Origin of the sequence: Oceanibaculum sp. (genome assembly GCF_022449305.1) — a bacterium.
Lineage (GTDB): Bacteria > Pseudomonadota > Alphaproteobacteria > Oceanibaculales > Oceanibaculaceae > Oceanibaculum > Oceanibaculum indicum.
In genome coordinates this window covers 1-43755 of record NZ_JAKUSO010000026.1, presented here as the reverse complement: position 1 = coordinate 43755, position 43755 = coordinate 1, and the positions used below count along the sequence as shown (strand labels likewise).

General features: G+C 66.4%; 39 protein-coding genes. 24 read left to right on the top strand and 15 right to left on the bottom strand.

The window, feature by feature from the left end; genetic code table 11:
* Positions 1-110: 110 nt before the first annotated feature.
* The 8 genes from MK313_RS09895 to MK313_RS09860 all read left to right on the top strand — a co-directional run bounded on the left by MK313_RS09895 (position 111) and on the right by MK313_RS09860 (position 9587).
* Complete coding sequence (locus MK313_RS09895; RefSeq protein WP_008943849.1) at positions 111-389, top strand: YggT family protein; 279 nt, start codon at positions 111-113, stop codon at positions 387-389.
* Positions 390-412: 23 nt separating this feature from the next.
* A complete protein-coding gene (locus tag MK313_RS09890) occupies positions 413-712 on the top strand; it encodes a DUF167 domain-containing protein (protein WP_287781244.1) in 300 nt (99 codons plus the stop codon).
* Positions 709-1596 carry a bifunctional methylenetetrahydrofolate dehydrogenase/methenyltetrahydrofolate cyclohydrolase FolD gene (gene folD, locus MK313_RS09885; protein WP_287781242.1) on the top strand — a complete coding sequence of 296 codons (888 nt, stop codon included), beginning with the start codon at positions 709-711 and terminating at the stop codon, positions 1594-1596. The genes MK313_RS09890 and folD overlap by 4 nt, the downstream gene beginning before the upstream one ends.
* Positions 1597-1602: 6 nt before the next feature.
* Complete coding sequence (locus MK313_RS09880; RefSeq protein ID WP_287781241.1) at positions 1603-1866, top strand: DUF1289 domain-containing protein; 264 nt, start codon at positions 1603-1605, stop codon at positions 1864-1866.
* 82 nt (positions 1867-1948) lie between these two features.
* Entirely contained in the window at positions 1949-2995 is a 1047-nt protein-coding gene (locus MK313_RS09875; protein WP_287781237.1) for a dienelactone hydrolase family protein, read from the top strand.
* Complete coding sequence (gene mtgA, locus MK313_RS09870) at positions 2996-3664, top strand: monofunctional biosynthetic peptidoglycan transglycosylase (RefSeq protein WP_287781235.1); 669 nt, start codon at positions 2996-2998, stop codon at positions 3662-3664.
* 83 nt (positions 3665-3747) lie between these two features.
* Positions 3748-5535: an autotransporter assembly complex protein TamA gene (locus tag MK313_RS09865; RefSeq protein WP_287781232.1), complete on the top strand. Its 1788-nt coding sequence runs from the start codon at positions 3748-3750 to the stop codon at positions 5533-5535.
* Positions 5535-9587 (top strand): translocation/assembly module TamB domain-containing protein, encoded by a 4053-nt coding sequence (locus tag MK313_RS09860; RefSeq protein WP_287781230.1) that lies wholly within the window; start codon positions 5535-5537, stop codon positions 9585-9587. Before MK313_RS09865 ends, MK313_RS09860 begins: the two co-directional genes overlap by 1 nt.
* A 2-nt stretch (positions 9588-9589) precedes the next feature.
* Here the strand turns inward: MK313_RS09860 and MK313_RS09855 are convergent, their stop codons facing one another.
* Positions 9590-9778, bottom strand: a complete 189-nt coding sequence (locus MK313_RS09855) for a PLD nuclease N-terminal domain-containing protein (RefSeq protein ID WP_008943841.1) — start codon at positions 9776-9778, stop codon at positions 9590-9592.
* Between the two features lie 148 nt (positions 9779-9926).
* Positions 9927-10484 (bottom strand): sigma factor-like helix-turn-helix DNA-binding protein, encoded by a 558-nt coding sequence (locus MK313_RS09850; protein ID WP_008943840.1) that lies wholly within the window; start codon positions 10482-10484, stop codon positions 9927-9929.
* 199 nt (positions 10485-10683) lie between these two features.
* Here MK313_RS09850 and MK313_RS09845 point away from each other — a divergent pair, with 199 nt between their 5' ends.
* Complete coding sequence (locus tag MK313_RS09845) at positions 10684-11100, top strand: hypothetical protein (protein WP_156816197.1); 417 nt, start codon at positions 10684-10686, stop codon at positions 11098-11100.
* Positions 11101-11251: 151 nt separating this feature from the next.
* Positions 11252-11761 (top strand): sigma-70 family RNA polymerase sigma factor, encoded by a 510-nt coding sequence (locus tag MK313_RS09840; protein WP_121221883.1) that lies wholly within the window; start codon positions 11252-11254, stop codon positions 11759-11761.
* Positions 11762-11863: 102 nt separating this feature from the next.
* Here MK313_RS09840 and ettA read toward each other — a convergent pair whose 3' ends face one another.
* The 8 genes from ettA to MK313_RS09800 all read right to left on the bottom strand — a co-directional run bounded on the left by ettA (position 11864) and on the right by MK313_RS09800 (position 22564).
* Positions 11864-13546, bottom strand: coding sequence for an energy-dependent translational throttle protein EttA (gene ettA, locus MK313_RS09835; protein ID WP_287781224.1), 1683 nt, complete (start codon positions 13544-13546; stop codon positions 11864-11866).
* Between the two features lie 120 nt (positions 13547-13666).
* Positions 13667-15013, bottom strand: coding sequence for an O-antigen ligase family protein (locus tag MK313_RS09830; protein ID WP_287781221.1), 1347 nt, complete (start codon positions 15011-15013; stop codon positions 13667-13669).
* Positions 15014-15019: 6 nt separating this feature from the next.
* Positions 15020-15805 carry a WecB/TagA/CpsF family glycosyltransferase gene (locus MK313_RS09825; RefSeq protein WP_287781219.1) on the bottom strand — a complete coding sequence of 262 codons (786 nt, stop codon included), beginning with the start codon at positions 15803-15805 and terminating at the stop codon, positions 15020-15022.
* Complete coding sequence (locus MK313_RS09820; protein WP_287781217.1) at positions 15802-16569, bottom strand: polysaccharide biosynthesis/export family protein; 768 nt, start codon at positions 16567-16569, stop codon at positions 15802-15804. The genes MK313_RS09825 and MK313_RS09820 overlap by 4 nt, the downstream gene beginning before the upstream one ends.
* A gap of 8 nt (positions 16570-16577) precedes the next feature.
* Entirely contained in the window at positions 16578-18728 is a 2151-nt protein-coding gene (locus tag MK313_RS09815; RefSeq protein WP_287781214.1) for a GumC family protein, read from the bottom strand.
* A complete protein-coding gene (locus MK313_RS09810) occupies positions 18725-19534 on the bottom strand; it encodes an FkbM family methyltransferase (protein ID WP_287781246.1) in 810 nt (269 codons plus the stop codon). The genes MK313_RS09815 and MK313_RS09810 overlap by 4 nt, the downstream gene beginning before the upstream one ends.
* Positions 19535-19713: 179 nt before the next feature.
* Entirely contained in the window at positions 19714-21132 is a 1419-nt protein-coding gene (locus MK313_RS09805) for an exopolysaccharide biosynthesis polyprenyl glycosylphosphotransferase (protein WP_287781212.1), read from the bottom strand.
* A gap of 127 nt (positions 21133-21259) precedes the next feature.
* Complete coding sequence (locus MK313_RS09800) at positions 21260-22564, bottom strand: MATE family efflux transporter (protein WP_287781209.1); 1305 nt, start codon at positions 22562-22564, stop codon at positions 21260-21262.
* A 79-nt stretch (positions 22565-22643) separates the two neighbouring features.
* Between MK313_RS09800 and MK313_RS09795 the strand changes: the two genes are divergently transcribed.
* Both MK313_RS09795 and MK313_RS09790 read left to right on the top strand, forming a co-directional pair.
* Positions 22644-23027, top strand: a complete 384-nt coding sequence (locus tag MK313_RS09795; protein ID WP_287781207.1) for a hypothetical protein — start codon at positions 22644-22646, stop codon at positions 23025-23027.
* 81 nt (positions 23028-23108) lie between these two features.
* Positions 23109-23891 (top strand): FkbM family methyltransferase, encoded by a 783-nt coding sequence (locus MK313_RS09790; RefSeq protein WP_287781205.1) that lies wholly within the window; start codon positions 23109-23111, stop codon positions 23889-23891.
* Between the two features lie 6 nt (positions 23892-23897).
* Here MK313_RS09790 and MK313_RS09785 read toward each other — a convergent pair whose 3' ends face one another.
* From MK313_RS09785 to MK313_RS09765, 5 genes are read right to left on the bottom strand one after another with little or no spacing between them, the layout of a single operon-like run.
* Positions 23898-24098 carry a hypothetical protein gene (locus MK313_RS09785; RefSeq protein ID WP_287781202.1) on the bottom strand — a complete coding sequence of 67 codons (201 nt, stop codon included), beginning with the start codon at positions 24096-24098 and terminating at the stop codon, positions 23898-23900.
* A gap of 10 nt (positions 24099-24108) precedes the next feature.
* A complete protein-coding gene (locus tag MK313_RS09780; protein WP_287781200.1) occupies positions 24109-24939 on the bottom strand; it encodes a GNAT family N-acetyltransferase in 831 nt (276 codons plus the stop codon).
* A 35-nt stretch (positions 24940-24974) separates the two neighbouring features.
* Entirely contained in the window at positions 24975-26423 is a 1449-nt protein-coding gene (locus MK313_RS09775) for a putative nucleotidyltransferase substrate binding domain-containing protein (RefSeq protein WP_287781197.1), read from the bottom strand.
* Positions 26420-27814 (bottom strand): exonuclease domain-containing protein, encoded by a 1395-nt coding sequence (locus tag MK313_RS09770; protein ID WP_287781196.1) that lies wholly within the window; start codon positions 27812-27814, stop codon positions 26420-26422. Before MK313_RS09770 ends, MK313_RS09775 begins: the two co-directional genes overlap by 4 nt.
* 11 nt (positions 27815-27825) lie before the next feature.
* Positions 27826-28404 (bottom strand): hypothetical protein, encoded by a 579-nt coding sequence (locus MK313_RS09765; RefSeq protein WP_287781195.1) that lies wholly within the window; start codon positions 28402-28404, stop codon positions 27826-27828.
* A 285-nt stretch (positions 28405-28689) separates the two neighbouring features.
* On the opposite strand from MK313_RS09765, the gene MK313_RS09760 reads away from it, so the two are divergent.
* The 12 genes from MK313_RS09760 to atzF all read left to right on the top strand — a co-directional run.
* Positions 28690-28962 (top strand): DUF4212 domain-containing protein, encoded by a 273-nt coding sequence (locus MK313_RS09760; protein ID WP_051013087.1) that lies wholly within the window; start codon positions 28690-28692, stop codon positions 28960-28962.
* A gap of 14 nt (positions 28963-28976) precedes the next feature.
* The gene (locus MK313_RS09755; protein WP_287781192.1) at positions 28977-30731 is read left to right on the top strand and encodes a sodium:solute symporter family protein; all 1755 of its coding nucleotides are present in this window, start codon (positions 28977-28979) and stop codon (positions 30729-30731) included.
* Between the two features lie 112 nt (positions 30732-30843).
* Positions 30844-31167 carry a YggT family protein gene (locus tag MK313_RS09750; RefSeq protein ID WP_287781190.1) on the top strand — a complete coding sequence of 108 codons (324 nt, stop codon included), beginning with the start codon at positions 30844-30846 and terminating at the stop codon, positions 31165-31167.
* 82 nt (positions 31168-31249) lie between these two features.
* On the top strand, positions 31250-31615 hold the full coding sequence (locus tag MK313_RS09745; RefSeq protein ID WP_287781187.1) for a hypothetical protein: 366 nt from the start codon (positions 31250-31252) through the stop codon (positions 31613-31615).
* A gap of 125 nt (positions 31616-31740) precedes the next feature.
* Positions 31741-35346 carry a thiol reductant ABC exporter subunit CydC gene (gene cydC, locus MK313_RS09740; RefSeq protein WP_287781185.1) on the top strand — a complete coding sequence of 1202 codons (3606 nt, stop codon included), beginning with the start codon at positions 31741-31743 and terminating at the stop codon, positions 35344-35346.
* A 103-nt stretch (positions 35347-35449) separates the two neighbouring features.
* Positions 35450-35836 (top strand): DUF983 domain-containing protein, encoded by a 387-nt coding sequence (locus tag MK313_RS09735; protein WP_008943818.1) that lies wholly within the window; start codon positions 35450-35452, stop codon positions 35834-35836.
* Between the two features lie 288 nt (positions 35837-36124).
* Positions 36125-37744 carry an ABC transporter substrate-binding protein gene (locus tag MK313_RS09730; RefSeq protein ID WP_287781183.1) on the top strand — a complete coding sequence of 540 codons (1620 nt, stop codon included), beginning with the start codon at positions 36125-36127 and terminating at the stop codon, positions 37742-37744.
* A 15-nt stretch (positions 37745-37759) separates the two neighbouring features.
* A complete protein-coding gene (locus MK313_RS09725; protein WP_287781181.1) occupies positions 37760-38806 on the top strand; it encodes an ABC transporter permease in 1047 nt (348 codons plus the stop codon).
* Between the two features lie 3 nt (positions 38807-38809).
* Positions 38810-39697, top strand: a complete 888-nt coding sequence (locus tag MK313_RS09720) for an ABC transporter permease (RefSeq protein ID WP_287781180.1) — start codon at positions 38810-38812, stop codon at positions 39695-39697.
* Positions 39698-39711: 14 nt separating this feature from the next.
* Positions 39712-41385 (top strand): dipeptide ABC transporter ATP-binding protein, encoded by a 1674-nt coding sequence (locus MK313_RS09715; RefSeq protein WP_287781178.1) that lies wholly within the window; start codon positions 39712-39714, stop codon positions 41383-41385.
* Positions 41382-42083, top strand: a complete 702-nt coding sequence (locus MK313_RS09710; RefSeq protein WP_287781176.1) for a GntR family transcriptional regulator — start codon at positions 41382-41384, stop codon at positions 42081-42083. The genes MK313_RS09715 and MK313_RS09710 overlap by 4 nt, the downstream gene beginning before the upstream one ends.
* On the top strand, positions 42076-43755 hold a 1680-nt coding region (atzF, locus tag MK313_RS09705), incomplete at its 3' end, for an allophanate hydrolase (RefSeq protein ID WP_287781173.1). The genes MK313_RS09710 and atzF, both read left to right, overlap by 8 nt.

Here is a 43755-nt window from a genome sequence, read left to right as displayed (position 1 = left end):
GCGAATTACTTCAACGCGTAGGATAGGGGGATATCGCCGGCTTGCCCTTGCGCAGTGACGTCCAACCCCCTACCTTCCCTAGGGCTTCCCCCTACTCATGGCGTGATCCGATGTATTCCTTCCTGGCTTTGGTCGATACGATTATTTCGCTCTATATCTGGGCGCTGATCATCTCCGCGATTCTCAGTTGGCTGGTCGCCTTCAACGTGGTGAACACGTCGAACCGCGTCGTCTATATGATCGGCGATTTCCTGTATCGCATCACCGAGCCGGCGCTGCGGCCAATCCGCCAGATCCTGCCCAATCTGGGCGGTATCGACATCTCGCCGATCGTGCTGATCCTGCTGCTGGTGTTCCTGAAGAACCTGATGTTCGAGTACCTGGCCTGAGCCTGCCGTCGCCCTTCACCACCGTGCCGGATGGGCTGCGTGCCCGTATCCGGCTGACACCTAAAGCGGCAGCTGACCGCATCCAGGGGCTGATCGCGGACGATGCCGGCGGCGTCAGCCTGAAGATCGGCGTCACCGCCCCGCCGGAGGATGGCAAGGCGAACGCCGCCCTGCTGAAACTGCTGGCGAAAAACTGGAAACTGCCGAAATCCGACCTGTCGATTGTGCTGGGGGCGACCGACCGTCGGAAAACGGTCGAAATCGCGGGCGATTCCGGTCTATTGATGCGGCGCCTGACCGACTGGCTGGAGACGATAGCATGAGCGATACCCCAACCCTGATTGACGGCAAGGGCTTCGCCGCCACCCTGCGCGCCGAGGTCGCCCGCAAGGCTGCCCTCCTGAAGCAGCGCGACTCCGTGGTGCCCGGCCTCGCCGTGGTGCTGGTCGGCAACGATCCGGCCAGCGAGGTCTATGTCCGCAACAAGGGCAAGATGACCGTCGAGGCGGGCATGAACTCCTACGAGCACCGACTGCCCGACACCACCTCGCAGGAGGAGCTGCTGGCGCTGGTCCTGCAACTCAACGAAGACCCGGCGGTCGATGGCATCCTGGTGCAGTTGCCCCTGCCCGCGCAGATCGATTCCGACGCCATCATCAACGCCATCCACCCCGACAAGGATGTGGACGGCTTCCATGTCGTGAATGCCGGGCGGCTGGCGACCGGCCTGCCCGGCATGGTGCCCTGCACGCCGCTGGGCTGCCTGATGCTGCTGAAGCATTATCTGGGCAACCTTTCCGGCCTGAACGCCGTGGTAATCGGCCGCTCCAACATCGTCGGCAAGCCGATGGCGCAGTTGCTGCTGCGCGAGAGCTGCACCGTCACCATCGCCCATTCGCGCACCCGCGACCTGCCCGCCGTCTGTCACAACGCCGACATCCTGGTGGCCGCCGTTGGCCGGCCGCAGATGGTGACGGCCGACTGGGTGAAGCCGGGGGCGGCGGTCATCGATGTCGGTATCAACCGTATCCCGAAGGAGGACGGCAAGACCCGGCTGGTCGGCGATGTCGATTTCGAGGATGTCTCCCGCGTGGCCGGTGCCATCACCCCGGTGCCGGGCGGCGTCGGGCCGATGACCATCGCCTGCCTGCTCAGCAATACCCTGACCGCGGCCTGCCTGCGGCGCGGCATCACCGTCCCCGACTGACGCGCGATGCAGCACGATCCCGCCGACCTTAATACCGACCGCCTGCTGACCATGAGTCCCTGCCAAGCGGTATGCCGGCTGGATGGCGACGGGCGCTGCGCCGGCTGCGGTCGCACGGCGGAGGAGATCGGCCGCTGGATCACCTACAGCGCCGACGAGAAGAACACGATCAACCGCCGGCTGCTGCGCGAGGCGCAGGAAAGCCGCCTGACCGCCCGGCTGAACCTGCTCTGGCGGCGCTTCTTCGGCCCCGGTACCGCGCCGAACTGATGCCACGATTTGCCGGCAGGCTGGCAACCACTTATCTTCTCGTCTGACGTTCCGACAGAAGCCAACAGCAAAGGATGCCGCGATGCGACGCTTCCTCTGGATTCTGCTGGCCGCCTTCCTGCTGCCGGCCACAGCCCATGCCCGGCTCGCCAGCGGCGACTGGCCGGATGGTGCCGCGATCTCCGCCATCGATGGCCAGCCGGTCAGCTTCGAGAGCCGCAGCCCGTTCAGCCCGCGCGATATCGGCCAGGGGGAGGCACGCAATCCCATGACGCTGGCGTCCGGCCAGCTGTTCCTGCCGGACCGTGCCTCGTCGCGCGGCAAGGTGCCCGCGGTGGTGCTGATCCATGGGGCGGGCGGTGTGCGCTACGGGCGCGAGCTGACCTATGGCAGGCAGTTCGCGGCCATGGGTATCGCCGCGCTGGTGGTGGATGCCTTTGCCGCCCGGCGGGAGCTTGCCAGCGGCTTCACCGAACGGCTGCTGAACATCACCGAGACCATGCTGGTGGCCGATGTCTATGCCGGGCTGCGCTACCTCGCCGGGCGCGGCGACATCGATACGGACCGCATCGCGCTGATCGGCTTTTCCTATGGCGGCATGGCCTCGACCTATGCGCTGCACGAGCAGATCGCGAAATCCCTCGCGCCGGAAGGCCTGCGCTTCGCCGGCCATGTCGCCTTCTATGGCCCCTGTGTCGCGCGCTTCGCCGACAAGCGCACGACCGGCGCGCCCTACCTGATGCTCTATGGCGGGCAGGATGCGCTGATCGACCCGGAACGCTGCCAGGAAGTGCTGGCGGATATTCGTGCCGGCGGCTCGCCGACCGATGTGGTGGTCTATGACGAGGCCTATCATCTGTGGGATGGCAGCTGGCGTGGCCCTCGCCGGATTTCCCGCAACCTTGCCGGGTGCAGCTTCGAGGTCTCACAGAGCGGCCTGGTGCGCGACCGCAATACCCTGCTGCCGATGCTGGGGCCGGTGACGCGGCGGCTGATACTGGCCGCCTGCGTGACCGACGATGGCTATCTTATCGGCGGCGATCCGGACATCCGGCAGCAATCGAACGCGGTGCTGGGCCGTTTCCTTGCCCGGCTGTTCGGCTTCCCGCTCTCGGCGGAGGCGGGCTGAGTGCGGCGGCTGCGCCGTATCCTGCTGATCGCGCTGGCCGTCATCCTGTTGCTGCCGGCGCTGCTGGTGCTGGCCTATGCCATCCTGCCGCCGCCGGGTACGCCGCTGATGCTGATCCGCGCGGCGGAGGGCGAAACCATCGACAAGAGCTGGCGCCGGCTGGGGGAAATATCCCCCCATCTGCCGAAGGCGGTCGTCGCGGCGGAGGATAATCTGTTCTGCCGCCATTCCGGTTTCGACTGGAACGCGCTGGGCGAGGTGCTGCAGGATGCCAGCCAGGGCGAACGCACACGCGGTGCCAGCACCATCAGCATGCAGCTGGCGAAGAACCTGTTCCTGTGGCCCGGCCGCAGTTACATCCGCAAAGGGCTGGAGGCCTATCTGACGGTCCATGTCGAGCTGCTGCTGCCCAAGCGGCGGATCATGGAGCTGTATCTGAACGTCGCCGAATGGGGCCCCGGCATCTATGGCGCGGAGGCCGCCGCGCGGCATCATTTCGGCAAGGGTGCCAAGACCCTGACCGCACGGGAGGCGGCGCTGCTGGCCGTCGCCCTGCCCAACCCGCGCCAATGGGCGGCGGGAAAACCGGACGGCTATCTCGCGGGCCGGGCCGGCACCATCGGCCGGCGGATCGGCCAGCTGGGGCCGCTGCTGGACTGCGTTTCGTAGTGCCGCGCCTTTCGCTCGCCGTATTCCCCTTTACTATCGCCACTCCACGAGAGTTCAGCCCGAGACGACATACTTTAAGGACGATGCGCTTTTTTCTGCTGACCTTGCTTATTTGCCTTTCCCTGCGCGCCGTGCCGGCGCTCGCGGATATCCGCTACGCCACCGATTTCACGGCGACGGAAAGCGAGGCAATGAAGGATATCGGCAACACCATCCGGCAGGTGGCAGAGGTCGAGCTGCGCAAGGACGAGACCATCGAAAGCCTGGAGCTGCTGCGCCGCCGCGCCGAGGGCGACGAAAAGCGTATCCGCGATGTACTGAATGCCGAGGGCTATTACGATCCCCGCGTCGAACTGGCCGTGGAACCGGTGGAAGGCGACCCCGACAAATCGGCCATCGTCAGGCTTTCCCTCGACCCCGGCCCGATCTACCGCCTGCAGCGTTTCACCTTGGTGTTCAAAACACCGGAGCAGGAAAAGGCCGCGGAGGGGCTGACCTACGAGGCGCTGGGCGTCAGCCTGGGATCGCGGGCAAGGTCGGAGATGATCGTATCCGGCGAACGCGCGGTCACGCGGCGGCTGGGCTGGCGCGGCTACCCCTTCGCCCGGATCGAGGAGCGCGAGGTGGTGGTGGATCACGCCGAGCGCAGCGTCGCCGTGGACATCCGTGTCGATGCCGGGCAGCGGGCCTATTTCGGCCAGACCCGGATCGACGGGCTGGAGGATGTCGATGCCAGCGTCGTGCGCCGCGAGCAGCGCTGGAAGGAGGGCGATCTCTACGACACCCGCAAGGTCGCGGAAATGCGGCAGGCGCTGGCCGGGACCGATCTCTTCCTGTCGGTGGCGATTTCTCCGAAGCGCGAGGAGATGGCCGAGGGCAAGGTGCCGATGACGATCAGCCTCGCCGAATCCAAGCCCCGCTCCATCGGCGGCGGCGTGCGCTATTCGACCAGCCAGGGGGCCGGCGTGCGTGCCTTCTGGCGGCACCGCAACCTGTTCGGCTATGGCGAGGATTTCCGGCTGGATGGCGATGTCGCCGAACAGCTGGTCGGGCTGAAGGCCAGCCTCGGCCGGCCGGCCTTCCTCAACCCGCAGCAGCGCCTCGACTTTTCAGTCTATGCCCAGCAGGAGGATGTGGACGCCTATGACGCCACCCGCTTCGGCGGCGTGACGACGCTGACCCGCCAGTTCGGCGGGCCCTACAGCGGCTCCATTGGCGTGTCGCTGGAACAGTCGCGCATCGAGGATGCAAACGGGACAGAGACCTTCACCCTGATCGGCCTGCCGACCAACTTCACGCGCAACACCACGAACGACCTGCTGAACCCCACCAAGGGCGGCAAGCTGACCTTGAGCGCCACGCCCTATACCGGCCTCATTGGCTCCGACAGCAACTTCCTTGTGCTGCGACTAGACGACACCATGCATCTGCCCTTCGATCCCGAGGGCAAATATGTGCTGGCCGGCCGCATCGCCGTCGGCTCCATCCTGGGTGCCACCCGCACCGACATCCCCGCCGACAAACGCTTCTATGCCGGCGGCGGCGACACGGTGCGCGGCTATGCCCATCAGAGCGTGGGACCGCTCGACGCCAGCAATGACCCGATTGGCGGCTCCTCGCTGATCGCCGGCTCCATCGAGATGCGCGCCCGGGTGATGGAGGATATCGGCCTCGTCGCCTTCCTGGATGGCGGCAATGTGTTCCGCAGCGAATTGCCCGATTTCGGCGTGGACCCGCTGTTCGGCGCCGGCTTCGGCGTGCGCTACTACACCCCCATCGGCCCGCTGCGCGTGGACCTCGCCTTCCCGCTCGACCGCCGCCCGAGTGACGACGCCTTCCAGATCTATATCAGCCTCGGACAGGCCTTCTGATGGTGGAGAAGAAGGACACTGAGAAGGCCGTGCCCGCCGCCCCGAAGAAACGGCCCGCAAAGCCGCGGCGGCGAACGGGCCGGCGCATCCTGCTGGCGATCCTGCTGCTGCCGCTTCTTCTGGCCGGGCTGCTGACCGGCGCGGTGCTGGCGTTAAACACCGGACCGGGCCGAGATCTGGCGGAACGCCTCGCCAATGATCTGCTTGCCGGCCAGGTGGAGATTGCCGGAATAGATCGGCTGGCCCCTTTCGAAGGCATCAGCGTCGGCCGTATCACGCTCCGCGATGCCGAGGGGCCCTGGCTGACCATCGAGCGCGCCGTGCTGGACTGGTCGCCCCTCGACCTGCTGGACCGGCGCCTGACTCTCGACGCGCTGACGGCGGAGAGGGTGTCGGTGCTGCGGCAGCCCGTTGCCGGCGCGGCGGAGGACAGCCAGACCACCAGCTCCCCCTTTCCGCTGCCGGTCGATATCCGGCTGGAGCGACTGCGGATCGACCGTATCGAGTTGGCCGAGCCGGTCGCCGGGATGGCCGCCACGCTGACGGCGGAAGGCAAGGCAAGCCTGCCGCGCGACGGCAATGCCATCGACATCGCTCTCGACGCAAGACGGCTGGATGCGCCTGCCGAGGCCAGCGTCCTGCTGCGCTACGACGCCACCAGCGACAGCGTGGAAGCGCGGCTCACCGCCTCGGAGCCGGAAAATGGCGTCATCGCCGGGCTGCTTGACCTGCCGGGGCGCCCTGCCGTGGAGGCGACACTGAACGCCGAGGGGCCGCTGGACGGGCTGACCGCCCGCCTGACCGCCAGCGCCGGGCCGGAGATCGGCATCACGGCGGATGTGACGGTCGAGGGCAGCACGGACCGCCATGTGATGCTGGACAGCCGCGTTCGCGCCGGCCCGCTGCTGCCGCCGGAGCTGCGCCCCGTGCCGGCCGAGGAACTGCACATCGCGCTCGACGCGGTGGTGCCCGCTGCCGGTCCGGTCCGGATCGGCCGGCTCGCCTTGCGTGATGGCCCCGCCGAAATCACGCTGGCCGGCACCGCCAACCCCATCAGCCTCGATTTCGATCTGACCGCAACAGCGACAGGCCCGGTCGAACGCTACGCATCGCTCGCCGGGATCGATCTGGCCGGCATGCTGCGCCTGGACGCCATCGCCAGCGGCCACCCTGACGATGCCGGCTTCGATATCACGGCCAGCCTCGCCGATGCCGCACTGGATGGTGCGCCCCTGCCACTGCTGGGCAATACCGCCGAGCTGACCGCCGCTGGCCGCATCCGCCAGAAGGCAGGCGAACTTCAGCTCGACCATGTCGGGCTGGCCGGTGAAGCGGCAACACTGGATGGCAACGCCACCCTCTCCGGCAATTTCCAGAAAGTCGCGGCCAGCCTCGCCCTCGATCTGCCCGACATGGCGGAGGCCGGCCGGCTGGCTGACCTGCGCATGGCAGGTGCGGCCAGCGCCTTCGTGAATATGTCCGGTTCCTGGCCCGCCGGAGTGTCGGGTGAGGCCAATCTGGACTGGCGCAATGCCCGGCTGGAAGGCGAAACGCTGGGCGCCGTGACTGCGGCGCTGTCGCTCGACCGGCTGGCGCAGGATGCGGAAACCGGCACGCCCGCGGCCGAGGGAAGACTGCGCCTGACGGCCAGCCCGCGCGGTCTGGCAGCAACCGGGGAGACCCGCTTCACCGTCGCTGGAAACCGGCTGCAACTGGACGGGCTGGCGCTGGACAGCAAGGCGCTGGCGCTGCAGGGCGCCCTTGCCATCGACATGGAACGGCAGCTGGCCGCCGGGCGGCTGAAGGCCAGCAGCGACGACCTCGCCACACTGGCGGCGCTGGCCGGCCAGAAGGAGCTGAACCCGTCCGGCAGCATGGCGCTGGCGGTGGAGCTGGCCGACCGGTCGGGCCGACAGCATGCCGGGCTGGTTCTGGAAGGCAGTAGCCTCGCACTGGACGGGATAGCCAGCCTCCAAAGGCTGCGGCTGGAAGCGCAGCTCGCCGATGTGACGGGCACGCCGCGCGGGCCGGTCGCGCTGCGCGCCGAAGGGCTGGAGGCCGACGGGCAGCGGCTGGACAGCCTTATCCTTGATGCCGACCTGGAACCGCAGGGCGGCGGCTTCTCGCTGCAGGCGGAAGGGCCAGAGCTGTCGCTGGACAGCACTGGCAGCATCGCCGTCGCAAAGCTCGTCACGCTGCGTCTGGACCGGCTGGACGCCACGGTGCGGAAGATAGCACTGGCGCTGCGCCAGCCGGCGACGCTGCGTTATGGGCCTTCGCTGAAGGAGATCGAGGGTCTCGACCTCGCCATTGAGGAGAAAGCCCGGCTGACCGGTCAGGCCCGGCTGACGGATGACGCGGTGGCGGCGCGGCTCTCTCTCTCCGGCCTGCCGCTGGCCCTGGCGAAGAAACTGGGCGCCGGCCCGGACCTCGCCGGCACGGCTTCGGCAGAGCTGTCGCTGCAGGGCAAGCCGACCGATCCCAGCGGCGATTTCCGTGTCACCCTCAGCGGCATTGCGCTGAACGACCCTGCTGCCCCTGACCTGCCGCCTGCCTCCGCCACGCTGGAAGGCCGGCTGCGAGGCGGGCAGCTTGACGCCAACCTGGCGCTGGACCGGATCGAAGGTGCCCATATCGAGGCGCGCGCCAGCCTGCCGGTCCGCCTCGACCTGGCGGCCGGCACCGCCGCCTTGCCGCCTGACGGCGCGCTCAGCGGGCGTCTCGAGGCGCAGGCCGAGCTGAGCAGGATCACGCTGCTAGCTCTGGCGCTGGGCGAGGATCGGCTGGAAGGGAGCCTCACCGCCGGCCTCGACCTCGGTGGCACGGTGCGCGACCCGCGCCTCAGCGGTGAAGCGGAGTTTGCCGATGGCCGGTATATGAACGACATGACCGGCGCCACGCTGCAGAACATCGCCTTTCGCATCACGGGCGACGGCGACAGCCTCACCCTGCGCGATCTTGGGGCGCATGACAGCACCGGCGGCACATTGTCCGGCGAAGGCCGCGTCCGGTTCGAGGGCGAGGGTCTGCCGAAGGTCGACATCAGGCTGCGCCAGAACCGGCTGCGCATCCTGAACCGCGAGGAAGGGACGGCCTATGCCAGCGGCACGCTGAGTCTGGAAAGCACCGCCGAGGACATGCTGTTGACCGGTCGCATCACAGTGGACGAGGCCGATATCCGTATCCCCAACCGGCTGCCACCCTCCGTGACCGTACTCGATGTCCGCGAGATCAACCGCGATGCGCGCACCAATGTGGATGCCGAACGGCGGCGGGAGGAGGCCCGTCAGGCGCGCGCGCGGCAAGCGGAAGACGATGAAGACGGCTTCGGCCCCAACCTCGTGCGCCTCGACATCGCCATTGAGATACCGGGCCAGGTTTATGTACGCGGGCGCGGGCTGGAGTCCGAATTCAGCGGCAGGATCGAAATCGCCGGCACGGCGGCGGCACCGGCGATTACCGGCGACGTGTCGGTGGTGCGCGGGCAATTTGACTTTGCCGGGCGGCGCTTCGTGCTGGATCGCGGCACCATCGATTTGCTGCCGGACGTACAGGGCGAGATGGAAATCGGCCTTGATATCCTGGCGGTCGCCGATGTCGGCGATATCCAGGCACAGGTGGCGATCACCGGCCCTGTCAGCCGTCCGGATATCGCGCTGTCCTCCTCGCCACCGCTGCCGCGCGACGAAATCCTGTCACGCATCCTGTTCGGCAGCAGTGTCGCCCGGCTGAATGCCGTGCAGGCCGCGCGCCTGGCGCAGACCGCGCTGGAACTGACCGGCACGGTCAGCAGCGTCGGCATGGTGGACGATCTGCGCCAGTCGCTGGGGCTGGACACGCTGGAGGTCGATGGCGGAGACGTGAACGGCGCCTCGGTACGCGCCGGGCGCTATTTGTCGGAGGATCTGTTCGTCGGGGTCAGCCAGGGCTTCGGCGCGGAAAGCACCGCCCTGCTGCTGGAATACAAGGTGCTGCCGAACCTGAAAATAGAAAGCCGGCTGGGCGCTGCCACAGCCGGCGATATCGGTTTGATCTATGAGAAGCGCTACTGACGCTACGCCTTCACGCTGCGCGGCCCCAGAATCAGCCAGACGATGAAGCCCAGCAGCGGCATGATGAGGATGAACAGAATCCAAAGCACCTTGCCGCCTGTGGACGCGCCACTGCCAACAACATTGACGATCGCCCAGATGTTGGCGATCAGGAGAAGCAGGCCCAGAAGGCCGCCGACCTCAATACCCATCGCGTTATTCCTTTCGCTTGCTGCCGGCGCCGTTTCTGGCGCCGTTAACGGTATCCTGATGACTTAACGGCGGGATCGGTCAACGCGTTCCCCAGCCGCTTCAGAAATAACGCCGGCAACAGGCTGGCAATGGGCAGGGCTTACACCATCACTGCTGAAAGGCCGGCGCCCGGTCAGCGGTGCGGCGGACGAAAGACGGTGCCTGCAAGGGTACATCGAAGGCGTCTTCATCATCCGACACACCGGCGGCACCGCCCTGCAGCAGATGACGGTCGATCATGCGCCGGCGCAGCAGCGCGGTCGCCTCGTCGAGGCGGCGGCGCGCATCAGCCTCGTCGATATGCAGGATCGTGGCGATCTCGATTGCCGAGAAGCCTTCCAGGCGCCCCAGCAGGAAAACCTGACGCTTCAGCGCGGGCAGGCTCTGCAGGCCGTCGGCGAGCGGGTCGTCGAGACCGACACCATCGGCCATATCCTCATCCAGCTGCGGCAGGGTCAGCGCCACCACCGACCAGACCTCATGAAACAGGGCAAACAGCCGGACCTTGGTTCCGCCAATGCCGGTCAGGCGCTGCGGCTCCTCCAGGCAGGTCTCAAGGCACAGCTTCACATAGGCATCGCCCCTGGAGCGGCTGCCCGAAAGGGCATGCGCATAGCGCCGCAGATAGGGAAGAGCCTCCGTCAGATCGGTACTATGGGACATCATCTCGTTCGCTCCTTTGTCAGGCCGTCTTACGCGATGCTGCCTTGCGGCATGTCATTGAAATCCCCAACCACCGGTCCAGATTCCCATCGCGAACAATCGACGCTGACCAAGTGGCTGATCTTCGTTAATGCCGGATTTTGGTTGCCCCAAGGCAAACAAGGGCAATTTTGCGGCAGACTGGTGATTGTTGCGGAACAGGATGGAAGCCCATCGCGTTAATCAGGCAGGACATGCGGAAGAGCGGCTGGCAGAAGCACAGCCTGCGTTGCCGCCACCGCAGATGCCGATGAACCCTCTGGCCACGCCATTACAGATGCAGCCGATGACAGAGCGAGCCCCCTATCTGAGACTTGTTTACAGCCGTCCCGCAACGGGCACGGCGATGGCGCGGTCACGGCAGGCCAGTGAACGAAGGCCGGCACCCCGCCCTCAGGCTGACGCCTCCCGGGGGGAGCCCCCCCAGGGTGAGAATGGTGCCGACCCGCATTTCGCGCATTGGGTCGATGCCTATCTGCAAGAGATGTATGACGGGATCGTGGAGCAGCCGCTGCCCGACGAAATCTCCACTCTTATAGAAGACATATCGGGTAAATCGAAAAGCCGTTCGAAAAAATAAACGGCACATCGAGCAAAACATCCGGGAAGAGACATTGTGGCCATATCGGGGAGCGTTGCCCCGACATGGCCTTTTTTCTTCCATGCTCTCACCCAGAGTCGGCGGCGTAATCAGATCGTCTATTCGATATCAATAATAACGGAGGCAGAGAATGCCACGCCCGTTTCAGGATGAGTTGGTTGACGTCATTCCCCACCTGCAGGCCTTCGCCCGCATGCTGTGCCGCGACGAGGATCGCGCCAAGGATCTGACACAGGATGCCGTGCTGCGTGCGCTGAAGGCGCAGGACAAGTTCCAGATGGGCACCAATTTCAAGGCTTGGATGTTCACCATCCTGCGCAACATCTTCTACGATCAGCTACGCCAGCGCCGCTTCGAGATGGAGCCGATCGACGATCGCGCGCTGAGCCAGTCCACCCCGGCGGTGCAGGAAGTGAAGCTGCATGTGCGCGACTTCGACCGCGCCTTCCAGACCCTGACGCCCGACCAGCGCGAGGTGCTGATTCTGGTAGGCGCCAGCGGCTTCAGCTACGAGGATGCCGCCGAGATCTGCGGTTGCGCCGTCGGCACGATCAAGAGCCGCGTGTCGCGTGCCCGCGCCGAGCTGAGCCAGGTCATGGAAGCCCGCGAGCGCCCCGCCGCGCGAAGCCAGGCCGCCTGACCGGCCCTGAGCGGCTAAGAGACTACCCCTGCTGCCTCACACAGCAAAAAGGGCGGATGGTTCTCCATCCGCCCTTTCTTTTTGCCTGAAGCCAACCGGCGATCAGTTGCGGCTGATCGGCTTGTACTTGATGCGGTGCGGCTGGTCCGCCTCGGCGCCCAGGCGCCGCTTGCGGTCTTCCTCATAGGCCTGATAGTTGCCCTCGAACCACACCACCTGGCTGTCGCCCTCGAAGGCCAGGATATGGGTCGCGACACGGTCCAGGAACCAGCGGTCATGGCTGATGACCACGGCGCAGCCGGCGAATTCCAGCAACCCTTCTTCCAGCGAGCGCAGCGTATCGACGTCCAGATCGTTGGTCGGTTCGTCGAGCATGATGACGTTGCCGCCGGACTTCAGCATCTTCGCCAGATGCACGCGGTTGCGCTCACCGCCTGACAGCTGGCCGACCTTCTTCTGCTGGTCGCTGCCGCGGAAGTTGAACAGCGAGACATAGGCGCGGCTCTGCATCTTGCGCTTGCCCAGCTCTATCTCGTCATTGCCGCCGGAGATTTCCTCCCAGACGGTCTTGTTCGCTCCCAGATCGTCGCGGCTCTGATCGACATAGGCCAGCTTGACCGTCTCGCCGACGCGGATCGCGCCGCTGTCCGGCGTCTCCTGCCCGGTGATCATGCGGAACAGCGTGGTCTTGCCGGCACCGTTCGGGCCGATCACGCCGACAATGCCGCCCGGCGGCAGCTTGAAGTCCAGATCGTCGATCAGCAGCCGGTTGCCATAGGCCTTGCGCAGATGCTCGGCCTCGATGACGAGGTTGCCGAGGCGCGGGCCGGCCGGAATGACGATCCGGTTGGCATCGGGCGCGCGATCCTGCCCGGCAGCCAGCAGTTCCTCATAGGCCTGCAGGCGGGCGCGCGACTTGGCCTGGCGGGCGCGCGGGGAGGCGCGGACCCACTCTTCCTCCTCCTTCAGGGTGCGGATGCGGGAATCCTCGGCCTTCGCTTCCTGCTCCAGGCGCTTGCGCTTCTGTTCCAGCCAGCCGGTGTAATTGCCCTCATAGGGGATGCAGCGGCCGCGGTCGATCTCCAGAATCCAGCCCGCCACCTCGTCCAGGAAGTAGCGGTCATGGGTCACGGTAACGACGGTGCCCGGATAATCGTGCAGCGTGCGCTGCAGCCAGGCGACCGATTCGGCGTCCAGATGGTTGGTCGGCTCGTCGAGCAGCAGCAGGTCGGGCTTTTCCAGCAGCAGCTTGCACAGCGCCACGCGGCGGCGCTCACCGCCCGACAGCTTGGAGACGTCGGCATCGCCCGGCGGGCAGCGCAACGCGTCCATGGCGATCTCCGCCGTGCGCTCGATCTCCCAGCCATTGTTGGCGTCGATCTTCTCCTGCAGCTCGGCCTGCTCGGCCAGCAGGTTGTTCATCTCGTCATCGTCCATCGGCTCGGCGAACTTGGCCGAAATCTCGTTGAACCGCTCCAGCAGGTCGCGGGTCTCGGCCAGCGCGTCCAGCACATTGCCCATGACGTCCTTGGTCGGGTCGAGCTGCGGTTCCTGCGGCAGATAGCCGACGCGCGCCCCCTCGGCGGCCCAGGCCTCGCCGTTGAACTCCTTGTCCATGCCCGCCATGATCTTCATCAGGGTGGACTTGCCGGCGCCGTTCGGGCCCAGCACGCCGATCTTGGCGCCGGGCAGGAAGGACAGCCAGACATCCTTCACGACCTCACGGCCGCCCGGATAGACCTTCGACAGGCCCTTCATCACATAAACATACTGATAGGAGGCCATGCCGCTCCTCACTCACACTTCTTCGGGAAAGACGGTAGGGCGGCCTGTACAGCGGGCCGCCCAGCGCAGGCTTTGTAGCCGATAGCGGGGGGTGGACGCAATCTAGGCCTTATTGACGCGCTAGGGCCGGGGGACCGATGTGTCGCTGTGCAGCCCCAGATAGGTGGCCAGCGCCAGCGCGGTCGCCATCTCGCCGGGCGTGAACACCAGCGAATAGACCAGCGAGGTGATCAGCATCAGCACGATATGGTCGCCCAGCGCGGCGGTTATCATGAAATAATGTGTCGCCTCCTGGATCCGGCGGATGCGGCGCAGCGAGGCGAGATAGACGGCGAGGATCAGGCTGGCGCCGATCAGCCCATATTCGAAGACGATGCCGAGCCAGCCAATATCCGCGAGATAGAAATGGGCGTTGCCCAGAATCGTCTGCAGATTGTTGTCACTGAGCCGGGTGACCGAGCCGGCGCCGAACCACATGACCAGCGGGTTGCTGAGCACATAATCGGTCGCGATGGTGATCGACAGCTGCCGGATGGTCAGCGAGGCGCCCAGCGCATCCTCGATCCGCTCCAGGAAATGCGCGTAGATCAGGCCCGACGCCAGCAGCCCGCCCGCCGTGCCGAACAGCAGCAGCAGCCCGCGCCGCCAGCCGGAACTGGCGGCAAGCGCGATCAGCCCCACGGTCAGCAGCACCGCCAGGATGACCGTGCGCTGCTTGTAGATCATCACCATCAGCGCGAAGCAGACCAGCAACACCAGGATGGTCGCCAGCTCCTGCCGGGCGAAGACACGGCGCGTCAGGTAGAAGATGAAAATCGTGCCGAAGAACATCGGCATGAAGATGCGGTAGCCGCGCTCGGCCTCCAGCAGGAACAGCTTCGATTGCGCCGGGTCGGCCTTGTAGAAATCTGCCGGGATCACGACCCACAGCAGCGCCATCGCGATGAAGGTCGCGGCCCCCAGCCACAGCACCGCCCGCACCACAGTCTCCGGCCGCGGGCGCAGCAGCAGAAGCAGCCCCAGCGCCGAGAAATAATACAGGAAGGGTAGGGTCTTGGCGGTGGTCGCCAGGGCATCCACAAGGCCGGTGCCGAAATAGATCATCGACAGCAGCGGCGTCAGCCCCAGCACATAGGCCACCAGAACGCCATAGAGCACCAGCAGCGGCAGCGACAGCCGGACCAGCGCGTACAGCGCCAGCGGTGCGGTCAGGATCGGCCAGGCCTTGGACAGGAAATAGAGCGGCGGCACGTCGATCATGTAATGGACGCTCTGCCCGAACATCGGCAGGGCGAGCAGCAGCGCCAGGAACACAGCGGTCTGGCTGGCTTCGGCCTTCTCTCCCGCCGCGCCGGAATCGCCATCGAGCAGCAGCACACGGCCGGCAGGCGGCAAGACGATCCGTCCGTCCGGATGAGTCTCCTGCTGCCATCCCTGTTGCGCCAGCTTTTGCACCCCTTGGGGCATGGCCGTTCAACGCTCCTTCGGCGGCACGTCCGGTCGCCGCGCCGGCATCAGCCTCTGCTTCACGGCAATATACAGGAAAGGCAGCGAATCGACGAACACACGGCGGGCATGGCTGCGCGGCGCGCGCAACAGCCGGAACAGCCATTCCAGCGCCCATTTGCGCATCCACAGCGGCGCGCGCGGCACCAGCCCGGTGATGAAATGCAGCGAACTGCCGATGCACAGGCCCGTGCCCGTGGCCTTGCCGCGTGCCCGCACCCGATACGCCAGCAGCTCCGAGCGCGGCGAGCCGACCGCCAGGAAGACCAGCCGGCTGGGATGCGCCTCTATGAAATCGATGCAGGCCTGTACCGCCGCCGGATCGGCCATGAAGCCCATCGGCGGTTCGTGCCGGGCCAGGTTGCGCAGGCCATATTTCTCGCGCAACCGGCGCTCCAGCTCGGCATCGCCGCCGATGACGCAGAGGCTGTCCTCCGGGCGGATATGCCGCGCGAACAGGGCGGCCGTCAGGTCACTGCCGGCACACAGCGGCAGGTCGCGCCGAAACAGCAGCCGGGCGACCAGCCGCACGATCTGGCTGTCGCACAACCGAAGCCAGGCGCCGTCATAGGCGGCGCGGAAGGCCGCATCGCCCCGGTCGAGCTGCACCAGATGCTGGGCGTTCGGCGTGACCACATAGGCGAAGCGCGCCTCCGCCGGCCGCGCCATGATGGCGGCAGCAGCGCCCGGTACGTCCAGTAGCGCGATCGGCGTGCCGAAGAGGGAATCTTCCGGGATCGCCCCCTCTGTCACGGGAAGACCGTCCCGGTGCCGGTCCCGTTCCGCGTGACCGTGTAGGTGAAGTTCGCGCTGCGCTGGAACGGCAGCACCTTGTTGATGAACTGGTCGATCCAGAGATTGACCTCGGCAATGCCGCTGCGCGGGACATAGAGAATGTCGCCGGCGGCCAGCGGGATGGCGCCGTCCGCCCCGCCGGTCTGGATGAAATCCTGCAGATCGAGCGTGCGCAGCATCGGGCTGTCATCCGGGCTGCGCCGGATCAGCACCACTTCGCTGGTGCGGGCCTCATCGGTGAAGCCGCCCGCCAGCAGCACGGCTTCCAGCGCGCCGATGCGGCGATCCAGCGGAATTGCCCCGGCCCGCCCGACCTGACCGCCGACATAGATGCGCGCCGACCGCGCCTCGCGCACCGCGACCCGCGTCACCGGCTGCCGCATCCATTTCGCCGAGGCCTCGGTCACCGCCTGGTTCAGCTGCTCGACCGTCTGCCCCTCGGCCTGCAGGCGGCCGGCAAGGCGCAGCGTGATCGTCCCATCGGGCGCAACCAGCGCCTCCTGATCCAGATTCGGGGTGAAGAGATAGCTGACCTGCACCGTGTCGCCGCTGCCCAGGCGATACTCCGGCACGTCGTCACTCCAGGCGGCGAACCGGCTGGCAGCGGTTTCGCGCGGGCTGAGGTTCTGGTCCGTGCCGCAGGCCGCAAGGCCCGTCAGCAACAGCATGGTCAGCGCGAGACACGCTGCCGGCCGCCGGATTTTCTGCAGAATGAATGCCATGTGCCGCCTCACAGCCGCCGGTAGATGGCTCTTGGAACATAATAGCGCCGGCCGCTCATCACGAAGCCCAGCAGATCGCCACCAGCTTCCAGCAGGGCATCGCGCAGCCGCACGGCGGACATCACCCGTGTCTTGTCAGCGACCAACACCAGCAGGCTGGCATCGACACGGGCCGCCAGACGCTGCGCAATCGGATCGCGGTTCAGCGGCGGCGCCAGGATCACCGTCATGTCGAAACGCTGCCCAAGCTCGCTCAGAGTCTCGCGCAGTTCCGGCAGCGGCGTGCGCAGGTGGGCCAGCGCCGAGTTCTGCGCGCCCCTGGTCGCGAACAGCCCCTGCATGCTGGTCTCCACGATCTCCAGGTCGCGCACGGTTTCCCGCGCGCCGCTCTCGCCCGGCGGCATGAGCCGCAACACCGCATTGCCGTTTTCGCTGAGATCGACCACAAGCACATTGCGGCCATGGTTCAGCGCAAACTCGCTGGACAGGGCGGCGGCGATGCGCGGCAGGTCCGCGCTGTCGGTATCGGCGACGATCTGGAGTCGCTTCAGCCGCTCACCATCGACGGAGAATTCCGCCAGCCTTGTCGCCAGGAAGGCGATGGCGTCCTGCGCCTGCGGCAGCCCGTCATTGCCGCCGGTTTCCGATAGGCTGGCGAGCGCCGGAATGCCAAGCCGCCGCTCCGCTTCCGTCGGCAGGATGAAGACCGGCCGCAGCCGGGTGACGGCAAAGCCGACGGCAGTAGCGAACAGCAGCCCGCCGACCAGGCCGGCGGCGATCAGACCCGGCGCCCGCGACCGCCCGAAGACGGGCGGCGAGGCCCACTGCACGACGCTGACATTCTTGTCGCGCTGCTCGGCGGCGATGCGGTCCAGCCAGGCAGATTCGATCTGCAGCACATAATCGCGCTGGATCGTCTCCAGCACGCCGCGCCGTTGTTCCAGTTCCTGCAGCCGCATGTCGGCGGTACGGATGACATCCATCCGCTCCCGGCTCTCATCATGCTGCCGGGCGAGTTCCGCAAGCTGCTGTTCCGTGGCGCTCATCTCGATCTCAAGCTGCGCCAGATGATCGGACAGGAAGGCATGGGTGGGGTTGCGCACCCGGCGCAGCGTGGTGAAGTTCGGTCGCTCGCCGCTGGCGATGGCCTTGCGCACTGTCTCAATCTTCTGCTCCAGCTCCTGCAGCGGCGGATAGTCCGGCTTGAAATAGGCGCGCATCTGGTCGCGCTGGAGCTCCAGCTGCAGCAGCACATTCTTGTCGTCGATGTTAGGCGACTGGTCGCTGGTCTCCACGAAATCGAAGACCTGCTCCGGCAGCGAGGCCACCTTCTGCTTGGTCTCGGCAATCTGGGCGAACAGCGAGACCCGCCGTTCCCGCGTCTGGCGCTGCCGCGCGCGGATGGTATCGACGGTATTGGCGATGAGCAGGATTTCCTGCTCAATATTGACGATCTGGAAGTCGCGCTTGATGGTGTCGATCTCGTCGCGCACCTTCTGCAATTCCTGCTTGTTGCGCTGCATTTCCGCAGTCAGCAGGTCAAACTGGTTATTCTTGAAGATGGTACGGCGCTGCGCCAGGTAAGTTTGCAGCAGGTCGTTCACGACCAGAGCCGCCACCTCCCTGTCCGGATGCGCGAAGGTCACGCGCACGATGTTGGAGTTGGCACCAGCCTCGGCACTCAGGCTCTCCAGAATACGCTGGGTCGCCCGGCCAACCAGTTCCGCACGCGGATGCGGCGGCAGCAGGCCAAACAGCCTTTCCTCGACCAGGTCGGGATAAATCCAGTCCGGCTCCAGCGTGCCGACCAGCGAGCGGACGACCGCTTCGCTAACCAGCAGGTTGATCTCGGTCTGAACGATCTTCTGGCTGTCCACCGTGACAAGGGAGGATGCCAGCGCGCCGGCGCCCAGCGCCCGGTCCGGCGATTCCTGGGAGGCCACGACCAGCAGCCTGCCCTCGGCGGTGTAGCGGGTCTTGGTCAGGATCGCGGCGGCGAGGCCAATCGCGAAAACCAGCAGGAAGGCCGCCAGGATCGGCCGCCAGGCATAGAAAGCCTGTACGAGGATGTCGCGCAGCGTGAAGGCGGTGGACGCTTCGCGGGGATGCGGGTTCAGGGCACGCGGCCGTCGCAGCGCGGGCAGCGTCTCTTCCATCATCGGCCTTCGCGTATCCCAGCCGGGCCATCGGGATGAATTGCGACCAGATTGCCGAACGCCTCGCCGACGCCATCGGCGGCCTCAAGCTGCCCGTCCCGCAGGCGATAGAACCGGTAGCCCAGATCCTTCAGGGCATGCCAGGCGGCATGGCGATCGCCCGCCGCCTCGGCGAGCAGGCGGGTATTCACCTCGAAGATGACGATGGGGTGGAAGCGCTGCAGGGTCTCGCGCCCGCCGGCGATCACCAGCGGCTCCGCGCCCTCGACATCCATCTTGATGAGGTGGAGCGCCGCGATGCCCATCCGGGCGGCCAGCGCGTCCAGCGTGTCGATGGCAACGGTCTCGCCGGTCTCCGCACTGCTGTCCGGCATCAGCGAATAGGCCTGCGGGTCGTCGCCGAGCGGAATATGGTGCAGCGTCGCCTCGCCGGCATGATCGGACAGCGCCAGCTGGGCCACCGTCACCTGCGGGAAATCGTTCAGCGCCAGATTGGCCCGCAACTGCCGTGAGGCTTCTTCCCCCGGCTCCACCGCGATCACGCGCCCCGTGGAACCGACAAGACTGGCCGCCTTCAGGGTGTACAGCCCGATATTCGCGCCGATATCGATGACCGTCTGGCCCGGCTGCACGAATTTCTCCAGATGGCGCAGCTCCGGCTCGAACCAGTCGCGCCACACATAGCTGGCCACCGAGGTGAAGCGCAGCGTCGCGGGAACCCGGATGAGGGCCCCATGGCTGCTGAGCAGGAAAGCCGGCGCGCGCCCGATGGCAACATAGAACGCCCAGGCCAGGCATCGCAGGGACATCGTCACGGGCTGTGCCCGGAAGCCTTCATGGCTGACCAGAGTCTTCAGGCGGCTGAGCACGGAGATGGACCTTGATCCATTGAATTATAGACAATTGCGAATCTAGCGCGATTCCCTACTTTTGTATAGGAAGCCAGGGCAAATACACCAGATATTGTTAGGCGCGCAGAGCGGGGCGATCAGAAGATGTCGCGGCCGACCATGCCGACCAGCAGGGTGCGCGCCATGATCTTCAGGTCGAGCCAGAGCGACCAGTTCTCGATGTAGTAGGTATCCAGCTCGACGCCCTTCCTGGCCTTCTCCACCGAATGGATGCCCCCACGCATGCCGTTGATCTGCGCCCAGCCGGTAATGCCCGGCTTCAGGCGGCTGCGCGTCGCGTAGCGGCGCACCGCCTCGGCGTAGAGCTGGTCACTGACCAGCATCTTCGGCACATGGGCGCGCGGCCCCACCACGGACATTTCGCCGCGCAGCACATTGAGGAGTTGCGGCAGCTCGTCGATGCTGGTGCGACGCAGGAAAGCGCCGACGCGGGTGATGCGCGGGTCTTCCCGGAATGTCCCCCGGCTGCCATCATCGCTGGGGTCGAGCCTCATGGTGCGCAGCTTGTAGATCATGAACGGCTTGTTGTTGAGGCCGAGGCGCGGCTGCCGGAATAGCGCCGGACCCGGGCTTTCCAGCTTGATGGCAAGGGCCGCAAGCGCCAGAATCGGCGCCACGAGGACGAGCCCGACAGCGGCAACCGTATAATCCTCCACCAGCTTCAGCAGCGCCTTGGTGCCCTTCAGCGGCTCGCGCATCAGTTCCAGCACGGGGATGCCGGCAACCTGGCCGCCATGCGGCAGCCGCAGGTTCAGCACATTCTGCTTCAGCGGCAGGACGATATCGGCGGCGATCATCTGCAGCCGCTCCAGCAGGCCGAAAATCCGCTCCGTCGCCTCCCAGGGCAGGGCGATGACGACGATATCGACAGGATGCTCCTGGATGTAGGCATGCAGCGTATCGATCGCCCCGGTGATGCCGATGCCTTCGTTTTCGTCCCGGTGTTCGCTGTGCAGACGGTTCACCCGGTCGTCGAAGACCGCCACCACGCGATAGTAATGGCGCCATTCTGGCGTCTGCGTATTGCGGATGATCTGTCCGGCAATCTCGGTCGAGCCGACAATGACAATGTCGCGGCGCAGCCGGTTTGTCTCGATCATGTGGCGCGCCACGCGCCCGACCGCCAGCCGCCCGGCGGACAGCGCGACCCAGGCCGCGACATGCCACATCGCCAGCGCTTCGGGCGGATGCGCCGCCGAGCCGCCGACAAGCGCCTCCAGCCCCGCCACGACCACGAATCCGGCGGCCAGGCAGAAGGCGAAGCGGGCCGCTTCATTCAGTGGTTTGCGATAATTCTCGAACCGGTAGGCGCCGGCGAAGATCATGCAGCTGACGAAGACGATGCTGTCGAGCAGCAGTAACGCGATCTCCGGCGCCGTCTGCCCTCCGGCCGGGACCGACCCGTCCAGATGCGAGACCAGGAGCAGCACGGCCCCGCAAATAACCAGATCGGACAGAAGCACCAGCCGATTGAACGACCCGAATGTCCACCGCATGAGGCGTCCGTTACCCTGTATCTTTCCGGAGAAAATTTCGGCGGGCGCATGGAACGCCCGCCCGGTTAAATGCGTACTCAGAAACACCGCACAGGGCAATATTTATCAAATATATTTTAATATAAGGTTAATTTCGTCCTATCGACAGGACATGGCGCCGTGCTGCCCAATGCGTCCCCAGCGCGCCCTGCAGGACGGTCAGCGACGCCGCCAGCGCCGCCCCGGTCAGGCCGAAGGCCGGGATCAGCAGGCCACACAGTACCAGCCCGACCGCAAGCTGAAGCAGGTTCAGCCGCCGCAGCACGTCCCCCTTGCCAGCCATCGCCAGCAGGATGTCCTGGCACGAGAACAGGCCATTCGCCATCTGCCCCAGGGCCAGGATCTGCAGTGCCAGGGCAGCGATGCGGAAATCCGCCGAGATGAGGCCGAGCAGGAATTCCGGCACGGCCAGCATGACCAGCGTTGCCGGCACCGCGACCAGCGCGGCGCCGCGCTGCACCAGCCGGTTATAGGCACGCAGACCATCGCTGTCGCCAAGGCGGTATAATGCCGCATAGCGCGGTGCGGCAAGCGTGCCGATGGAAATGATGATGACCCAGATCAGCATCGATATCCGGCTGGCGATGCTGAAGGCGCCGACCGTCGCCGCATCCGCCACCATGCCGAGCACGAACACCGGCAGGCCCGACAGCCCGACCTGGGTGATCTCGACCACCAGCAGGGGCCGCGCCGTCGCCCACAGGCTGGGCAGCGCCTCTGCAGCCGGTTGTGCCGGTATGGTGCGAAGCCGGCCCCGTTCCCGCAGCAGAATGGCACCACCGAGCAGGCAGCTGGCCGCGAGGGCAGCACCCAGCGCGACGATGACGCCCTCAACCGCAATCGGCAGCGCCAGCAGGGCGGCCAGCGTCACCACCGGCCAGAGGGCGTTCTGCACGACCTGCGCGGCCACGCCCCTGCCGAAGCCGGCCAGCGCCGCCCCCAGGGAGAAGGCAAGGGTCTGCGGCACCAGCACCAGCGCCGACAAATAGAGCGGCCAGGCCAGGTCCGGAAAGCCGAACAGCCGCACCGCCGCCAGATCCGCCACCAGCACGGTCAGCAATGCGGCCGCCACGGACGCCAGCGTGGTCAGTGCTAGCCCCTGCACCAGCGCGGCGCGCGCCGCCCTTCCATTGCCGACAGCCAGTTCCGCCGCGATATGGCGGGTCATCGCGCGGTCGAAGCCGAGGCGCGCCACGGTCGAGACGATGCCGATCCAGGTCAGGCAGAGGAAGAACAGGCCGGCATCATGCGCGCCCAGCCGCGCCCCGACAGCGACATAGAGCCCCAGCTTGCCAATTGTCTCCACGCCGCGCACGCCCAGCCCGGCGGCATAGCGCCAGAGCGCGCCGCTCTTCAGCGTCGTGATCAGGGAAGAGAAATTGGCCAGCATCATTGAGACAGATCGTTGAGGGGGGCGCGGAAACCGTGATAGCTACCGGCATGCGCCTGCACCAAGATATTCCGCGCCGCCAATGAGCCGAAGCACCCGTGCCGCGTTCTGCATGGCGGTCGTGCTGGTCGCGGCGCTGACGGCTGTACCCGCTGCGGCGCAGGGAAACCGTTCATCGCGAGCCCTGCCCGGCTTCTCGCCGGAAACCTTCGACCTGCAGCTGGCCCTTCACGAGCATTTCACTGCCGCGCTGCCCGCCGGCTGGTGGATCGGCCCGCCGCAGCGCTGGGGCAAGGAAGTGGTTGTCCGCGTGAACATCCCGGACTCTTGGAACGGCAACCCGACAGCCGCCGTCATGACCAGCTGCCCGGCCGACAACAGCCCGATCTGGCAGGTCGCGGACCGCATCACCATCACCCCGCATTATCGAAACCTTCCCTGGGCGCCCCATAGCTGCCTGCCCTGATGTGACGCCGATTGGCGGCGACAATATCGCGAGTTTAAGCTAATTTACAGGCTTCCTCTTTCCTGCCTTCCGGATATCTCCTTGCAAGCTTTCCTGTCCAAGCGCATGCCGGCCCTGTACCGGGTGCTTCTCGACCTGCGCGACCGCGCGGCCCCCTTCTATGCCGACCCGGAACTGTCGCTGCTGCCGGTCCTGTGCCCGGCGGGGACCGTGGCACTGGATATCGGCGCCAATACCGGCCTGTACACGCACTGGCTGCTGCGCCGGGCGCGGCTGGTCGTCGCCGTCGAGCCGATCCCCCGCCTCAGCCGGCTGGTGGCCCGGCGCTTCGCGGCGGCGGTTCGGGATGGCAGGCTGATCGTCGAGAATTGCGCGCTCGGCAACGAGGATGGCAACGCCACCCTGCATATTCCCGATGGCATGACAGCCCTCTCGACACTGCAGCCGCTGGAGGGCATGGCGAATGTCGCCGATATCACCGTCCCCGTGCATCGGCTGGACGGGCTGGACTCGGTCCGGGACCTGCCCATCGGCTTCATGAAGATCGATGTGGAAGGTTTCGAGAGCGCGGTGATCGAGGGTGGGCTTGGCCTGCTGCGGCGACATCAGCCGACGATCCTGGTCGAGGCGGAGGAACGTCACCGCCCCGGCGCCGTCGCCGCGCTGCGCGGCCTGCTGGAGCCGCTGGGCTATAGCGGCTTCTTCCGCATGGACGGGCAATGGCACCCCGTCGAGTCCTTCGATGCGGCACGGCTGCAGAACCGCGCCGCCCTCAACGAGGCCGGTACCAAGCGCCTGAAGGGCGCGACCTACATCAATAATTTCGTGTTCACCGCATCGCCTGAAAACCTGCGGGCGGCCTGAGGCAGCCTATACCCTGCCCCCGGCATGGTTGCGCAGTGTCGGGTGGCGCTGATATTCGCCATGGCAATCGACATTGCTGCGATCGCGGCACATCCCGCGTACCCAGCCGTCGGCGGTGCGGTTCCAGTCGATGGTCTCGACAGCGCCGCAACCCGCCAGCATCATAGCGGCGAGCAGCAGGGCGCCAAGGGAAGCAAAAGACGGCATCGTCGGCTCCTCATCCCAGTTCCAGCGTCGCCGGTGCGTGCAGCAGCGGTGTGGCCAGCGGCGGTGGCCCTTTATACATCCGTGCGGTTGCAAATGTCTCTACCATACATGTGTCGGCAAGAAGCTGGCCGAGCGCCTCATTGCTGTCCGGCACATCGACGATAACCGGACCGCCATCGGGGAAGATACCGGCAGCGGCCCGGATCAGCCGCAGCGCCGCATCGGCATCGGGTGCGACGACCGGGCCGACCTTCGCCCCGCTGCGGCAGCGCCGGATGGTGGCGAAGCCTTCCGGGCCACCGGCCCCTTCCAGAACCAGCGTGCGGCGGGTTTTCAGCGGTGCCACCCAGCCGGTCAGGAAAGCCGGACGGGCATAGCCGTTCGCCTGTTCGTCCAGAGCCAGAAGCGCCGGCAAATCGGCAGGCGCCGCCAGGTGGATATCCGCGCTGCCCTGCGTACCCGGTGCGCCTTCCAGCCGCCGCGTCGCACCAGTGCGCACGAAACCGGATTTCGCATAATTGGCCTGCTGTGCGGCGACGCCATCCAGCCCAACGGTGCGGTTTCCGGCGTGGCGCAGCGCATGGTTCCACAGGGCGAGGCCGATGCCCTGGCCGCGCCATTCCTCCCGGCAGATATACAGGCCCAGAAAGGCAAAGCTGGGATCGAGATTGACCACGGAGATGGCGGCGACGGGCTGGCCCTCATGCTCGGTGACGAAGAACCCCTCGGGATCGGCCGCCTGGAAGGCGGCGGCATCCTCCAGCCCCGGATTCCAGCCCTCCGATGCCGCCCAGTCGATCACGAGATCAAGGTCGGCCGGTGTCATCGTCCGCATCTTCATGGCATGTCCCTGTTTCGCTTCGTATTCCGCCGACCTTACGCGGAAAGGGCGTCCTGCACCATGTCGGGTACCTGGCCTATGCGGCGCAGCACCTCGCGCAGCAGATGGCGTTGCGGCTTGGTCAGGCGGGCCAGCTCCACCCTTGTGCCGGGCTGGCGGCCCTCGGCGATATCCTCGATCTGCTGTTCCAGCACCAGGCGCACCAGAATGCGATGGGCGCCGGCAAGGTCGGCGGCGTCATTCTCCGCGATCAGCCCCAGGCTGGCGGCCTCGCGCAGCCGGTCCGCCGTCGCCGTCGCCGCGACCCCGCCCCGCAGCGCCAGGATGCGTGCCGCGCTGACCACCGGCAGCAATCCGCCGATTTTCAGATCGACCCGCCCGTCAATGGTCTGGATACCGCCGAAGAAGCCCAGCGGCGGGCGCATCTCGCGCTGGTTCAGCGACAAATTGCGCAGGAAGCCGATGGTCTTGCGGGCGCGATCCAGCGCGTAGGCGCGCAGCAGCTCCGCCAGATCGCCCCGGCCCGCGACCGCCTGAAAATCGAAGAAGATATCGACATTCAGCAGGTTTTCCCCGATTGGCCGTTCCGCCCAGATATCGATGGCGCGGCGCCAGCCAGTCTCGTCATGGCGCCATTCCGGGTTCTTCGCCATCACCCCGCCCTTGCAATAGGGGATGCCCGCCTCGTTCAGCATGTCGGCCATGCGGCGGCCGAGTTCCGCGTACCAGGGATCGTCCTTCGGCGTGCCGGCATGCAGGATGCCATTGTCCTGATCGGGGGCCAGCAGGCTTTCGCCGCGCCCGCCGGACCCCAGGATCAGCGCGCACCAGGGGGCCGGCGCGGGACCCCAGCCGGCCTCCGCCATCGCCTCGGCGGACAGGGTCGCGGCACGGCCGGTCACATCACGCATCACGCCGGAGATGACGGCGGCCACATCCAGCGGTGCCACCTGCTCGGCCAGCAGCGAACTGGCGAGCGCCGGCAGGCCGCGCACGATTTCCAGCATTTCTTCAGCGCTGCGGGCAACCCCGATACGGTCGCCGATGGCCAGCGCGGAGCCGGCGCGCTGGCGCAACAGCTGCCGCGCCGACAGGATGCCGACCACCGACCCGTCGGTATCGAACACCGCCAGGTGGCGTACGCCCAGCCGGTCCATCCGGCCCAGCGCCAGATAGACGAAGGCATCCTGCGGCACGCCTTCGACCGGGCTGCTCATCAGCCGCGACAGCGGCGCGCCGAGAGCAGCCTCTCCTTCCTCGGCAATCAACCGCAACGCATCGCGCTCGGTCACGATTCCCAGAGTGGGCGCCAGCCCGCTGCCCCCCGTGGCCAGGACGGAGCTGATGCCCTTCTCGATCATCAGGTCGCAGGCCTGCTTTACCGTGGCCGCCGCCGGCATGGTGACGACCGGGCTGCTCATCACCTCCGCCACGCGGTGGCGGTAGGGGAAACTGTCCAGCCGCTGCAGCGCGTCGGCATTCATCGCTCGCCTGCCTTTCCATCCGCTGATGCATGCCACCCGGCCTCATGCTGGCGAGCCCGCATGACGGAAGGCTGCGCCAGGACGCGCTGGGCATCCGCCAGCGTGGTGACGCCCTGTTCGGCCAGCAGCGGCAGCATGCCGGCGAAGATTTCGGCGGTCACCAGGCAGTCGCCGAAAGCGGTGTGGCGGCCCTCGATCTCCGCCCCACACATGGCGGCCACCGCCTCCATGTTCAGGTCGCGGTGCCGCGGATACAGGAAGCTGAACAGCAGCGCCGTGCACAGCGCCAGCGGATCAGTCCAGGCGACGCCGTGCCGGGCCGCCTCGGCACGCAGCACCGCCAGGTCGAAGGCGATATTGTGGCCGATCACGACACGCCCGCGCAGCAGCTCGGCCAGTTCCGCCAGCACCTCGGCGACCGGCGGTGCCGATGCGACCATGTCATCGGTGATGCCGTGGATCGCAGTGGAGGCCGGCGGGATCGGCACGCCCGGATTGACCAGCCGATCATAGGCGAGATGGCGGTAGAGCCGCGGCCCGTGCATGACGATACCGGCGGCCGAGACGACGCGGTCAGTGGCAACATTCAGCCCGGTCGTCTCGCAATCCAGAGACAGGGCCGGCAGCTCGGTCAGCGGCAGGTCCGGGTGCGGCGCGATATCCGGCGGCGTGTCGTGCAGGGCCATGTCATGCTCCACAATGTCGGCGGCATGGCCCGGCACATCGGACAGGAACACGATCAGCAGGCCGTCGGGTTCGTCCAGCGGCACGATCCGCGCGGGGTAGGTATCGCCCGCGACCCCGGTGAGGGTCCGCTCGACCGGCGCGCCTGTTGCCCGCGATTCGCCGGAGGCGTCGATCAGCGGCGTCCGGTCAAGGATGGCATAGAGGCTGCCGCCCAGATGCAGCCGCCCGGGACCTAGCAGGGCAGCGGCCTTGGCGTTCATCAGGCTGATGAGGCCGGATTGCGTCACCACCAGGATCGGCTCGCCGATGGCGCCCAGAACCGCGCTGAGTCGCGCATCGACACGGCGGTCATCGGCACGATCGCGCGCCAGCACGGTGGCGATGGCGCCGGCCAGCCGCTGCAGCTCGTCCGGCTTTCCGCCACGCGCATTCCAGCTGTCCGGCAGCGTGCCACCGCGCACCCCGGCGCCCAGCACCGCGCCATGCAGGCGCACCAGCTGGTCGAAATGCCCGTCCAGCAGGGTCATCATGACCCACAGCCCGGCGAGGCCGGCGGCAAGGCCTACAAGGCTGGCCAGCGCCCAGACGCCGATGCCCTTAGTAAGGTCGGCCAGACCGAACAAGGCGGGGAACAGGGCCGCCAGGAAGCCGCCAGCCGTCACCAGCAGGGTGACGAACAGCGCCTTCCGCAAGCCGCCACGCAAGAGGCCCCCGCTCAGCTCTCGCCAGAGGGGGCGGCCGGACGGGCAGCCGGGGCGCTGGTCAGCAGGTCCGCCACGACGGCAGCGGGCACCAGCCGGCGCTGCATGTCCTCATGGAAACGGCACAGCGCGAAGCGGATGTTGTTGGTCACCAGTTCGCGGTCGAAGCGGGTGAGGTTGCTGTGGATCGGCAGCACCTTGTAGATGCGCCCGCCCGAGGTCAGGCCGATATCGTAGGGCGCCCTGGGCGCCGCCAACTGTGCCTGGGCAAGGCGTAGTTTGAAGTCCTCAATCTCATCGCCCCAGCCCTCCGGCCGGTGGTCGGGGATGGCATGTTCCAGCAGGCACAACTCGAACAGCCGCCCCATGCGCTCCGCCAGTTCGAGCTCGCGTTCCGCCGCGTGCGGCCGCAAGGCGCCCTCCAGGATGATCCCGATGTCGGACAGCACATAGCAGAAGGCTTCCCAGCGCGATTTTTCCACCGCCTGGCGAAACGCCATTTCCCGGAACAGCTTGTCCCAGTTCAGACCGGCGCGGGCACGTGCATACTCGAATGTGCATTTCTGCGCCACGAAAGCCGACTGCTCGGCCATGAAACGGCGAAAGGCCGCAGCATCCTCTACTGAAGATTCGGGCCGCCAAAGACGTGTAATCGAAGCTAACAAATCCTTCCCCGCCCAGAATTATTGTTTTGACAAATAATAGGCTATGCTATTTTCGGGTAAGCGCAAGAGAAGGTTTAGGTAGAGCCGTTTCGATTGCGCGCACAGCTTTGCCTGAAAAAATCGGGCAAAGACAATTGTGCGTAAAAGGGTCATTTGGGGCGGAAATAAACAAAAAATCAGCCGCCCGGCAAACAGGAGGGAGACGTATTCGAAATGTCTAGCGATTCCTCGACTTCACCCGAAAAGGCGGTGGAGCACTGGCAACGGACCAAGTCGCTGATGTGGGTCACATTGGCCATCTGGTTCTTTTTCAGCTTCGTCGTGCACTTCTTCGTCAGTGCGCTGAACGAAATCAACTTCATCGGCTTCCCTCTCGGCTTTTACATGGCCGCGCAGGGTTCGCTCATTGCCTTCGTTGTCCTCATCTTCTGGTACTCGGCCAAGCAGAACCAGATCGATGAGGAATGCGGCGTCGCTGAAGACTGAGCGGGGGACATGCCATGAAAGGGGATTTCATTTCCAACCTCGGCCGCATCTACGGTGTCTATACCGGCGGCTTCCTGGGCTTCGTCATCCTGCTCGCGATCCTTGAGCAGCTGGGCGTCCCGAACAAGATCATCGGCTATCTGTTCGTGTTCTTCACGATCGCGGTCTATGCCGGCATCGGCATCCTGTCGCGGACCATGCAGGTGTCCGAATACTACGTCGCCGGACGCCGCGTTCCGCCGCTCTACAACGGCATGGCGACCGCCGCGGACTGGATGAGCGCCGCATCCTTCATCGCAATGGCGGGCGGCCTGTATGCCCGCGGCTATGACGGCCTTGCCTTCGTGCTGGGCTGGACCGGCGGCTATGTGCTGGTGGCGGTGCTGATCGCGCCCTATCTGCGCAAGTTCGGCGCCTATACCGTGCCCGACTTCCTGGGTGCGCGTTTCGGCGGCAACTTCGCCCGCTCGATCGGCATTCTGGTGCTGTTTGCCTGCTCCTTCACCTACATTGTCGGTCAGGTGGTGGGTGTCGGCACGATCGCCTCGCGCTTCCTCGGCATCTCCTTCGAGATCGCCGTGTTCGTGGGTCTGATCGGCATTCTGGTCTGCTCGATGATGGGCGGCATGCGGGCGGTTACCTGGACGCAGGTCGCACAGTATATCGTGCTGATCATCGCCTACCTGGTGCCGGTCGTTATCCTGTCGGCCCAGACCACGGGCATTCCGATACCGCAGCTGATGTATGGCGAGATCATCCAGCGCATTACCGAGCTGGAACAGACCAAGCCCGCACTAGCCGGTGCAACGGCGCACGTCATTCCATTCTCGTCATTCGATCCGCTGAACTTCTTCGCTCTGATCCTCTGTCTGATGGTCGGTACGGCCTCCCTGCCGCACGTGCTGATGCGGTTCTTCACGACGCCCAGCGTCCGTGATGCCCGCAAGTCGGTCGGCTGGAGCCTGCTGTTCATCTTCCTGCTGTATTTCACGGCGCCGGCCTATGCCGCCTTCGCGAAGTACGAAATCTTCACCAACGTCATCGGCGCGACCATCGCCGAACTGCCGAACTGGGTGAAGATCTACTCCGACATCGGCCTTGTCACTATCGCCGACGCCAACAAGGACGGCATCCTTCAGTTCGCCGAACTGAAGATCAATCCGGACGTGATCGTGATCGCGACCCCGGAAATTGCCGGCCTGCCCTACGTGATCGCGGGTCTGGTCGCCGCCGGCGGTCTGGCAGCCGCGCTGTCCACTGCGGACGGCCTGTTGCTGGCCATCGCCAACGCGCTCAGCCACGATATCTACTACCGCATGATCGATCCGCAGGCCTCCACGGCCAAGCGTCTGGTCGTCGCCCGCATCCTGCTGGTTGTGGTGGCGATTCTGGCAGCGGCGGTCGCCTCGACAAGACCGGGTGGCATCCTGGCGCTCGTCGCCTGGGCCTTCTCGCTGGCAGCGGCCGGGTTGTTCCCCGTGCTGGTGCTGGGTGTGTGGTGGAAACGCTGCACGAAGGAGGGCGCCATCGCCGGTATGCTGATCGGCTTCGGCTTCACCCTGTTCTATCTGGTGGCGACGAAGTACTTCAACATGCCGCTGTGGTTTGGTGTCTCCAACATCTCGGCGGGCCTGTTCGGTATCCCGACGGGCTTCCTGGCGACCATCATCGTCAGCATGATGACGCCGCCGCCATCCAGGGAGATGCAGGATTTCATCGACTCGATCCGCATCCCGAGGGGTCAGACCCTGATGGAGGAAAAGGCCTAAAAGGCCTCTTCAGGAACGAAACTGGGCAGGGCCGCATGGCCCTGCCCTTTTCTTTTCCGCTTTGCTAGGCTTTGTCCCGGCAGGAAACGTCATTCAGGACAAAAGAAACAGCATGATCTCCGGCAATCCGTTCTGGGACTATTGGTACTTCCATATCCCCAACTACATCATCGCCGCCCTGATCTATACGCTGCTGGGCCGCATGCTGCTGGGGCTGTTCGTGTCCCCCGACTGGCACAATTACATCTGGCGGGCCTTCTGCCGGCTGACCGATCCCGTCCTGAACGCTGCGGGCGCCATCACCCCCGATTTCGTCACACGCGGGCTGCTGCCGCTGGTGGCCATCTTCTGGCTGCTGGTCATCCGCTTCGTCTATTGGGCGGTGCTGGGCTATTACGGCCTTGCCCCCAGCCTGGGCCTGCAGCCGGCCAGCTGAATCCCTCTTGCGCAACGGTTTGCACACATTCAGATTATGAAGTGCTGATATTGACCGTCACCTGAAGATGGGGTGGCTGTTCATGGACCGTATAAAGGATTGCGCGGAAATTTCGGTGCGACGGGGCACGGCCTTTGCCCTGCTGGCGGTCGGCACCCTCATGATCGCCTTCAGCTTCGATGTTGCCCTGTCCCTGAAGGTCGGGGCGGCGACCATGATCATCATGGCCGCAATCCTCGCCTATCGCGCCATGGCGGCGGCCAGCACCGACTACCGCCGCACCGAGACGTGGCTGCTGCTGGGCAAGACCCATCCGCTGCCGGAAAGCCGCCGCCAGAAGGTGATCGGCAGCACCTTGCGTGACATCTACCAGCGCTATGCGCGCTACAGCGCCGGCGGCGCCGTCTCGCTGTGGCTGGCCAGCCTGGTAATCCCGCTGATCCGCTAAGCTAGCCGTTACCGATCTCCTGCTGTTACAGGGGCGTATCGCCCCTATCCCGTCATGCAGGCTGTTCTGACTGTGCGCTTGCGATAAGCTGTTGCGATCCAGTTGCAGCGACAGCGGAGTTCGACATGCATTTCGAGATGCGCCTGTGGGCCTATACCGAGGGTGTGCGCTGGCGCATCGCCGGTGCCGTTGCCATCGGCCTCATGGCAGTCGCCCTCGGCATCGCGCGTCTTGCCTTGCTGGGCTGGCTGATCGCCAGGGTGTTCCAGGGCGCGACGCTGCAGGAAATCCTGCTGCCGGCGGTGCTGGTCGGATTGGCCATGATCCTGCGCGGCTTCTTCGAGCAATGGCGCATCATGGTCGCGCACGAAACCGCCGCCCGTGTGCAGGCGAAGCTGCGACGCGCCATCTACGACAAGATCGCGGCACTGGGGCCGGCCTATGTCGGCCAGCAGCGCTCCGGCGACCTGGCGCTGACCCTGATCGACAGTGTGGAGCAGCTGGAGACCTATTTCGGCAAGTACATCCCGCAGCTGCTGGTCTCCGCACTCACCCCGTTCCTGATCTTCGGCTTTGTGGCCTGGCTGGACCTGCCGGTGGCGCTGATCATGCTGGGCTTTGCCCTGCTGGCGCTGTTCGCCCCGGCGGCCTGGCACAAGCTTGACACCCGCAAGGCACGCGACCGGCAGCGTGCCTATTCGGCCTTCGCCTCCGAACTGCTGGATTCGATCCAGGGCCTCGCCACGCTGAAAGCCTTCGGGCAGAGCCGCCCGCGCGCCGAGCTGCTGGCGGTGAAGGCGCGCGATCTGTTCCGCTCCACCATGTGGGTGCTGGCGACCAACACGCTGGCACGCGGCATCACCGATACCTCCATCGCGCTGGGTGCAGCGGCTGCGCTGGCGCTGGGCGCCTTCCGCGTCGAGGCCGGCGCCATGGAGCTGACCGCCCTGCTGATGATCCTGATGACCGGCATTGAGATGTTCCGCCCGATGCGCGATCTGCGCACCGTGCTGCATGAGGGCATGGTCGGGCTGTCGGCGGCGCAGGGCGTCTATCGCATCTTCGACGCCCAGCCGCCGGTGCCCGATGCCGCCGGCCCTGCGCCTGCCGCGCTGGAGCCTTCCATCAGTTTCGAGGATGTCGCCTTCGCCTATCCGGGCAGCCGGCGGCTGACCCATGATGGCCTCAGCTTTACCGTGAGACCGGGGGAGCGCGTCGGCATCGTCGGCCCGTCCGGCGTTGGCAAATCCTCCATCGTGCGGCTGCTGCTGCGCTTTTTCGATCCCGACCGGGGCCATATCCGCATCGGCAGCACCGACCTGCGGCAGATTCCCTTCGCCGATATCCGCAGCCGCATCGCCGTCGTGCATCAGGACGCCTATCTGTTCCACGGCACGATTGGCGAGAACATCCTGCTGGGCCGGCCCGATGCCGACCGGGACGCCATGATCGAGGCGGCGAAGGCGGCCAACATCCACGATTTCATCATGGGCCTGCCGCAGGGCTATGACACGCTGATCGGCGAGAAGGGCATCAAGCTGTCCGGCGGCCAGCGCCAGCGCGTGGCCATTGCCCGCGCCATCCTGCGCGACGCCCCGATCCTGATCCTGGATGAGGCGCTGTCGGCCATCGATGCCGAGAATGAGGCGGTCATCCAGCAGGCGCTGGACCGGCTGATGCAGGGCCGCACCACGCTGGTGCTGGCGCACCGCCTGTCCAGCATCATCGGCTGCGACCGCATCTTGGTGCTGGATGGCGGCAAGGTGGCGGAGGAGGGCAGCCACGCCGCGCTGATGGAAAAGGGCAGCGTCTATGCGGCCCTCATGGCCGAGCAGGCGAAGGATGCCGAACGCCGGCAGGATGCGCCGCTGCTGGACGGCGCGGCGAAGACCGATGCGCCGGCGCAGGCCGCCGCCGACCTTCCCACCGGACAGGCCGTCGGGCCGACCGAGGGCATCGTCGCCGCCGAGGGGCTGGGCTGGGGCCAGCTGATCGTCATCCTGATGCGGTTGATCACCCCCTGGCGCGGCAAGATGGCGCTGACCTTCATCTTCGGCGTCACCAGGGTCGCCGCCTTCATCGGCGTCGGCGTGGTCAGCGCGCTGATCGTGCTGGCGCTGAAGAACGGCCAGCCTTTCGGGCACCTGCTGCCCTGGCTGTTCGTGACGGCACCGCTGGCCGGCATCCTGCACTGGGCGGAATCCTGGCTGGCGCACGATGTCGCCTTCCGGCTGCTGGCGGAGATGCGCATCGCCATGTTCAACAAGCTGGACAAGCTGGCGCCGGCCTATCTGGTGCGCCGCCGCACCGGCGACCTGATGGGCATCGCCACCCATGATATCGAACTGGTGGAGTACTTCTTCGCCCACACCATCACCCCCGCCGTCGTCGCCGTGCTGGTGCCCGCCGTCGTGCTGGCGGTGCTGGCCGGCCAGGACCCGCTACTGGCGCTCGTGCTGCTGCCCTTCCTGCTGGCGGTGGGGTTGAGCCCCTGGCTGATGCGCCGCCACGTGGACCGGCTGGGATCGCGCGCGCGGGAAGCCGCCGGCGAGCTGGCCGCGCATGCCGTCGATACCGTGCAGGGGCTGGGCGAGATCGTCGCCAACCGGCAGGAACGGACGCGCGGCGATGCGCTCGACCGGCTGACCGAGCATCACATGCATCTGCGCATGCCGTTCTTCCGCGAGCTGACGGCGCAGCACAGCCTGCTGGAGGTGCTGACCGGACTTGGCGGCCTCGCCATCGTCGTCACCGGGGCCTATCTGGCTTCCATTGGCGCCATCGATGCCGGCCATCTGCCGCTGCTGACCCTGCTGGCGCTGGCCGCCTTCCTTCCGGTATCCGAGATCGCGCAGATCGGCCGGCAGCTTGCCGACACGTTGGGCGCCACACGGCGTATCCATGCGGTGGAGCAGGAAAAGCCTGTGGTGGAAGACGGCCCCGGTGTGGAGGTCGCGCGGGCAGAAGGCGCGCAGGGCGCCGATCTGGTGCTGGAGGAAGTCGGCTTCCGCTACCCCGGAACCAGCCGTCCGGCACTGACCGGCGTCAGCTTCCACGCACAGCCGGGCGAGACGGTGGCGCTGGTCGGCCCGTCAGGTGCCGGCAAGACCACGCTGGCGCAACTGCTGATGCGCTTCTGGGACCCGGAATCCGGCCGCATCGTACTGGACGGCCAGGATCTGCGGCGCTGGAAGCTGGACGATCTGCGCACCCGCATCGCGCTGGTGGCGCAGGACACCTACCTGTTCAACGACACGCTGGAGGCCAATATCCGCCTCGCCCGGCCCGATGCCAGTGCTACGGATATCGAGGCGGCAGTGCGTAATGCCTCCCTCACCGATCTTGTGGAGGCCCTGCCCGATGGGCTGGCAACCAGGGTCGGCGAACGCGGCACCAGCCTGTCCGGCGGGCAGCGCCAGCGCGTCGCCATTGCCCGCGCCTTCCTGAAGGACGCGCCGGTGCTGGTGCTGGACGAGGCCACCTCGCATCTGGACGCGGTGAACGAGCAGGCGGTGCGCGCGGCACTGGACCGGCTGCAGCAGGGCCGAACCACCATCGTCATCGCGCACCGGCTGTCCACCGTGCGCGGGGCCGACCGCATCGTCGTGCTGGACCAGGGCCGTGTCGTCGAAACCGGCCGCCATGCGGAGCTGCTGGCACAGGGTGGGCTCTATGCCCGGCTGGTCGGGCGGCAGCTCGCCTCGGCGGCGGACAGGAGTGCGGCGGAGTGACGGCTTGAGGCATAGCGCCGCACCATGCCTGCGGGAGGATGGCAAAAGCCTCGCCTGCTGCCATGTTAGCGGCTAGCCTTACGGAACACCGGACAACAGCGACATGAAAGCCGTGAACGCCCTGCGCCTTCCTCCGTCCCTGCCGACCGTGCTGTGGCGCGGCCTGCAGCGCCGATGTCCGAAATGCGGCACGCCTGGCCTGCTGCATGCCTACCTGAAGGTGACGCCCGCCTGCAGCCATTGCGGCGAGGCCTATGGCCATTTCCGTGCCGACGACATGCCGCCGTGGCTGACGGTCTTCATCGTCGCTCATCTCGTCATGCCGCCGATGCTGTGGCTGGAGCGTGCCTACCAGCCCGATATCTGGCTGCAGGGCATCGGCTGGTCGGTGATCACGCTGGCACTGACCCTGCTGTTGCTGCCGCGCTGCAAGGGCGCTGTCCTGTCGCTGATGTGGGCGCTGAAGGCGGAAGGCTCCGAGCGGAGCTGACGCGGCACTCGCCGATCCCGACCATCGCTGAACCGTTTTCCATCGGCCTGGGGCACATCCCGGGCCGATGCGTTTTTGATGCCCGATATTCGCGGCCATATCTGTGTCCAATTTTTATGCAATAAAATTGCATCGCCTATTTTTTGATCTCCCCAGTTTTTTCGTGAATCGAAAGGCTTCTGATCAAGTCACATAATTCATTGAATATAATGATATAAATTTGAAAGAGCCGACTGGCCCGGAAAGTGCATGCACTTTGGCAGTTCCACTGTCGAAGGATAACCCGTCATGAACCGGAGAGACTTCCTCAAGGCCGGCACCAGCGTCGCTCTCGGCGCCGGCATGCTGCCCTTCCTCAAGGTCCTGCCCGCCTCTGCTGCCGCCGCCGACACGCTGGTCGTGGTGATCGGCAGCACGATCAACAGCCTGGACCTGCACCGCACCGGTACCAACCGGCCGAGCTATCAGGTCTCGGTGAACTGCTATGACCGGCTGCTGACCTTCGGCACCAAGACCATGCCGGACGGCTCTCTCAGCTACGATTATTCCAAGCTGGAAGGCGAGCTGGCGGAAAGCTGGGAGATCGCGCCGGACGGCAACTCCGTCACCTTCAAGCTGAAGGACGCCACCTTCTGGGATGGCACCCCGGTGACGGCGGAAGACGTGAAATGGTCGCTCGACCGCGCCGTCTCCGTCGGTGGCTTCCCGACCGTGCAGATGAAGGCCGGCTCGCTGGAAAAGCCGGAGCAGTTCGAGGTGGTCGATGCCAAGACCTTCAAGATCAACTTCCTGCGCCAGTCGAAGCTGACCCTGCCCGACCTGGCCGTGCCGGTACCCTTCATCATCAATTCCAAGGTCGCCAAGGCCAACGCCACGGAGAAGGACCCGTGGGCGATGGAATATCTGCACCGCAATCCGGCCGGTTCCGGCGCCTACAAGGTGGAACGCTGGGATCCGGGCCAGCAGCTGGTCTACACCCGCAACGATGCCTGGAAGGGCGGCCCGCTGCCCGCCGCCAAGCGCATCATCGTGCGCGAGATTCCCTCGCAGGCGACCCGCCGGGCGCTGATCGAGCGCGGCGACGTGCATCTGTCGCACGACATTCCGGCGAAGGACGCGAAGGAACTGGCGGCACTGAAGAGCGTGAAGGTGGTTGGCACGCCGATCGAGAACTGCCTGCATGTGCTGTGCCCGAACCTGATCTTCGAGCCGTTCAAGAACAAGCTGGTACGCCAGGCCATCGCCTATGCCGTGCCCTATGAGGAAATCCACAAGAACGCCGCCTACGAGCGCGGCGCCAAGATGTGGGGCGGCGCCAGCATGGAGCCGACGGACATCGCCTGGCCGCAGCCCTTCCCCTACACCACCGATTACGACAAGGCGAAGGAACTGCTGGCCCAGACGCCCTACAAGGATGGCTTCGAAGTGCCGCTGTCCTTCGACCTCGGCACCGCCTCCTGGGGCGAGCCGACGGCCCTGCTGATCCAGGAAGGGCTGGCGAAGATCGGCATCAAGGCGACCATCGACAAGATCCCGGGTGCCAACTGGCGCACCGTGGCGCTGGTCGAGAAGAAGCTGCCGCTGCTGCTGGACAATTTCGGCGGCTGGCTGAACACGCCGGACTATTACTTCTTCTGGGCCTATGTGAAGGGCAACCTGTTCAACGCGTCGAACTATGACGATGCGGAGATGATGCAGCTCATCAACGAGACGCTGCACATGCCGATGGACAATCCGGACTACACCCCGAAGATCAAGCGCATGATCGCCAAGGCGTTCGACGACGTGCCGCGTATCCCACTGTACCAGCCCTATCTCGACACCGCCATGCGTCCGGGCGTGGAGGGCTACGAGTTCTGGTTCCACCGCATGCCGGACGTGCGGACGCTCACCTTCAAGACCGCGTAAGGGAGGGCCGGACCCATGGCCATTTCCATCCCGGTGGCCATGCCGCCCAAGGTCCGGCTTGTCGGGCGCCGCCTGTTACAGGCGGTGCCCGCCCTCGCGGGCATCGTGATCGTCACCTTCCTGCTGACCCGCGCGCTGCCCGGCGATCCGGCGGTCTATTTCGCCGGCCCCGCCGCCGACGCCGCCTCGATCGCGGAAATCCGCAAGAGCCTGGGCCTTGATCAGCCGCTGCCGATCCAGTTCCTGGCCTATCTCGGCGATCTCGTGACCGGCAATCTCGGCATGTCGATCTCGACCGGCCAGCCGGTGCTGCACGAAATCCTCACGCGCCTGCCCGCCTCGGTCGAGCTGACGCTGATCGCGCTGATGATCTCCATCGCCATCGCCGTGCCGCTGGGCGTGCTGGCCGCCACCCGGCCGGACAGCTGGATCGACCATCTGTGCCGCTTCGTGGTGACCGCCGGCGTGTCGCTGCCGACCTTCTTCACCGGCCTGGCGCTGGTCTATCTGTTCTATTACCTGCTGGGCTGGGCGCCGCCGCCAATGGGCCGGCTGGATATCCTCTACCTGCCGCCCGCCCATGTGACCGGCTTCTACACCATCGATTCCCTGCTGGCCGGCGATATCGGCGCGTTCGGGAGCGCGCTGGCCCATATTGCCCTGCCGGCGCTGACGCTGGCGCTGTTCACGCTCGCCCCCATCGCCCGCATGACGCGCGCCTCCATGCTGCAGGTGCTGGGCAGCGACTTCATCCGCACCGCCCGCGCCGCCGGCCTGTCGAAGCGCAAGGTGCTGTTCGCCTATGGCTTCCGCAACGCGCTGCTGCCGGTCATCACAACGCTGGGCATGGTGTTCTCCTTCGCGCTGGGCGCCAATGTGCTGGTCGAGAAAGTGTTCGCCTGGCCGGGCATCGGTTCCTACGCCATCGAGGCGCTGGTGGTCTCCGACTATGCCGCCGTGCAGGGCTTCGTCCTGGCGATGGCACTGCTGTTCGTCGCCCTGAACCTGACCATCGACATCGTCTATACGCTGGTCGATCCGCGCCTGCGGCTGGAGGACTGAGCCATGACCACGCTGACCGATCCGGCCGCAGTCCCGGCAACGAAGCGCAACAGCTTCTGGCGGCACTTCCGCTATGTGCTGGCCAGCAACCCGGTGACCGCCCTGTCTTTCGCCCTGTTCGGCATGTTCGTCCTGGCCGCGCTGTTCGGCCCCTGGCTGGTGCCCTATGACCCGCTGGCGACGAGCGGCGACCGCGCGTTGCAGCCGCCCTCCTGGAACCACTGGTTCGGCACCGACCATCTGGGCCGCGACGTGTTCTCCCGCGTCGTGATCGCCACGCGGCTGGACCTGTCGATCTCCGTCGCCGCCGTGGCGCTGTCCTTCCTCGCCGGATCGGTGCTGGGCTCGCTCGCCGGCTATTATGGCGGCTGGACCGACCGTATCGTCGGGCGCTGCCTCGATACCATCATGGCCTTCCCGCTGTTCGTGCTGGCGATGGGTATCGTCGCGGCAGCGGGCAACACCATCGAGAACGTGATCTACGCCACCGCCATCATCAACCTGCCCTTCTATGCCCGCATGGCCCGCGCCGAGGTGAACATCCGCCGCGAGGCCGGCTTCGTGCAGGCCGCCAAGCTGTCGGGCAACAGCGATCTGCGCGTGCTGGCGGTGCATATCTTCCCGAACGCCCTGCCGCCAATGATGGTGCAGATATCGCTCAATCTCGGCTGGGCGATCCTGAATGCCGCCGGCCTGTCCTTCATCGGCCTTGGCGTGCGCCCGCCGACACCGGAATGGGGCATCATGGTCGCCGAGGGCGCCAACTTCATCATGTCCGGCGAATGGTGGCTGGCGCTGTTCCCCGGTGCCGCGCTGATGCTGGCGGTCTTCACCTTCAACCTGATGGGCGACGGTCTGCGCGACCTCGTCGATCCGCAGCGCCGCACCTGAGGGAGGACGGAACCATGAACGCCATCCCGCTGCTCGACGTTAAGGACCTGACGGTCGAGTTCGCCACGCGGCGCGGCACGGTGCGTGCCATCGAACGCGTCAGCGTCGCCGTCGGCAAGGGCGAGACGGTCGGCATCGTCGGCGAATCTGGCTCCGGCAAGTCCGTCACCTCCTTCGCCGTCATGCGCATCCTAGACCGCGCCGGCCGCATCGCTGAGGGCAGCATCGTGTTCGGCGGCGTGCCGGTGCACAGCGCGCCGGAGAAGGTGATGACGGAGTTGCGCGGCCGCGAAATGTCCATGGTGTTCCAGAATCCGCGCGCCGCGCTGAATCCGATCCGCAGCGTCGGGCGGCAGATCGAGGATGTGCTGATCGAACATGCGCTGGCCGTGCGCGCGACGGCGAAGAAGGCCGCCATCGAGATGCTGCGCGCGGTGAAGATCGCCAACCCGGAGGAGCGCTACCACGCCTATCCGTTCGAGCTGTCGGGCGGCATGTGCCAGCGCATCGTGATCGCCATCGCGCTGGCCTGCCGGCCGCAGCTGCTGATCGCCGACGAGCCGACCACCGGCCTGGACGTTACCACGCAGAAGACGGTGATGGATCTGATGCGCGAACTCACGCGCGAGCGCGGCATGTCCGCCATCCTGATCACCCACGATCTTGGCCTCGCGGCGGCCTATTGCGACCGCATCGTGGTCATGGAGAAGGGCAAGGTGGTGGAGCAGGCGCGCACCGCCAGCCTGTTCGACCAGCCCTCCCACCCTTATACGCAGCGCCTGCTGCGCGCCACACCGCGGCTGGATTCGCGCATCCGCGACCTGCTGCCGGAACCGCGCCCGGCCCCCGCCGCGGTGCCGCGCGGCAAGCCGCTGCTGGAAGTGCGCGAGCTGGTGAAGGAATTCCCGCCGCGTGGCGACAGCCCCGCCTTCCGCGCGGTCGATGGCATCTCCTTCACCGTGCATGAGGGCGAGAGCCTGGGGCTGGTCGGCGAGAGCGGCTGTGGCAAGTCCACCACCTCCGCCATGGTGATGCGGCTGACCGACCCGACATCCGGCAGCATCCTGTTCGATGGCGAGGATATCGGCGCCCTGCCGGCCGCGCGCTTTGCCCGCGCGCCGAAGCGCAGCAAGCTGCAGATGGTGTTCCAGGACCCGACCGACAGCCTGAACCCGCGCTGGAGCGCCTTCCGGTCCATCGCCGACCCGCTGCTGCTGATGGGCGGGCTGAAGGGCACGGACGCCGCCCGCCCACGCGTCGAGGAGCTGGCCCGGCTGGTGGGATTGCCGGTGGAGCTGCTGGACCGCTTCCCGCACCAGCTGTCCGGCGGGCAAAAGGCACGCGTCGGCATCGCGCGGGCCATCGCGCTGGACCCGAAGCTGGTGATCCTGGACGAGCCGACGGCGGCGCTGGACGTCTCGGTGCAGGCGGTGGTGCTGAATTTGCTGGCCGACCTGAAGGTCGAGCTGGGGATGAGCTACCTGTTCATCAGCCACGATCTGAACGTGGTGCGGCTGATCTGCGACCGTGTCATGGTCATGCGTCAGGGCCGGATCGTCGAGGAAGGCGAGACCGAGACCGTGCTGAAGGCACCAGCCAGCGACTATACCCGCACGCTGCTTGACGCGATTCCACACCCGCCAGAAATTCATCAGGGGGTCAGCCTGGCAGGAGAGATGCCCGCATGATGCAGCAAAAAAGAAGGCTGCTGCGCACCGGCACCACGGTGGACGAGATGGTGCGCGCGCTGGCCGACGACATCGTGAAGGGGTTGCTGCCGCCCGGCGAGAAGCTGGACGAGCCGAAGATGGCGGAGCGCTTCGGCGTCTCCCGAACCCCGGTGCGCGAGGCGCTGGGCCAACTCTGCGCCATGGGTCTTGCGAAGCGCAGGCCGAACCGCGGCTGTGTAGTCGCCACCATCACCGACCAGCGCCTGACCGAGATGTTCGAGGCGATGGCGGAGCTGGAATCGGCCTGCGCCCGGCTGGCCGCCCAGCGCATGACCGCTGGCGAGCGAAGGGCCCTGTCCGACCTGCACCAGCACTCGGCGGAGCTGGTGCGCGCGGGCGCGCTGGAGGACTATTCCGCCTTCAACATGCAGTTCCACGGGCTGATCTATGAGGGCTGCCATTCCGGCTATCTGGCCGATCTGGTGAGTTCCACCCGCAGCCGCCTGGCCCCGTTCCGCCGCGCCCAGTTCCATGTGCTGGGCCGCCTGCGCAAGAGCTGGGACGAGCATGAGGCCATCGTCACCGCGATCCTGCGCGGCGATGCGGAAACCGCCGCCCTGGCCGCGCGCTCCCACGTCATCGTGGTCAGTGCCGCCAGTGCCGGCTTTGTGAACGACCGGAACCTCTCCCAGACGCAGGATGCCTCCGATGCGTGATCTCTCCTTCGACCTGTCCGCGCTGTCTGCCTTCTATGAGGAGGGCGGCAGCCCCGCCGATGTGGCGCTGGAAGCCCTGCGTCGCGCGCGGGCCCAGGCGGAGCTGAATGGCTGGATCCTGATCCGCGAGGAACAGGATATTCTCGCCGAGGCAGAGGCGCTGACGTCCCGCGACCGCGCGGAGCTGCCGCTCTATGGCGTGCCCTTCGCGGTGAAGGACAATATCGATGCGGGCGGCCTGCCGACCACCGCCGCCTGCCCGGAATTCGCCTATGTGCCGGCGGCGGACGCGCCTGCCGTCGCCCTGCTGCGCGAAGCCGGGGCCATCCTGATCGGCAAGACCAATCTGGACCAGTTCGCCACCGGGCTGGTCGGCGCGCGCTCGCCCTACGGGCCGGGCCGCAACCCGTTCGACCCGGACTATGTGTCGGGCGGCTCCAGCTCCGGCTCCGCCATCGCCGTCTCCGGCGGGGCGGTCAGCTTCGCGCTGGGCACCGACACGGCAGGGTCGGGCCGGGTGCCGGCTGCCTTCTGCAACCTTGTCGGCTGGAAGGGCAGCCTGGGGCTGGTCAGCACGCGCGGCGTGGTGCCGGCCTGCCGGTCGCTGGACTGCGTGACCGTGTTCGCGCTGACCTGTAGCGACGCCGCCGCCGTGGCGGCGGTCGCCGGCCAGTATGATGCGGGGGAGCCCTTCTCCCGCGCCATGCTGGCAGTGCCCCCTGCCCTGCCCGGCTGGACGGGTCTGCGCCTTGGCGTGCCGCGCGCGGCGGACCTCGCCTTCTTCGGCAACCCGCACACGCCGGCCCTGTTCGAGACCGCAAAGCGGCGCTGCACCGATCTGGGCGCGACGCTGGTGGAGATAGACCTGACACCCTTCCTGGAAGCCGCAAGACTGCTCTATGAGGGCCCGTGGGTGGCGGAACGCACCGCCGCCGTCGGCGACTTCCTGAAGGCCAATCCCGAGGCCGGCCATCCGGTGGTGCGCGGCATCGTCGAGGGCGGCTGGAAATTCGATGCCGTCGATTCTTTCCGCGCGCAGTACAGGCTGCGGGAACTGGCGCAGGAAGCCCGCAAGGCCTGGTCAACCGTCGATGCCATACTGACGCCGACCTCCGGCACCATCCACCGCATCGCCGATGTGGAGGCCGATCCGGTGCGGCTCAACAGCCAGCTTGGCTACTACACCAATTTCATGAACCTGTTCGACCTCGCCGCCGTCGCGGTCCCGGCAGGTTTCCAGCCGGACGGGCTGCCCTTCGGCGTCACCCTGTTCGCGCCGGCCTTTACGGATGCCTCACTGCTGGCGCTGGGCGCGTCGCTGCACGAAGCTGCCGGCGTGACCATGGGCGCCACCGGCAAGACGCTGCCGAAATCCAGCCTGGCTATGCCGGCGGGCGACCGCATCGAACTGGCGGTGTTCGGCGCCCATATGAGCGGCCTGCCGCTGAGCGGCGAATTGCTGGCCCGTGGCGGTACGCCGATCGGCGAGATCGAGACCGCCCCCCACTACCGGCTCTATGCGCTGGATAATCTGGTGCCGCCGCGCCCCGGTCTGGTGCGGCAGGAGTCCGTCGGCGCCCCCATCGCCGGGGAGCTGTGGACGCTGCCTGCCAGCGAACTGGGCGGGTTCCTGGCCGGCATCGCTGCGCCGCTGGGCATCGGCAAGGTGGAG

Excerpts from the sequence above, each read along its gene's own strand:
- MK313_RS09765 (WP_287781195.1), bottom strand. The coding sequence starts at position 28,404 with ATGGCCGAGCAGTCGGCTTTCGTGGCGCAGAAATGCACATTCGAGTAT.
- MK313_RS09715 (WP_287781178.1), top strand. The coding sequence starts at position 39,712 with ATGAACGCCATCCCGCTGCTCGACGTTAAGGACCTGACGGTCGAGTTC.
- MK313_RS09865 (WP_287781232.1), top strand. The coding sequence starts at position 3,748 with ATGCGCTTTTTTCTGCTGACCTTGCTTATTTGCCTTTCCCTGCGCGCC.
- folD (WP_287781242.1), top strand. The coding sequence starts at position 709 with ATGAGCGATACCCCAACCCTGATTGACGGCAAGGGCTTCGCCGCCACC.
- MK313_RS09860 (WP_287781230.1), top strand. The coding sequence starts at position 5,535 with ATGGTGGAGAAGAAGGACACTGAGAAGGCCGTGCCCGCCGCCCCGAAG.
- MK313_RS09810 (WP_287781246.1), bottom strand. The coding sequence starts at position 19,534 with ATGTCCCTGCGATGCCTGGCCTGGGCGTTCTATGTTGCCATCGGGCGC.
- MK313_RS09880 (WP_287781241.1), top strand. The coding sequence starts at position 1,603 with ATGCAGCACGATCCCGCCGACCTTAATACCGACCGCCTGCTGACCATG.
- MK313_RS09745 (WP_287781187.1), top strand. The coding sequence starts at position 31,250 with ATGGACCGTATAAAGGATTGCGCGGAAATTTCGGTGCGACGGGGCACG.
- MK313_RS09710 (WP_287781176.1), top strand. The coding sequence starts at position 41,382 with ATGATGCAGCAAAAAAGAAGGCTGCTGCGCACCGGCACCACGGTGGAC.
- MK313_RS09850 (WP_008943840.1), bottom strand. The coding sequence starts at position 10,484 with ATGATGTCCCATAGTACCGATCTGACGGAGGCTCTTCCCTATCTGCGG.
- MK313_RS09730 (WP_287781183.1), top strand. The coding sequence starts at position 36,125 with ATGAACCGGAGAGACTTCCTCAAGGCCGGCACCAGCGTCGCTCTCGGC.
- MK313_RS09840 (WP_121221883.1), top strand. The coding sequence starts at position 11,252 with ATGCCACGCCCGTTTCAGGATGAGTTGGTTGACGTCATTCCCCACCTG.
- MK313_RS09830 (WP_287781221.1), bottom strand. The coding sequence starts at position 15,013 with ATGCCCCAAGGGGTGCAAAAGCTGGCGCAACAGGGATGGCAGCAGGAG.
- MK313_RS09820 (WP_287781217.1), bottom strand. The coding sequence starts at position 16,569 with ATGGCATTCATTCTGCAGAAAATCCGGCGGCCGGCAGCGTGTCTCGCG.
- MK313_RS09845 (WP_156816197.1), top strand. The coding sequence starts at position 10,684 with ATGGAAGCCCATCGCGTTAATCAGGCAGGACATGCGGAAGAGCGGCTG.
- MK313_RS09720 (WP_287781180.1), top strand. The coding sequence starts at position 38,810 with ATGACCACGCTGACCGATCCGGCCGCAGTCCCGGCAACGAAGCGCAAC.
- MK313_RS09775 (WP_287781197.1), bottom strand. The coding sequence starts at position 26,423 with ATGAATGCCGACGCGCTGCAGCGGCTGGACAGTTTCCCCTACCGCCAC.
- MK313_RS09875 (WP_287781237.1), top strand. The coding sequence starts at position 1,949 with ATGCGACGCTTCCTCTGGATTCTGCTGGCCGCCTTCCTGCTGCCGGCC.
- MK313_RS09815 (WP_287781214.1), bottom strand. The coding sequence starts at position 18,728 with ATGATGGAAGAGACGCTGCCCGCGCTGCGACGGCCGCGTGCCCTGAAC.
- MK313_RS09725 (WP_287781181.1), top strand. The coding sequence starts at position 37,760 with ATGGCCATTTCCATCCCGGTGGCCATGCCGCCCAAGGTCCGGCTTGTC.
- cydC (WP_287781185.1), top strand. The coding sequence starts at position 31,741 with ATGCATTTCGAGATGCGCCTGTGGGCCTATACCGAGGGTGTGCGCTGG.
- ettA (WP_287781224.1), bottom strand. The coding sequence starts at position 13,546 with ATGGCCTCCTATCAGTATGTTTATGTGATGAAGGGCCTGTCGAAGGTC.
- MK313_RS09750 (WP_287781190.1), top strand. The coding sequence starts at position 30,844 with ATGATCTCCGGCAATCCGTTCTGGGACTATTGGTACTTCCATATCCCC.
- MK313_RS09800 (WP_287781209.1), bottom strand. The coding sequence starts at position 22,564 with ATGATGCTGGCCAATTTCTCTTCCCTGATCACGACGCTGAAGAGCGGC.
- MK313_RS09895 (WP_008943849.1), top strand. The coding sequence starts at position 111 with ATGTATTCCTTCCTGGCTTTGGTCGATACGATTATTTCGCTCTATATC.
- MK313_RS09760 (WP_051013087.1), top strand. The coding sequence starts at position 28,690 with ATGTCTAGCGATTCCTCGACTTCACCCGAAAAGGCGGTGGAGCACTGG.
- MK313_RS09855 (WP_008943841.1), bottom strand. The coding sequence starts at position 9,778 with ATGGGTATTGAGGTCGGCGGCCTTCTGGGCCTGCTTCTCCTGATCGCC.
- MK313_RS09805 (WP_287781212.1), bottom strand. The coding sequence starts at position 21,132 with ATGCGGTGGACATTCGGGTCGTTCAATCGGCTGGTGCTTCTGTCCGAT.
- MK313_RS09735 (WP_008943818.1), top strand. The coding sequence starts at position 35,450 with ATGAAAGCCGTGAACGCCCTGCGCCTTCCTCCGTCCCTGCCGACCGTG.
- MK313_RS09780 (WP_287781200.1), bottom strand. The coding sequence starts at position 24,939 with ATGAAGATGCGGACGATGACACCGGCCGACCTTGATCTCGTGATCGAC.
- MK313_RS09795 (WP_287781207.1), top strand. The coding sequence starts at position 22,644 with ATGAGCCGAAGCACCCGTGCCGCGTTCTGCATGGCGGTCGTGCTGGTC.
- MK313_RS09785 (WP_287781202.1), bottom strand. The coding sequence starts at position 24,098 with ATGCCGTCTTTTGCTTCCCTTGGCGCCCTGCTGCTCGCCGCTATGATG.
- MK313_RS09755 (WP_287781192.1), top strand. The coding sequence starts at position 28,977 with ATGAAAGGGGATTTCATTTCCAACCTCGGCCGCATCTACGGTGTCTAT.